Below are 56,691 nucleotides of genomic sequence, written 5' to 3' on the forward strand. Positions count from 1 at the left end.
GACCACTTCGGCGTAACGGAACGCCACCCGGCCTTCGCCTTCAATCCGGTCAAGGGTTGCATCATCGGCAAAGAAGTTTCCGTCATGATGCGCGACCGGAATGACGATTTCCTGGCCTGCGTCGTAGCCGGCGGTGAAAAGGCTTTGGCTGTTTTCAACGGTAAGTTTCACCTCGCGGCAGACGAAGTTCATGCCGGCGTTGCGCAGCAGCGCACCGGGCAACAAACCGCTTTCGGTCAGGATCTGAAAGCCGTTGCAAACACCCAGTACGGGCACCCCCCTGTTCGCCGCAGCGATCACAGCTTGCATGATCGGGCTGCGCGCAGCCATCGCGCCCGAACGCAGGTAATCGCCATAAGAAAAGCCGCCAGGCAGGGCAATGAAATCCAGTCCGACCGGCAGATCCGCTTCGCCGTGCCATACCCTGTGCGGGGTCGTTCCCGAAACCTTTGCCAGCGCGTCAGCCATATCCCGATCGCAATTGGAGCCGGGAAAGGTAATAACAGCGCTACGGAAGGTCACGCCGCCAGCCTTTCGATGCGGTAGTTTTCGATCACCATGTTGGCGAGCAACTTGCTGGCCATTTCCTCCAGCTGGGCGTCGGATACGCTCGGCTCAACCTCAAGCTCGATCATCTTGCCGGCGCGCACGTCCGTTACGCCATCAATGCCCAGGCCTTCGATCGCATGATGGATCGCGCGGCCCTGGGGATCGAGCACGCCGTTCTTCAGGCTTACAAAGACGCGGACCTTCATGGACTGACCTTTCGGAGGAGCAGGCGTTTGTGACTCGCTCGCGCCTATGCCTTCAGTCGTCTGCCGGAGCAAGGGCAGGGCGACTGAAGTGAATCAGCTGTCCTGCGAATCCATGACGTAACCCATTGATCGCACCGTGCGAAGCGGGTCGGCCGCGCCATGCTGTATCAGAGCGCGGCGAAGGCGTCCGACCCATACATCGACCGTACGTTCGTCCAGCGCCTCTCCGTCCTTGCCCAGCCGGTCAATCAGCGCTGAGCGTGAAAAGACCTGGTCAGGGTATTCCATGAAGTGGGTAAGCAGTCGAAACTCGTTGGGCCGCAAGGGCACTAGGGTGCCGTTCACGCGTGCTTGGTGGGCCGATACGTCAACCGCAATCAAACCGTTGACGTAACGTTGCCGAAGCGGCTGCACCGTACCCACCTTATAGTCGATCCGCTCGATGATCTGGTCTGCACTCAGTGTGCCGACAATGTAATCGTCAGCTCCGGCCTGCAGCGCCCGGCGGCGGGCATCGGAATCGGGATCATCCAGCACCATGGTCAAGTGCGAACGCCGGGTTTGTTCTGCATCACGCAGCCGCCGGCACATCTCGATGCCGGAAATAGTCGGGCAGACCCAATCGACAAATCCCCATACTGCGCCGCCTATGGGGCCGTCCGGTATACTCTCGCCGAGCGGGATTACCTGCCATTCCGGCCTCATTTCGCACAGACTGTGGACGAGAACCAGTGACGGGGCAGTTATCAGGATAGTGGTCATATCTGTCATCGCTGCACCGCAGTATTGTCGCAATTTCACCGGTTGTGCCGAGCCAACGTGACGGTTTGATGATAAATATGTGACAGAGTCAGTTTTGCGCTGAAAGCGTGCACAAAGTTCCGCGGCTGTCATTCTAAAGTCTCGGGAGCGTCACATAATTTGCGTTCCCGGAGATCGGTCTGTCCGCTAGACTTTGTCTATGGGATGGGACAAGCTTCATGTGCTCCGCTTTTGGTTTGCCATTGCAACGATGCTGTGGGCCATACCTGCCAGTGCCGAAAAGCTTACTTTTGATCATCGCAAACATGCAGAACTGAAGGCGGTTCTGGACAGCGGCGATCCAAACATGATTGACTTCAACAACAAGAACCCCCGTTACGTCGTCGATCTAATCGCGGTCAAAGGCAAGTCTGCCAAGGACTGGACAGAAGCTCTGGAGATTGTCGCCCGAACACCGAACGCAAAAGTTCGCAATGCGAAAGATTGGGCTGCAGAATTGGGCCGCGGAGCCATCGCAAGATGCAAGCCTGCAATCACTACGCTGGCTGAGGATGACACCTCGATCACCTTTGAGCTGGTCGCGCCATCCTGTCCGTCCGCACGGGCTGAAACAACGATAACTAGAATCGTGCAAGGCAAGCGTTCACTGTTCCTGCTAAGCGCGCTGATCAAGGGCGTGCTCGATCAAACAACGCGGCAACAGTGGCTTGCGCTGTTAAGCTCAGCCCACCTCGAATAGCGACAGTACGCGCTGATTGATCAGCTGACACCGCTGTGTCGCAGCGTTGTCACCAAGCCTACCCGGAAGCGACACATACCACACCTAGAGGCGGCTTTGAGGCCGCTGGGGGACGATTCGCGTCGACCCTGGATTGGCGTCGGACAAAACAGACCAATTCTTCAGGGAAACCCCGATGACCCGCAATTCCTTCCGTTATGAAGCTTCGTTTGCCGTGCTTTCGGCGGTGCTTGCCTTCGGCCACGCCAACGTGGCGAGTGCTGCCGCCAACCTTACTATCACTGACAGCAGTGTGACTGTTGCCGGGGCCGAAGGATCGGATGAGCCGGACCAGGCGGCAGCGCAAATTGGCAGCAAGCCGCAGGCTTCCGAACCAGGTCTGACCGAAATTGTCGTCACCGCGACCAAGCGGGAAACCAACCTCCAGCGCACCCCGATCTCGATATCGGTAATGGGCGCCGAGACGATCCGCGAACGCAAGGTGCAAAGCCTTCTTGATCTGTCAGACGGCGGCGTTCCCTCGCTCCGCGTCGCGACGTTCGAAGCGCGCCAGTCAGCCTTGACCATCGGTATCCGCGGCATCGTTCCGCTTGATGCCAACCAGCCCGCCCGCGAACAAGGTGTCGGAGTTTATATTGACGGCGTTTACCTGGGCCGCCAGCACGGCCTAAACACTGCACTGTTCGATATCGAGCGGATCGAAGTTCTGAAAGGGCCGCAAGGCACGCTGTTTGGTCGCAACACCGAAGGTGGTGCGTTGTCGATGGTCAGCAAGACCCCCAGCGGTAACTTCAATGGCCGCATCGAAGGCGGGATTGGCAATCTGGGTGCCTACAATCTGGGCGGTCACCTCGATCTGCCCGAAGTTGCCGGATTCTCGGTCAAACTCGATGGGGTGCTGTCGCACCAGGATGCCGTCACCAATAACCCGTTGGCCGATCAGGCTGGATGGGGGTCATTCCACCGGATCGGGGGCCGCGCTGCTCTGCGTTGGAAACCGACCGACACGATTACCAACGATTTTTCCTATGACGTGGCACATGATGAGAACACACCGTATTACAGCCAGCTGCTGAACTACAACCCCAATGCCTGCCTCAGCGGAGGCACCAATGCCGCTCCTCGCCCGATCCCTTCGGGCAGCACCTGTGTGACACCGGGGACGGCATTTACCGGTACCTCTGGTACGATCCGCAGCGTGCTCCCCGGCGTGATCGTCAACGGCGACACGTTGATGCGCACAGCCGACATCGGCGTGCCGCAGCAAAACAGCGTCGATAAGACCCACGGCTTTACCAACATTCTCAAGTGGAGAGTATCGCCCGAGATCGAGCTGCGCTCAATCACCGCATGGCGCGGGGTCGATGTCGAACAGTACGACAATTCAGGCGGCGCGCACCGCGTGCCAGCGGTCAACCTGACTGCATCATGCACTGCTGCTGCGCCTTGCGCATTCAGCCGCTACAGCCTTGCCGACCTGCGCCAGCGCCAGTTCAGCCAGGAGTTGCAGGCTGTTGGGACGGTCGGTTCGGTCGATTACGTCGCCGGGCTTTATTATTTCAACGAGCACGTCAGTGACGATGCTGCAACGCCTAACTCGATGGGCGCGATTGCCACGATCAATGGCGGACTGGTGACCGGCGCTACCTACACCCCGATCGCGTTTTGCACCGGAGCAGTGAACCCGTCCCTTGGCGCAGCCGTACAAGGCTGCTCGATCGACCGGGCTTCAGAAGTCCGTTCAAAGAGCTACGCTGCATACGGCCAGTTGACCTGGAATGCGACCGACGCGCTGCACATCACGGTTGGTGGCCGTTACACTGAAGACCGCAAGAAGGGAGTCCTGCACTTCTCGCGCAACATCAATTATGATGTAAACACCGCTGCCGCAACAGCCAACGGTTACGTTCCGCTTGACAAGAAGTGGACACGCTTCAACCCGACCGCCACCGTCGCTTATGATTTCAGCGACAGTATCCACGGCTATGCCAAATATGCCACCGGTTATCGCGCCGGCGGCGCAAGTTCGCGCACTTCCGATTACCGGGCTTTTGATCCTGAAGACGTGAAGAGCTACGAATTGGGCCTAAAGGCCGATTTCTGGGAGCGGCGCGCGCGGATCAACATAGCTGCCTATATGATGGACCGCAAGAACAGCCAGGTTGATCTCAGCACTATCCAGCCCACTGCCACCGGCAACTTCAATAACCTTGTAACCTTCAACGCGCCAGGGATTACCAAGATCCGGGGGGTCGAGGCCGATCTTACCATCAAACCGGTCGACGGGCTGACCATGGGCCTGTCCTATGCATATACCTACACCGATATTCCACCAGTTCCGGTGACCTATCGTGAGTTCACGTCCGGCGGGGTGCCGACTGCGAACTTCACCACCATTCCGCAGAATTTCTACGTCGTTTTCACCCCGCGCAACGCGGCCAGCGGTTCGATCGACTACGAATTGCCGGTAAGCGGGGATACGCGCGTAAAATTTCATCTTGACGCCAACTACGCGCAGGCAACCCAGGCATTTGACCAGTTTGCTACCAAGGCGGATCCGTCGTTCATTGTTAACGGCCGCATCTCGGTTCTCGACATCGGGCTCGATGGCAGCAATGCGCGCCTGACACTGAGTGTATGGGGCCGAAACCTGATGGATGAGCAGCACGTCTATCGGCGCGATCCGTCAAACAGCGTGCCCGCCGTGCAAACAACGGCTGCTGCCGGCGTGCCCAACATTCTGCTGGTCGGCAACGTTGGCGGAATCATGGGCGACTACGGCAACTTTAACATGCCGCGCACCTTCGGTGTCGATGCAGCGCTGAGGTTTTGACGAAAGTCGGAATATGTTCCTCCCTCTGAGACGGCCTACCTATTTTGGTTGGCCGTCTCCTTTTTTCTGTAGGTTGTTTATAACTGACCAGTCAGTTATAAACCCGGCCCATGCCACGGCCATCAGTCCCGACTCGTCGAGCCGATATTCTGAACGCCTCTCGTGCGGTATTCAGCGCGCGCGGGTTTGCGGGAACACGGATGGAAGATGTGGCCGCCGCTGCGGGCCTGTCGAAGGCTGCGCTTTATCTGCAGTTCGATTCCAAGGAAGCTCTGTTCAAGGCACTTGTGATCGAAGTGATAGAGGCCACTTTGCCATCAGCGGCACCAGCCGATCTTGCGGATATTGCGGCGTCCGTTCTGCTTGAACGCTTCATTGCTACGATGGCAGACAGGATGGCTGATCCCGAAGTCGCCTTTGTACCGCAGGTCATTATAGGCGAAGGGATGAACTTCCCGGATCTTGCCCGCTTTTATCATGACAACGTTGTCGCGCGGGGATTGGCGGTCGTCGATGCTATCATCCGCCACGGGACAGAGCGCGGCGAATTCAACTGCGATGACCCCGCCATGGCCAGCCGTTCAGTGGTCGGCGCGCTACTGCTAACGGCGGTTTGGCGCATGGTTTTCGAACCTGTCGGTGCGGCGCCGACCGATCCTGCCGCCATGGCGCACAGCCATGCCCGCATAGTACTAGACGGATTGCTCGTTCGAAAGGAGCCGGCCTGATGCCAGCATTGCCCAAACCGTTGATTGGCGTCGTAGTCCTGTCCGCGATCGGGGCTGCAATCTGGTATACTGCGAGGCCAACCCCACAGGCGAATTGGCTGGGCTATGTCGAGGCTGAGACGCTGTACGTTGCAGCGCCGGTTTCCGGACGTCTGGCCAGCCGCGCGGTTGATCGCGGGGCGATCGTGTCAGCAGGTGCGCCGCTGTTTTCGCTCGACCCGGAAAGCACAGACGCTGATACCGCGCGAGTTGCCGCCCAGGTCGCGGCTGCGCAGGCCCAGGTGGGCGATCTGGCCCAGTCCCGTCAGCGCGCGCCCGAGATCGCTATCTCGCGTGCAGCAGAAGCGCAGGCGGCGGCGCAACTCACCAAGGCGCAGAATGATTTCGTGCGCATTTCCGCGCTGGCATCCCGCGGGTTCGCCAGCCGCGCCCAGCTTGACGCGGCCCGTGCCGCCCGTGACGCTGCCGCGGCTGCGCGGGCACAGACCCGCGCGCAAATCGCGTCGGGTGAACTTAGCGCTGGACGAGGCAAGCAGATCGCCGCCGCGCAAGCCGGGGTTTCCGAAGCTGAAGCAGCTTTACGTGGTCAGCGTCAGCGCCGGCGTGAAATCGCGCCTGTCGCCCCGGCCGACGGCGTGGTCGAGCAAACGTATTACAGCCCCGGTGAGTGGGTCCCGGCCAATGCACCGGTTGTGTCGGTTCTGCCTGATCAAAAGCGCAAGCTGCGCTTTTACGTTCCTCAAGACCGGATCGCGGCGCTGCGCCCGGGCAAGGCCATCCGCTTTGCCTGCGATGGCTGCGGCGGATCGCGCGAGGCGCGGATCAGCTATATCTCGCCTCGTGCCGAGTTTACGCCGCCCGTCATCTACAGCGAACACGCGCGGGCCAAGCTTGTCTTCCTGGTTGAAGCACTGCTGCCCGCCCAAGGTCCTGCGCTGCCACCGGGTTTGCCGGTTGAGGTGATTCCGCTGTGAGGCAGGAGCCGGCCATTGCCGTACGGGGCCTGACCAAGCGGTTCGGCGCGCGCACTGTGGTCGATCACATCGACCTGACGGTTGAACCGGGCCGTATCTGCGGTTTTCTGGGCCCCAATGGGTCAGGAAAGACGACGACCCTCCGGATGATCTGCGGATTGCTTATCCCGGACGAGGGGGAGGGCGAGGTGCTGGGCCTTGACCTCAAGGCCAAACGCCGCGCGATCAAGCAGCAGATCGGCTACATGACGCAGAAGTTCGGTCTTTTCTCCGACCTGTCGATTGCCGAGAATCTTGAGTTTATCGCCCGTGTTTACGGTCTTGATAATCGCAAGACCCGCGTTGCCTTGGCGCTGGAACGGCTGGGCCTGGCCAGCCGCGCGGAACAGCTGGCCGGCAAGCTTTCGGGTGGGTGGAAACAGCGCCTTGCGCTGGCCGCCGCCGTGCTCCACGAACCCAAGATATTGCTGCTTGATGAGCCTACCGCCGGGGTCGATCCGCAGGCCCGGCGCGAGTTCTGGGACCAGATTCACGCGCTAGCCCGCGAAGGCATGACCGTGCTGGTTTCAACCCACTATATGGACGAGGCCGAGCGCTGTCACGAAATTGCTTACATTGCTTATGGCGTCATGCTGGCGCGCGGCACCACGGATGAGGTGATTGCCGCTTCGGGTCTTCACGCGCTGGAAGGCGAAGGGCACGGGGCGGACCGTCTCGCAACCGAGATCGAGGGCCAGCCCGGCGTGGCGATGGCGGCCGCATTCGGTACATCGCTGCATGTCTGCGGAACCGATCCGGAGGCACTGCGGCGTGCAGTGGAACCGTGGGCTGACCGTGTCAGGTGGAGCCAGGTCTCGCCCACGCTGGAGGACGTATTCATCAACCTGATGCGGACCGCTACGGACAACTCGGTGCTGGAGCAGGCCTGATGTGGGAGCGGATCGGCGCGATGGTGTTCAAGGAAGTGCGCCAGATGGCGCGCGATCCGGGCATGTTCGTGATGATGTTCATGTTCCCCATCCTGCAGCTGGCGATCTTCGGTTTCGCGATCAACAACGATCCGCGCCACTTGCCTATCGCAATCGAAAGCAGCGACAATTCTGCGTATTCGCGCGCCATCGTCAGCGCCCTTCGGGCGACCAGCTATTTCGATATCGAACAGGTCACTGGAAATTACGGCGAGGCAGAGAAGATGCTGTCTGAAGGCGAGGTCCAGTTTATCCTGACCGTGCCGGCCGACTTCTCGCGCGATCTGGTGCGCGGTGATCGGCCGCAATTGCTTCTGACGGTGGATGCAACCGATCCGGCGTCAACCGGTCCTGCCGTTGCTGCGGTGACCGAAGCGGTCAACCAGGCCCTGGCGCGCGATCTGATTGGGACGCTGGCCGCGCGCCAGGTGCAGATGCCGCCAGTTGATCTGGTCTTGCACCGCAGCTTTAATCCAGAAGGGATCACCAGCCACAACACCGTGCCGGGATTGCTGGCGATCATCCTGTCGATGACCATGGTGGCGCTGACCGCCATGTCGGTGACACGTGAAACCGAGCAGGGCACGATGGAAAACCTGCTTGCAACCCCCTTGCGCCCGGTCGAGGTTATGATCGGCAAAATCGTGCCCTATTTTGCTATGGGACTGGTGCAGGTGCTGGTCGTTTTGCTGGCCGCGGCGATCGTCTTCAGGGTGCCTTTTGTCGGATCGTTCGGCCTGCTGCTTGCCGTGACGTTGCTGTTTACCCTGGTCAGTCTGGCACTGGGCTTCACCCTTTCGACCTTGGTTGATAGCCAGGTCATGTCGATGCAGCTGTCGATGCTGTACCTGATGCCGTCGATTTTGCTGTCGGGCTTTGCCTTTCCGTTTCGCGGTATGCCGGTCTGGGCGCAGTGGCTTTCCGAATTGCTGCCGCCGACTCATTACATCCGGCTGGTCCGGGGCATTATGCTAAAAGGCTGGGATTCGCGGCTGGCTCTGCCGGAAGCGGGCATTCTTTTGATAATGCTGATTGCATTCGGGACAATCGCGGTGCGGCGCTATCGCGATACCGTGGCCTGAGGCGGCGGTGCCTCCATGCTCTCTGGCAGGACTGAAATTTCGACGCCGGCCTGTACTGTCAGATAGCGCCTCGCCAAGGCAAGCAGATCCGCCGCAGTCACCGCGCTGAGACGCTCCTTGGCCTTGGCATAGCGTTCGATCCGGTCTGTCTCGGTTTGAGCGCGATCAACATAAGCCAGCCAGCCGCCATTGGTCTTGAGCAAGTTTTCAAAACCCTCCAGCATCGGTGCCCGCGCGCGCAACAGCACGTCAACCGTAACAGGCTTGTCGCTCAGTTCGGCGATCGTTTCCGTAATTGCAGCGCGGGTTGCAGCGATTTCGGCAACATCGACCGAAGCAGAAATCCCGAAGACGCCATAGTTACGCCAGGTGCGCGATGCCGTGCTGCTGGCGCTTGGCGAATAGGCTTTGCCCAGTTTTTCGCGCAGGGTGTCGGTCAATTCGATCTGGACGATCCGCTCCAGCAATTCGAGCTGAAGCATAACGAGCGGATCCTCGCCATCGCGGGTCGGCCAGGTGTACGTTACGAGCGCCTGGTCTTTCGGCCCGCTGTGGTGAAGGATGCGGACGGAACGGTTTGCCGTGAAGGTCCGCTCACGCTGCTCGGCATAAGGGCGAAAATCAGTCTCGCGCGTAGGCAAGGCGCCAAAAGTTGCGCCCACCGCTGCAATCGCTGCAACGGGATCGAAATCACCGACCATGCCGATCTCGATCGCACCCTTTTGCAAGCGGTCGGTAATGGCGGCTTTCAGCTTCGCAAAGGTCAGACCCCGCCAGTCCTCAACCCTGCCCAGGCTGAATCGCGGGTCATTGTCTGAAAGGATCGCCCCGCCATCAGCCGCCAAGGCCGCACCCGGCGTGGCGCGTAGCGAAGCGAACATGTTGTTGATTGACTGCCGAAACTGGACTTCACCCTCCTTGCGATAGCCCGGATCGATGATTTGCGCAGCCAGAAGCTGCATTTGCAGTAGCAAGTCCTCACGGTTGGTGGTGGCTATCTGCGTAAAGGTTTCATCGGTAACGCCAAAACTGGTCGTCGCGGTCTTGCCAGCCAGCAGCGTATCGAGCTGGTCCTTGCTGTGCTTTCCAAGACCGCCCAAGGTGAGCACGCTGCCCAGCTTTGTGGCAAGCGGATCGTCTTTGGTCGCCAGAAAATTGCCCCCGTCGACCGACACCTGGATCCAGGTCCGGTCCTTCTGGAGATCGGTCGGCTTGAGGTTAAGCCGCACTCCGTTGGCATACCGCAGCTCGCGGATGCCAAGGACATGTTCGGTTTGGTCGCTGATCACCTGTCCAGCCGGGCCGAAATCAGTGTAGGCAAACACTCCGCCTTCAGCGTCCCTGGGTGCTGCAATTGCGCTGCGCATCGCCTGATCCCACGCTTGGCGCAGACCAGCCACGCCGCCAGCGGGCGCTATGCGTCCTTGAAAGCGCAGCAACGGCGCATCGAGCGCAACCAGTTCGCGTCTCAATGCTGCAAGAACCGCATCGGATGTAATTTGAGGAATGAAAGCTTCGAGACGGGCGAGCGAGCGGCGCGGAGTATCAGGCACGACATCGTCGAACACCATGGCCAACACGGCGCCGGTCAATTGCCCGCTACTGCGCGTGTCCTGAGCGGCTGCAGCGTTGAGATTTGCCGCGCGGATCGATGCCACCTGTTCGGCAATCTCGCCGGCGCTAAACCCGTATTTTAGAGCCCGGCGGTATTCCTCAGCCGCAGTTATTAGCCCGCGCCGCCATTTTCCGTCGACCGTATCAATAGCCAAGCTGGTGGTGCGGCCAGCTTTGAAAAGATCGCTGGTGCCCAATGCCGCGCTTCGAAACGGGGCATTGGCCTCGCGCGTCAGGCGCAGCAGGCGGCGATTGACCACACCATAGCCAATCTGGCGCAGCAAGTTTTCACGTCGCTGGGCCGTACTGTCGGGCTCGTCTTTGAAGTGCCCGATCCGCAATGCCGAAATCCGTTCTGACAAGGCCGGATCGATATAAATGTCGCCTTTGGCGGCAAGCTCTGGTTCTACCGGCCCGGCCGAAGGCTGTGGCTCGGCTTTGACAGCTTCCCAACTTTGAAACCGCGACCGTAAAGCCGCTTCGACCGCATCAGCATCGAAATCGCCGATGACCGTCACTGTAGTCTGCGCCGGAACATACTCGCGTCGGTAAAACGCCCGCAAGGCGTCGGCTGTGGCGGCATTCAGCGTTTCTGCCGTTCCTATCGGCAGCCGCTGGGTAAAGCGCGCCTTTGGTGCCACAAACTCGGTCTGGTCGACATAGTTGCGCAAGGCATAACTGTTACGGTCGCGCTTCTCGGAGAGGATCACGCCGCGTTCGCGCGCAACCGCTTCGGGCGCGATTGTCAGCTCGCTGGCAGTTTCGCGCATCAGCATCAGCGCGGTGTCGAGCAAGGCCGGGTCAGCACGCGGCAGGTCGAGCATGTAAGTCGTGCGTTCGTAACTAGTCTGAGCATTGGTATCAGCGCCAAAAGCCAGCCCGTCGCGTTCAAGCAGCTTGACCATTTCGCCCTCGGGCACGCGCGTAGAACCATTGAAGGCCATGTGCTCGACAAAATGGGCAAAGCCGCGCTCTGTATCGCTTTCATCAAGTGATCCGGCCGCCACGTTCATGCGCACCACCGCGGTGCCTTTTGGCGTAGCGTTCTGCCTTATGACATAGCGCATCCCGTTGCCGAGCAGGCCAAACCGATAGGCCTCATCCACCGGCACATCGCTGGTCTGGAATGGCCATGTCGGCTTGGGCCGCGTACCGGCACTGGCGACCTGCTCTGCCCGCGGAGCACAGGCGGCTAAGGCCAACGTGACGAGGGTAAAGGCGAACAGAACCTTGCGCGGCAGCATGAAACCCAAATTCCCCCTCAATCCTGGCTGGGAATCGCGCGGTAAAGATAAACGTATTGCTTCAAGCCAATTGGCACGATCATGGTTTGGCAAAAGTCGTATTCAAGCAGGCTGAAGAATCTTTCACCCAATCAACCTCAAAAGTTGCCGGAACTTGTTCTTTGACGGCTTGTTTGGCCAAAGTTCCTTGTTTGAAATAGGCCCATGCCATCGAATTGTCGAACTTGGGCAAGCGGGCGGTGTCCTTTGCGGCAATATCAGCAGGTAATTCCGTCTGAATTGTCCGGTTTGCCCGGATCATCCGAATCGTGCCGTCACGCCGTTCAAAACTGCGGCGGAAGGATTGGCCATAGATTACCGTATTGTAGGCCGTGTTGTAGGACCAATCGGAATCGGACGTTTCGTTCGGCATGCGTAAGGTTGTGACCGTGCAGTTGAAATCGGGATTGATAAGGTAAGGCGCAGTTGCATCGGCATTTGCGCCGCGCTGGCGGCGTTGAGGAGGTGAAAAACCTCCGCCGGGGAGAGACAATGACTTTCCGATACCATCTTCGTCCCAGTCGACTGGACCCGTTCCGGCTATATCCAGAATGCTGGCATTATGAGCCGTGTCAAAGCGCCAAGTGACCTTTTCGATCGCGTTCCACGATTGCGAGCCTTCGAGATTTTGTTTGAATGCATTTTGCAATTGATCATCGCTGACCGCGCTAAACTGATAATATTCGATCAGTGCCTTCGGCCCTCGCGAGATTGTAACGCTATGTTTCTTTGCTGGCTGATCAAAACCTGCGCGGGCGTCAATTTCGAAAAGTTCAATGACATTCGGCTCGGACGCGGGAGACCAAGGCAAGTTCACCAACGCGCTGCCTGTGATCGAAAGCGGCAAAAGCCAGCGGTAAGGCATAACCGGTGTTTGGCCAGGGGCATATGAGGCAGGAAGCGTCCCGTCGTGCCAATAGGTCTTGCCATGATGATTGCCCATTCCGGTCAAGATGGATTTCCGAAACCTGGCGGCGAAAGAACACGGGGCCACGAACCTGTTCGGGTACTGCCATCAGATCGGGAAGCGTTGCCCAACTTGGAACCGGGGCCACAGCGATGTTTTCTTCCTGCGCCTGCACGCCAACCGGAACACCAACAAGTGATGCTACCATGAAGAACAGACGTTTCATGAATACCCTAACTGATCAGGGTGCATCATGCGCAGATAATTGGTTATCCGCAAGTCGCTGCAAGCAGTTGACCGCGTGTTACTTGCCCCGCAGTTTGCGGTGCGCGCCCAGATCCAGCACTTCACTTGGTCCGTCGTTTTCCAGCAGGCCAAGTCTGCGCGCCACTTCTTGATAGGCTTCTTCCTCACCGCCGAGATCGCGGCGAAAACGGTCCTTGTCCAGCTTTTCGCCGGTGGTCATGTCCCACAGGCGGCACCCATCGGGGCTGATCTCGTCAGCCAGGATGATGCGACTGTAATCGCCGTCCCAGATCCGCCCGAACTCAAGCTTAAAATCGACCAGGCGGATGTTAATCGCCGCGAACATGCCGCAAAGGAAATCATTGATGCGGATCGCCATCGACGAGATGTCCTGCATCTCTTCGTTGCCGGCCCACCCAAAGCAAGCGATGTGTTCTTCCGCGATCATCGGATCGCCTAACGCATCATCCTTGTAGTAATATTCGATCAGCGTGTGAGGCAGAGGCTCGCCTTCGGGAATCCCCAGGCGCTTTGAGATTGATCCGGCGGCTACGTTGCGAACCACGACCTCGATCGGAATGATCTCGACCTGGCGGATCAGTTGCTCGCGCATGTTGAGCCGCTTGATGAAGTGAGTCGGGATACCGATGTGATTAAGCCGCGTGAAAACATACTCGCTGATGCGATTATTGATCACGCCCTTGCCGTTGATCGTGCCCTTTTTCTGCGCGTTGAAGGCGGTGGCATCGTCCTTGAAGTATTGGATCAGGGTTCCCGGTTCGGGACCTTCGTACAGGATCTTGGCCTTGCCTTCGTAAATCTGGCGGCGACGGGACATGGGTACTTCCTTGAACGTGAAACGGCAAACCCCGGCTTGGGCGGGTCGGTGAAAACGCGCGCGGCCGGGGCGGACAGGCGCGCCTTTACGCCAAAACACCCGCCAGCGCAATCAAGCCAGGCCAAGCAAAGGTCCGCTAGTCAGAACGGGTGGACTCGCGCGGTGTGCCGCGGCACTGTGCCGGCCATGCGAAGGCTTGCCCTGTTCCTTACCGCGCTTGTCCTGGCGCAACCAGCCACCGCGCAAACGGTGACGCCATTGGCCGAGCAAGTCGAAACGATCCTGTCCCTGGCACCCGCCGGCACACGGTTTGGCGTGCTGGTAACGGACGATGCTGGGCGCGAGGTGCTGGCCATAAATCCAGACCAGCGCTTCATCCCGGCCTCCAACACAAAGCTGTTCACTACTGCAGCGGCGCTTGACGCGATGACTTCAGACCCCCTGAATGCCGAGGCAAAGGGGGCAACTACTCTGGCACTGGTGCCGGCCAGCGGCCTGCCTGATGTGGTCCTGATCGGAGGCGGCGCGGCTCTGTCTACGGCTGGTGATTGCATCAGGCGCTGCCTTGGCGGGCTTGTTTCCGGAATCGCGATGAAGGTGCGCAAAGTTGGGAACGTCATCGCCGACGACACCGCTTTTGCCGACCAGCGGTGGAGTCCGGGGATGAGTTGGAATAATATCGTGACTGATTCCGGAACCGCGGCATCGGCGCTAGTGATCGACGACAACGAACTGCCCCTGACCGTAGCTCCCGGCCAGGCGGGCCAGGCGGGGGTTATCGCTGTTTCGCCCTATTTCGAAGTCCAGAACCAAGTAGTGACCGTTGCGCAAGGTGAGACGAAACTGGCCTATGACCGAGCGGTGGGGAGCCGCAACCTGCGCGTTTTCGGCACGATTCGCACTGATGCCCTACCGTGGCGTGAACGGCTGGGGATCGACGATCCGGCAGATTATGCGGGATGGACGCTGCGCGAAGGCTTGGTTGCGCGGGGGGTAAAAGTCGCCGGCAAGATTATCGTCCGCCACCGTGCCTTGCGCGGCGCCGGCAGTGTTGCCGCGCAGCCTCAACAGCGCGTTCCAAACTTCGCCCTGGCCGTGATGCCTGCGCCGCTGGACGAAGAGGTAGCGGCAATCAACAAGCCCAGCCAGAATCTCCACGCCGAAGTGTTGCTGCGCCGGCTGGGTCTGATCGCCGACGCCAAGAATCTAACAGGGCCGGCAACAGGCGAACCAGGTTCGCTGGAAAGCGGGCTTGCCGCCCTGCGCGCCACCTTGGCCAAGGCCGGGATTGCACGGACGGCATATGATTTTTCCGATGGATCGGGGATGTCGACCTATAACCGCATAAGTCCCCGTGCGGCGGTCGGCTTGCTGACCTGGGGCAAGGGGCAGCCCTGGGGTCAAACCTGGCGTTCCTCGTTTCCGATTGGCGGGGTTGATGGAACGTTGAAGCGCCGGTTTGCCGGTACGCCGCTGCAGGGAAAGGTTTGGGCCAAGACCGGCACGCTTAACGCGACAAACGCATTGTCCGGCTATGTGCAAGGTGCCAGCGGGCGCGAAATGGCCTTCTCGATCCTTGCCAACGACGTTCCCGATGATGCCAGCGCGGTACCGATCATCGATGCGGTCCTGTTGGCTGTTGCGGCGGCCAACTAACCGGTTGGGGACGACCCGGTTAAGCCGATTGCCCGCTGCCCGTCCCCGGTTCATAAGCCCGGCCATGACGGCACAGACGGCACATCGCGGAAAAAGATTGGTCGACGGGGGGCTGCCGTTGGCCTTCGTACCGCGCTGGCTTGGGCGAATTTGGTCGGGCGGTTTCAATCGCTTACTTGACCGGGTTGATGCCGGCCTGGAAAGCGGCATGGTCCGCGTCAATCTGCCCGATGGCACCACGCGTCAGCTAGGAGGCCGGGCACCTGGTTTCGAGGCTGAGGCCAATGTCCACGATTGGCGCGCTCTTCTGCGGCTGGCTACAGCGGGATCCGTCGGCTGCTATCAAGGTTGGGAAGCGGGCGACTGGTCAAGCCCCGATCCAGTCGCCCTGTTTGCTCTTTTTTGTGCCAATGCGGTTTCGCTGGGTGACGCGGCCCGCGCGCGCGGCCCGTGGCGGCTGATCGGGCGGGCGCTGCACTGGTTTAACCGCAACAATCGCGTAGGCGCAGCGCGCAACATCCATGCCCATTATGATCTGGGCAATGATTTCTACGGAGCCTGGCTCGGATCCACGATGGCTTATTCCAGCGCGATGTTCGAAGACGCCGGCCCCAGCCAGTGGCAACAGCGCATGGACGAGCTGGACTATGCCCAGCTGGCCAAGATCAAGGCCATTGCCAATCGGGCGGCGCTGCCGGAAGATGGCACAGCCTTGGAAATCGGGTGCGGCTGGGGCGCGCAAGCTATCGCCCTGTCCGGCAGCGCGGCGCACGTTGACGCAATAAGTCTGTCTGAAGAGCAGCTGGCGTTTTGCCGCGCAGTGCCGGGCAGCGATGTCGACAAGATCGATTTTCTAAAGCAGGACTACCGTGATGTGGCGGGTCAGTACGATGCCGTGGTCAGCGTGGAGATGGTCGAAGCAGTGGGGCAGGAATACTGGCCGAACTTTTTTGACTGCCTGGACCGCAACCTGAAGCCTGGCGGCCGGGCCGTTCTGCAATACATCATGATAGACGATCGGGTCTTTCCCGCCTATTCGCGTGGCGCGGATTTTATTCAGACCTATATTTTTCCGGGGGGAATGCTGGTCAGCGAGGCGGCTTTCCGGGCGCTGGCCGCCGAGCGCAGGCTGGCATGGACCGATAACGTCGCATTTGGTCTGGACTATGCCGAAACGCTTCGACTGTGGCGCGAAGCGTTTGATCTGGCCGTTGCCGAAAATCGCCTGCCGGACGGATTCGACGATCGCTTCGTCCGGCTATGGCGGTTCTATCTGATGTACTGCGAAGGCGGGTTTCGTGGCGGGCTGATCGATGTTGCGCAGGTTACGCTGATCAAGGCAGATTGAATGCTGCTTACGCCACCGGGCGGAAGTGGCTGTCGCCGCGCCAGCGGGTCAAGATATTGTCATGGACAATCGGGCTGAGCAGGCTGTCGAACGCGCAGCCGGCCAGGCTGTTGTCCCACCAGATCACTTCGCCCTGCAAGCTTTCAAGACCGGGCAGGGTCAGCCAGCATACAGTGCCAGGCTGAAGACGGTTTACTGCGGCAGCGCAAAATCCGCTGAGCGACAAATCGTTTACAACGGTTTGAAATCCGCGAGCGCCAGATATGCGCATGGTTGCGGGGATGTTGATGCGGGTGCGCGGCGCCGAACGATCTTCCTGCGCTGCGGTGAAATAACTGTCCCTAGTGCCGACCAGATAATCGCTCATGATAGCGCCCCTCATGTTGCGTAAAGTCCGGGTTCCCTGTCCGGTACGCCTTACACGGTATGGAGCGTCGCGGTTGCTCAGGGTTTATTAGGAATGGTTAACCCGTTCGCGGTGTGGGCTGTCCAATTGTTCACCAAGCATGGCAACAATTCGTTCGGCAACAACCGCCGGTTCCTTGACCGAAGCGGGGTCTTCCCCCGGATATGCGCGAGCGCGCATATCGGTGCGGGTCGCGCCTGGATCGACGATTGCGACCTTCAAGGCGCTGATATTACGCGTTTCCTGCGCATAGCAATCGACCAGCGTTTCAGCAGCGGCCTTGCTTGCGGCGTAAGCGCCCCAATAGGCGCGCGGTGCGGTCGCTACGCTTGTGGTCAGATAGATAAAGCGCGGGTCGACCGCTTGCCGCAGCAGCAGATCGAACCGCGCTATGAGTGCCTGGGTCGCCAGCAAGTTAACAGTCAGGGCGCGGGTCAGCGCAGTCTGGTCGATATCCTTGACTGCCGTCAGTTCGGGCAAGACCGCCGCGCCATGCACCAACACGTCAAGCACGGGCCATCGGCCAGCCAAGGCATTGGCGAGGCGGGCAATCGAATCGGCGTCGGTCAGGTCGACCGGGGCGATGGTGGCCGCGCCGCCGGCGGCAAAAATCCGCTCCTCCACCGCTTCAAGCTTCTTGGTGTCCCGCGCCGTCAGCACCACATGTGCGCCCGCTGCTGCCAAGGCCTCGGCCACGGCGCCGCCGATGCCCTTGCTGGCTCCGGTGACGAGCGCAATTCGGCCGTTAAGATCGATCATGCGACCTTTTCGACCGCGAGGGTAAGCTGTTCCTCTGACGCTTCGCGGTCACCCAGATCGGTCAGCCGTGTGGGATAGTCGCCCGTGAAGCAGGCATCGCAATGCTGGGGGCATCCGGCGTTGCGCTGCTGTTCGCCAACAGCGCGGTAAAGGCCGTCGATGGAGACAAAGGCCAGACTGTCAGCCTGGATAAACTGCGCCATTTCCGGCACGTTCATCCGCGCAGCCAGAAGCTTGTGCCGTTCGGGCGTATCGACGCCGTAATAGCAGCTGTTGTTAGTCGGCGGGCTGGCGACACGGAAATGGACTTCCTTGGCGCCGGCATCGCGCATCATTTGCACGATTTTCATCGACGTGGTGCCGCGTACGATTGAATCGTCGATCAACACGATCCGCTTGCCCGCAACCAGCGCGCGGTTGGCGTTGTGCTTGCGCTTCACGTCGGCATGGCGCGCGCCGTCAGACGGCTGGATAAAGGTGCGTCCGACATAGTGCGACCGGATGATGCCAAGGCCAAAGGGGATACCGGATTGCTGGGCATAGCCGATAGCCGCTGGAACGCCGCTGTCTGGCACCGGGACGACAAGATCAGCCTCAACCGGGGCTTCGATCGCCAGTTCGGCGCCGATCTGACGGCGCACCTCGTAAACTGACTGCCCGCCCATGACCGAATCGGGTCGGCTAAAATAAACATGTTCGAAAATGCAGGGTCGCGACGGGTGGGTTCCGAACGGGCGGTGGCTGGACAGGCGTCCGTCCTGACGCACCTCGACAATTTCGCCCGGCTCGATCTCGCGTACGAATTCGGCGCCGACCACGTCCAGCGCTACCGTTTCGCTGGCAAACACAAAGGCATCGCCGATCTTGCCCATCACCAGCGGCCTAATGCCCAGCGGATCGCGGCATGCGATCATCCGCTTGGGCGTCATGCAGATCAGCGAATAGGCGCCCTCGACCATGCGCAGCGCATCGACCAAGCGGTCCATCAAGGTGGGATAGCGGCTGGTCGCGATCAGGTGAATGATGACTTCGGTATCGGACGATGACTGGAAAATCGCGCCCTTGTTCACCAGTTCCTGTTTCAGGTGCATGGCGTTTGAGATATTGCCGTTATGCGCGATCGAGAAGCCACCACGCGCCAGATCGGCATGAAGCGGCTGGACATTGCGCAAGCCCGACCCGCCGGTGGTGGAATAGCGCACATGGCCCGATGCCATCGAACCGGGCAATTCCGACAGGATCACATTGTCTGAAAACACCTGCGCCACGTGGCCCAGGCCGCGCCGGGCGAAGAAGTCCTTGCCGTCCCAGCTTACGATACCGCAGGCTTCCTGCCCGCGGTGTTGCAGGGCGTGGAGGCCCAATGCGGTCATCGCGGCGGCATCTTTTGTACCGATAACGCCGAAAATGCCGCATTCCTCGCGCAGTTTGTCGCCGTCTGCGTCCCACGGCGTTTCGTCGCGAGTGCTGTCATTCAAAGTCATGGAATCGCCTGGCCTGCAAGAGCACCTGTCGGGCGCGCATTTGGCCCTTTCGGCGTCTGAAAGCAAGGGTGGCATGCCGACTTTGCCCCGCGGCCCGGCTCTGCCTTGCCAGTCTATGCCCGCCGCCCTACATCGGCGGCTCCCGACCGCCTGACCAGACGAGCCCCTGCTTGATCCTTTCCCCCTTTGAATGGACGATTGCCAAACGCTACATGCTGCCCGGCCGGGGCGAGGCATTTATCGCGCTGGTGGCTGGTATCAGCCTGGTTGCAGTGATGCTGGGCGTCGCAGCGCTGGTTATCGTAATGAGCGTGATGAACGGCTTTCGTGCCGAACTGTTCGACAAGATTGTCGGTCTGAACGGCCATGCAATCGTCCAGGCCTACGGCGGACGGCTGGAAAACTGGCGCGAGGTGTTGAAGGAGGTCGAGGCGACGCCCGATGTCACTCGCGCTTCCCCATTGATCGAGCAGCCGTTGCTGGGCAGCCTCAACGGCCGGGTCGAGGCGGTGTTTGCCCGCGGCAACACCCAAGGGGACATCCAGCGGATCGCGTCCAAGGTGAAGATGGGTTCCATCGCCGGGGTAACGCCTGGCAGCGGAAATGTGGCGATCGGATCGCAGCTGGCGCAGAATATCGGCGCGCGGGTGGGCGATAACATCACCATCATCAACCCGCAGGGTCAGTCCACCCCGTTCGGCACCGTCCCGCGCGAGATTTCATATCATATTGCCGCGATCTTCGAGATCGGCATCTATGACTATGACGAACGGTTCGTGGTCATGCCGCTGGAAGATGCGCAAACCCTGCTCTTGTCGGGCGACACCATCGGCATGATCGAGGTGCAGGTGACAGATCCCGACAATGTTCAGGCGATACTTGAACCGGTGCGCCAGAAGCTGGGCGGGCAAGCGGTGGTGACCGACTGGCGGACTATCAACGCCAGCTTGTTTGAGGCGCTGGCGGTTGAAAGGGTAGCAATGTTCGTGGTCCTTTCGATCATCGTGCTGGTGGCAGTTTTCAACATCCTGTCGTCGCTGATCATGCTGGTGCGCGCCAAGACCCGCGACATTGCGATCCTGCGCACAATGGGCGCATCGCGGCGTTCGCTGCTCAAGATCTTTGTCACCATCGGTTTTGTGATTGGATCGCTTGGCACCCTGGCCGGTCTTGCCCTGGGCATGGTGTTCCTGTTCTTCCGGCAACCGATCGTTCATTTGGTAGAGAATATCAGCGGGCAAAACCTGTGGGACCCTTCGATCCGCTTCCTGACCGAGCTGCCCAGTCGAAGCGATCCGGTTGAAATAACGGTCATTTGCCTGATGGCGCTGGTGTTCAGCTTCTTGGCGACGTTGTACCCGGCGCTGCGCGCGGCCAGCACCGATCCGGTTCAGGTCCTGCGCTATGAATGAGCTGAACTTGAGCGAGCAGGTGGTCAAACTTGCCTTGCTGACCCGCAGCTTTGAACAGGGCGGCGTGCGTATCGACGTACTGCGCGGGGTCAATCTCACCGTTGCGCCGGGCGAGATCGTTGCCCTTCTTGGGCCATCGGGATCGGGTAAGTCCACCCTGCTTCAAGCAGTCGGCCTGCTGGAAGGCGGATTTGGCGGGCGGATCGAGATTGGCGGCACCGATGCCAGTGCGCTGGACAGCGATGCGCGCACTGTGCTTCGCCGCGACAAGATCGGCTTCGTCTATCAGTTCCATCATTTGCTGCCGGACTTCACGGCGATGGAAAACGTCGTCCTGCCGCAATTGGTCGCCGGCAAAGACCGTACCGATGCTGAGGCGCGAGCGATCGAGTTATTGCAGGCGCTGGGCTTGGCCGCGCGGCTCGATCATCGGCCCAGCCAGCTTTCCGGCGGCGAGCAGCAACGCGTAGCCGTGGCCCGCGCGCTAGCCAACAAGCCCGCGCTGGTCCTGGCTGACGAGCCAACTGGCAATCTGGACGAGCAAACCGCCGACAAGGTATTAGGCCAGTTTCTGGAGCTGGTGCGCGGCACCGGCAGCGCAGCAGTAGTTGCCACACATAACGAACGTCTGGCAAAGTCGATGGACCGCGTCGTCCGCCTGCATGAAGGAGTGTTGCAATGAGCGAAGCCAAGACCATTGCCGATTTTACCGCCAAACTGCCCAATGGTGAGGCGATCAGTCTGGCCGACAAGCTGGGCAAGGTCATCCTGGTGGTCAACACGGCCAGCAAGTGCGGTTTTACCCCGCAGTATGACGGGCTTGAGGCGCTGTGGCGCAAATACAAGGACCAGGGGTTTGAGGTCATCGCCTTCCCCTGCAACCAGTTCGGCGGTCAGGAACCGGGCAACGCGGCCGAGATTGAGGAGTTCTGCAAGGTCAACTTCGGGCTTAGCTTCCCCCTGATGGGCAAGATCGACGTCAACGGCGCCGATGCCGATCCGCTGTACGAATGGCTTAAAGCGGAAAAGCCGGGCCTGATGGGTTCCAAGGGGATCAAATGGAACTTTACCAAGTTCCTGATCGACCGCAAAGGCCAGGTCGTGAAGCGCTTTGCGCCGACCGACAAGCCTGAAGGGCTGGCTAAGGACATCGAAAAGCTTCTCTAGTCCCTGCATCGCCTTTTCCCCCAACGAGGGCTGGCTAAGGCTTGATCGGAGGGCGTAAGCAGGGATAGCTGGCACCATGGCCTACGTCCACTTCGTTCCGCTTCGCATCTATTCCAGCTATACGATGCTGGAAGGGGCGGTTGAGCCCAAGGCATTTGCCAAGCTCGCAAGAGATCGCGGTGTTCCTGCCATTGCGATGACCGACAAGAACGGGCTCTACGGCGCAATGGCGTTTGTCGCCGCGTGCCGGGACGCCGGGATCCAACCAATAATTGGAACCGCTCTGGCGGTGTGCCGGGATGGCGGCGATGTAATCGACTGGCTGACCTTGCTGGTTCAGGATGGGGATGGCTGGAACAACCTTTGTGATCTGGTCAGCCGCGCGCATCTCGACCGGCCATTGGAACGTGATCCGCATGTTACCATGGCCGATCTTGAAGGCCGCAGCGATGGGTTGATCTGCCTGACCGGTGCGGGGGACGGGGCGTTGGCGCGGCTGCTGGCCGAAGGGCGGACTGAGGCCGCGAGCGACCTGTGCGAACGGCTTGAGGCGCTGTTCCCGGACAGGCTCTATATCGAGATCGCCCGGCGCGGCGATCCGGTCGAGGATGCGAGCGAGGACGCGCTGGTCGATCTGGCCTATGCCCGTGATCTTCCGCTGGTTGCGACCAATCCGGCCAATTTTGCCGATCCGGGCTTTCACGGCGCACACGACGCCATGCTGTGCATTGCCAATTCAACCCATGTCGATGCAGCAGAGCGTCCGCGTTCCAGCCCGCATGCCTGGGTCAAAAGTGGTCCAATGATGGCTGAGCTGTTTGCCGACTTGCCTGAGGCACTGGCCAATACGCTAGTCGTGGCCCAGCGCTGCGCATTTGCCCCGCCCAAACGCAAACCGCTTTTACCCAGTCTGGCCGGTGATACTGCAGGCGAAGCGCAGATGCTGATCGGCGATGCACGCACAGGACTTGAGGCGCGCCTTGCCCCCTACGGTGATATCAGCACGCAAGAGCGTCAGACCTATTTCGACCGGCTCGAATTTGAAACTAGCGTCATCAATACAATGGGCTTTGCCGGCTACTTCCTGATCGTTGCCGACTTCATCAAGTGGGCCAAGGACAACGATATTCCCGTGGGACCGGGCCGCGGATCGGGCGCCGGATCGGTGGTAGCCTGGGCCTTGACAATCACCGATCTGGACCCGCTGCGGCTGGGCTTGCTGTTCGAGCGCTTCCTCAACCCTGAACGCGTCTCGATGCCCGACTTCGACATCGATTTTTGCGAAACCCGGCGGGGCGAGGTAATCCGCTATGTCCAGCAGAAATACGGGCACGACCATGTCGCCCAGATCATCACATTCGGGAAGCTGAAGGCCCGGGCAGTGCTGCGCGATACCGGCCGAATCCTGCAGATGAGCTATGGCCAGGTCGACCGGCTGTGCAAAATGGTGCCCAACCATCCGACCGATCCGTGGACCCTTCCGCGCGCGTTAAACGGTGTGTCCGAACTGAAGCGCGAATACGATACCGATGACGAGGTGAAGCGGCTGGTCGATCTGGCTGTCCAGCTGGAAGGTCTACCGCGCAACAGTTCGACCCATGCAGCCGGGGTGGTGATCGGCGACCGGCCGCTGGCGCAACTGGTACCGCTCTACCGCGATCCGCGATCGGACATGCCGGTGACCCAGTTCGACATGAAATACGTCGAGGATACAGGGCTGATCAAGTTCGACTTCCTTGGTCTCAAGACGCTGTCAGTGCTGAAGAAGGCTCAGCAGTTAATGGCCCGGCGCGAGATCGAAGTTGATCTGTCGACGATCCCCTGGGACGATGAACAGGTTTATCGCTTGCTCCAATCAGGTGACACGGTGGGCGTGTTCCAGCTGGAATCCGAAGGGATGCGGCGCACGCTGGCGGCAGTCAAGCCGACCAGCTTCGGCGACATCATCGCTCTCGTCTCGCTCTACCGGCCGGGGCCGATGGACAACATTCCCCTGTTCGGCCGGCGCAAGAACGGGGCCGAAGCGATCGAATATCCGCACCCAAAACTGGAAGAGATCCTTTCCGAAACCTACGGTGTGTTCGTCTATCAGGAACAGGTCATGCAAGCTGCGCAGGTCCTGGCGGGTTATTCGCTGGGCGACGCCGACCTGCTGCGCCGCGCGATGGGCAAGAAGGACCAGAAGGAAATGGACGCGCAGCGCGCGCGCTTCATCGCCGGCTGCGCCGAAGTTTCACGGATCGATGCGGCCAAGGCGGGTGAATTGTTTGATTTGATCGACAAGTTCGCCGGTTACGGCTTCAACAAGAGCCATGCCGCCGCCTATGCATTGCTGGCCTATCAGACCGCGTGGCTGAAGACGCATTACCCGCACGAGTTCTATGCCGCATCGATGTGCTTTGACATGCACCAATCAGAAAAGTTGGCGATTTTCGTCGATGACATGCGCCGCAACGGCTATGTCCTGCACGGGCCCGATATCAACCGCAGCGAAGCGGAATATACGGTCGAGCGGACTGACGATGGCTATGCCGTACGTTATGCCTTGGCAGGGATCCGCAATGTCGGTGAAAAGGCGATGGACCAGCTGGTGGCCGAGCGGGAGGCCAATGGCTGGTTCGGCAGTCTTGAGGACGTTTTCCGGCGCGCCCCCGCTGGGACGATGAACCGCCGCCAGCTGGAAGGGCTGGCCGCCGCCGGGGCTTTCGATACGCTGGAGCCAAACCGCGCCAAGGTGCTGGCCAATGCCGACATGCTGCTGGCCGTGGCCGACGAGGCGACCCGCAGCCGCAACAGCGGGCAGGCGGCTTTGTTCGGTGGGGATGATCACGCAGCGCCTGCAGTGCGCCTGGCCGAGGTTGAACCATGGGGCCGTGCTGAACAGATGACCCGGGAGCGGGAAAACTTTGGTTTCTATTTCGCCGCGCATCCGGTGGCGCAATGGCACTCGGTCGCTTCGGCGAATGGTGCGCGTTCCTATAGCAGCCTGATGGAAACCGGGGTGCCGGGAGGCGGGCGCATGCCCGCGGTGATCGCGGCCATGGTCGAAGGCGTGCAGAAACGCCGGACCAAACGCGGCGCGGATTTTGTCGTAGCCGATTTTTCCGACAGTTCGGGCCAGTTCTCTGCCTCGTGCTTTGAGGAAAGCCTGGTCGAGCCGATGCTGCAATGGGCCAGGGATGGCACTTGCCTGCTGCTTCAGGTCGAACTGGATGCGCCCAGCCCGGAAGAGCCGCCCCGGGTGACCGTGCGCGGGGCGCGGCCGCTGTCCGAACTCAAGAGCGCCGCAAGCATGGTGCTGCGTGTCGATGTCCTGCAGGCAGATGCGTTCGATACACTGCGCGGCCTGTTGATCGGCGGCGCGGACGGGCGGGGAGAAGTGATCGCTACCCTGCGCACGGGCGGCGAGGTTGAACCCACCGTGCGCCTGGGCCGCGACTTTCAGATCGACGGTGATCTTGCAGAACGCTTGGCAAGCGTCGATGGTCTTGCCAATGTAGCGCTGACGGCAAAGCGCGGCTCAGCAAACCTGAGGTTGGTCGCTTGAGGCCAAGCCTTGGGAGAATGTCATGTCGGGAGCCGCTGCGGCCCTTGGAACAATGCAGGACTGGGACCTTCGGGTCACTCACCTGATCGATCACGCCGCGCGCGAGCACGGCACCCGTGAAATCATCACCCGCTGGGCCGATGGCACCGAAACGGTAACCAACTGGGCGGGTATCCGCCATGATGCACTGCGCATGACCCAGGCTTTGCGCAAACTGGGCGTTAAGTCAGGAGAGCGCATCGCAACACTGGCTATGAACCATTCGCGACATTTGGTCAGCTGGTACAGCGCAGTGGGCGTGGGCGGGGTGCTCCACACCATCAACCCGCGCCTGTTTGATGATCAGCTGGAATACATCGCCAACCACGCCGAAGACCAGGTGCTGCTGTATGACAAGGCGTTCCAGCCGATCATTGACCGAATGAAGCCCAAGTGGACCACGATACGGCACTACATCTGTTATGATGACGGCCAGTTCGAGAGCTGGATCGGGGCCGAAGATGGGCAGACCGCATGGGCCACGGGGGACGAGCGCGATCCCTGCATGTTGTGCTATACCAGCGGCACCACCGGCAATCCCAAGGGCGTGCTCTACATGCACCGCTCGACCATGCTGCATGCCATGACCGGCCTTCAACCAAACGTGTTCGATTTCGATGCGCGCAGCGTCATGCTGCCGGTGGTGCCGATGTTTCACGCCGCCAGCTGGGGCCTGCCATGGTCAGGGGCAGCGGCAGGGATCAAGTTCGTTTTCAGCCAGGTCAACGACGCCGCCGTGCTGTGCGACCTGATGAACCGGGAAAAGGTGACTCATTCGGCCGGGGTGCCGACTGTCTGGCTGGCAACCTTCCAGCACATGGACGCAACCGGGACGGCCTTGCCGACCCTTCGCCAGGCGATCATCGGCGGATCGGCCGCACCGCGCTTCATGCTCGAACGGCTGATGAAAGCCGGGGTAAACGTCGCCCATGCCTGGGGCATGACCGAAACCAGCCCTATCGGGACCACTGGTGCCAAATCGTGGAACTGGGATGATCTTACATTCGATCAGCAGGTCGATATCAAACAGATGCAAGGCCGGGTACCGTTCGGAGTAGAACTGCGAACCGTTGATCTTGACGACCACACTCGCGCGCTGCCGCGTGATGGCAAGACCAGCGGCGCGCTGCAGGTGCGCGGGCCGTGGGTGATAAAGCGCTATTTCAAGGCCGACACAGATGCTGCGCACGATCCCGAGCAGTGGTTCGATACCGGCGATGTCGGCTTCCTTCATCCTGACGGCACGCTGCAATTGACCGACCGGACCAAGGACGTGATCAAGTCGGGCGGCGAATGGATCAGCTCGGTCGAACTGGAAAACGCCGCCTGCGGGCACCCCGATGTTGCCGAAGCAGCTGCAATCGGGATTCATCACCCCAAATGGGACGAACGCCCTATTCTGGTCGTGGTCAAGAAGCCGGGTGCCGCCGTTTCAGCTGATGAGATCAAGGCGCATCTGGCCCAGTCGGTCGCCAAATGGTGGCTGCCCGACGCGGTCGAGTTCGTTGATGAAATCCCCCACGGCGGCACCGGCAAGATCAGCAAAAAGGACCTGCGCGAGCAGTTCCGCGACTACAAACTGGTGGAGGGGTGACCATGACAGGGTTCGTCGATCCCAGCCGCGACAACTGGCAGCGTTTCAAGGACCTTCCGCGTAATACGCCGATCCACATGCTCAATCTGATAAAGTTCCGCGATCTGGCCGACTATCCGCAAGGGCATCCAGAGCATGGCAAGGGCCTGACCGGGCGGCAGGCCTATGCAATTTACGCCGCAGGTTTCCAGCGCCTGGTAGCACAGGACGGCGCGGCAATGGTCTGGAACGCGCCGTTGGAATGCGTCGTCACCGGGCCCGAAGGCGAATGGGATGAGGCCTTCGTCATGGGCTATCCCGATAGCGCGGCCTTCCTGGCGATGATCAAGAACGCTGAATACATCAGCGAAATCGTCCCGCACCGCACCGCCGCCGTCGCCGATAGCCGCCTGATCCGTTTTCGCGGCTAATGGGGACAGATCAGGTCTAAAGCGAACGACAACTTGTGCCATTGCAAAATTGTGGCACTCTGCACCGCGGTCGCGCATCGGGGAGATTGCTTTGATGAAGCTTGCTCGACTTGGCGGTTTAACCGCGCTGTCCGCCGTTCTGATCGCTGTGCCGGCTATCGCCAGCCACAGCTGGAACAATTACCATTGGGCCAATTCGTCTGGCGCAGTCCAGTTGACCGTCAACTATTCTATCTCGTCGCAATGGACACCTTCGGTGACGAACGCGATCGGCGATTGGAATGCTTCGCCGAAACTTGATCTGACTGGCGCCGTTTCGACGGCTAACAGAAAAAAATGCTCCGGAATGACGGGACAGATTCTGGTTTGTAACGATTCGTACGGGCAGCGCGGCTGGCTGGGTATCGCCTCGATTTCGCTTGATCCGAACGGGCACATCAAGTCTGGCACGACCAAGCTCAACGATTCCTATTTCAACTCGGCCACCTACAACAAGCCGGAGTGGCGTGCTCTGGTCGCGTGCCAGGAAATCGGACACGATTTCGGCCTTGGCCATCAGGATGAGGGCTTTGGCGCCCCTAACCTGGGAACCTGCATGGATTACACCAGCAGCCCTTCGGGCGGCGGCGCTTATGGACCCGCAAACACAAGCCCGGACCAGCACGATTTCGACCAGCTTGCGCTGATCTATGGACATCTGGACACGTATGATTCTGCGGCAGCCTTCGCCGCTACAAACTTCGGCATCCGCGATTTGCGCAAGCCAGCGCCAGCAGCAGTCGATCCGGTTGATCCTGGCGACAGCCCGGCAGAGTGGGGTGCAGTGGTACACGAGGACGGCAAAGGCCGCCCTGATGTCTACATGGCTGTCCTGCCGGGTGGCGGGCGCAAGATCACGCACGTGTTCTGGGCGCTTGAAACCAAACGCAGCGATATTCATCACGATTGAAATGGCGGTGTACGGCGCTGTCCCTAGAACAGGGACAGCTGCCCGTGCGCACTGGGCCTGACAAAGCGGCTGGAATCCAGCCTCAGCGTCACCGCGTTCATCCCCAGCCGCTTTGTCGCGATGCGGAAGCGGGTGCGGAAAATTTCCGCCCAAACCCCTTGCGGCTTCATCCGGCTGAAAAACGAGGGGTCGTTGTCGCGGCCATCGCGCACCGACTGGACAATGCTCATCACTTTGCCGGCGCGTTCCGGGTAATGGACGTCCAGCCATTCGCGGAACAAAGGCGCGACTTCCAGCGGCAAGCGCAACATGATCCAGCTTGCCGAATCTACGCCGCGCGCAGCTGCTTCACCCAAAATGGCTTCGATGAACTCGTCGGTGATTGACGGGATCACTGGCGCTATCGAGACGTGGGCCGGAACCCCGGCCGCGACCAGCGCGCCCAGCGCATCCAGCCGTTTGGACGGACTGCTGGCGCGTGGTTCCAGCAGGCCTGACAGGCGCGGATCAAGGCTGGTGACCGATATGCCGACGGCCACCAGATCTAATCGGGCCAGCTCGGCCAGCAGATCCAGATCGCGAAGCACGCGCGCGCTCTTGGTGGTGATTGTCACCGGATGACGCGTCTCCAGCGCGACTTCCAGTATCTGCCGGGTGATCCGATAGTTTCCCTCGATTGGCTGATAGGGATCGGTGTTTGTACCCATTGCGATCGGCGCGACCCGGTAATTTGGTTTGACCAGCGTTTCGCGCAGCAACCGCGCCGCTTCGGGCTTGGCGAACAACCTTGTCTCAAAATCCAGACCGGGTGACAGGTCGTGATAGGCATGTGTCGGCCGGGCAAAGCAGTATACGCAGCCGTGTTCACAGCCGCGATAGGCGTTAATAGAACGGTCAAAGGGGATATCGGGGGACTGGTTGAAGCTGACGATAGTCTTTGGCTTTTCCTCAATCACCGTCGTGCGCAGTTTGGGTCCAGGGCCGTCAATATCCCCGCGCACGTCAAGCCAGTCTCCGTCAACCTGCCGCGCGGCAAGGCCGAAGCGCTGCGGAACGGCGCCCGATTGCGCGCCGCGGCCGTGGACCTTGGGGGAAGGACTCGCCATCCCGCAACACTAGAACAAAAAGAGAACTTATGGAAGCGTCAACGCGACCGCTGGATGGTACCGTTCGCTCCCATCCGCACAGCCTGCGATCCGGTCAGCCCGGGGAACGTGGGCCACAAGCCCTGGGTCAAGGCTATCCGGCTTTCCGATGGGCCGCCAGCCTGGCGTTCGTACATCCAGTAGTTGCGCATAACGATATTCACATAGCCGCGCGTTTCCCAATAGGGCACGCTTTCGATCCACAGCAGCGGGTCGCCTTTGTCCTTGATTTCGTACTGCCAGCGGGTGATTGGTGTAAGCCCGGCGTTATAGGCGGCCATAACCTTGGGCAGCAGGCCCTGCGTGCCGCCTGAACTGCGCAGCATATCCAGGTGCCGCTGTCCGAAGGCAAGGTTGACTTCGGGCCGGTTTAGATCACTGGGCGATCCGCGATAGCCCAGGTCTTCGGAATGATCCTTGGCCGCCGCCGGCATGATCTGCATCAGCCCGCGCGCGCCGGTGGGACTAATCGCGCTGGTGCGAAACACCGATTCCTGTAGCGCATGGGCATAGACCAGCGCCGGATCGACCTTCCACCCGCCAACCGGGGTCCATTTGGGCGTGGGAAAGCGCGCAGCCGGTTCGGCCTTGCCGCCGTAGGGCGCGTTGTAGGCCATCCACAGCTGGGTCGATGGCAAGCCCAGATCGCGCGCGAGGCGCGACAGCGGTTGATATTGTCCAGCCCCTCCGATCCGGGCCTGATGACGCAGGACTTCGTCAGCCAGGCCGTCCTTGCCCACTTCAGACAGCTCAACCGCCACGCGCACATTGCCGACATCGCGCATCTTCTGCCAGTCAGCAGCGCTGAAATCGGGTGCCTCGTGGGTTTTGGGCAGGGTCAGGCCAAGCTGTTCACCGGCCAGCATCCCGTACAGAGTTTCGTCCATCTGCGCGGCGCGGCGCAGGGGAGCGGCGGCCTGTTCAGGCTTGCGGCAGCGAACCAGCGAGCGGCTGTGCCAATATAGTGCGGCGGCGGTCAGTTCGCTGTTGTCGGATGATGCGGCGGTGCGGGCAAAGGCATCGCCCGCGCCGGTGCAATCGTCCAGTCGCCAGGCCGCCAGCCCCGCCGTCCACCAGCCTTCGGCTACCCACGGGCCGCTGCCGTCGTTGGCGGTCTGGGCCAGGGCATAGGCCGACGCGTCGTCATTCTCGATGTAGTACGACCAAGCGATCTTGGCACGCCATTCGGCCCGCGCGGCAAGCGAAAGCTGGGTGTCTATTCCGTCTAGCAGCGCTTTGGCTCCTGCCGGATTATCGCCCTTGATTTCGGCAAGGATGGCGTTCGACACAGCACCCGGCATTGTCCCGTCATTGGTGTCGCGCGGGCGGATACGTTTGGCCCGGCTGGGCATCTGCACCAGCGATGTGGCGCCGGGCAGGGAAGGAACCATGGTAACGCCGCGCTTGATCGCCAGGTTGGCAATCTGTTCGGTCTGCGGCAGGTCAGTGCTTTTCGTCAGCCAGGTGCCGAGCGCATCGGCCTCAATCTTGGGAGAATTGGCGGCAAGGTAGTATTCGGCGCGCGCAACCTGGTGCAGCGGACCATCGGGCTTCTCGGCAAACATGGTTTGAACCCGGGTCCAGTCGCTGCGATCGATCGCGCCAAACAGTTCGCGGTAATAGGCGCGTTCATCCTGGCTAAGCAGCGCGGGAACCGCTGTGTTGGTGGCGCGATTCTGGAAATAGTCGACCGCCGCGCTGTTTGCCTTAGCGGCCAGCGGCACGATCAGTGCTGCGACGGCCACACTGATCGCGGTAAAACGGTACTTGGCAACACCGGTCAAAATCAGTTCGTCCCCATCAAGTCCGCACCGGTCCAGTCAAGCAAGGCCTGCCAAAGCCGGGCCTTGCCTCTGGGCCGCGCCGCCAGGGCGCTGAGCCCCGGAGCGACAAGTGCCGGAATCCTGCGCGCGTCTTGTCCAAGATCGGGTAAAAATCCGTCTCTATTCGCCGGATCGTGGCCAAGAAGCGACGAAACGTTGCTTCCAAAGATCAGAAGACGCTGCGGTTGGACCAATCTGACGTGGTGCGAAGTGACAGCGCCTAGCCCATCGGCGGCAAGGGCAGACCAATCAGGCAACGGCATATGGCGGGGCAGGGCGCTGGCGAAGTAGGCCTGATGTTCATCCAGACCAAGCGCGGCCAGCAGGCTGCGCAGCATCGCCCCTTGCTTGCCAGACATGAGAGAGGCCGTGTCGTCAGCTTCAGGATGCTCTAACAGAACCATCAACCGGCTACCCTGCGCCCCGCGCGGCGGTACGCGCGCTGCGGTCTGTCCATCGTCGAGACTCGGCTCGGCCAGCCACCACGCACCAAACGCATCCAGCGATTGCGGCCACATTTCGCGCGGACCGCCAATTTGGGCGCGCGGTGCGGCTACTGGCGGCAAGACGCGGGGCGCAGCAGCGGCAGGCACCGAGTTATTGGCCGTCTGAGGCGGCTCCTGCGCCAGCCAGGCCGTAGCGTCGTCGGTAAAATCGCAGTCCACTCCGGCACCGCGCCACCAATCCAGCGCGGCGGCAATCGCGCCGGGCGCAAGGGCGCCGCCGTCCATGTTTTGTCCGGGTGAATGCACGATCCGGTCTTGACCTGCTGCGGCGCTGCAATCAAGGCTTATGGAGACAAAACGCTGCACTAATGCGGGAAAACGGACAGAGCCATGAGCGAACGCGAATCGATGCCGTATGACGTCGTGATTGTCGGAGGCGGGCCGGCTGGCCTGGCTGCGGCGATCCGGCTCAAACAGGTCAATGCGGATCTTTCGGTCTGCCTGCTCGAAAAGGGCAGTGAAATTGGCGCGCATATCCTGTCGGGCGCGGTAGTTGATCCAAAGGCGCTGGACGAGTTGCTGCCGTCATGGCGCAGCGATGGCTGCCCGATGTCCGAAACACCGGTGACTGACAATTGGCACTGGGTTCTGACAAAGACCAAAAAGTACGGAATCCCGCACTGGCCAATGCCGCCGTTCATGTCGAACGAGGGCAACTACACCGGAAGCCTGGGCAACCTGTGCCGGTGGCTGGCAGGCAAGGCCGAGGAATTGGGCGTCGAGATCTTCCCCGGCTTTCCGGCCAGCGAAGTGCTCTACAACGACGATGGTTCGGTCAAAGGCGTGGCCACGCAGGACATGGGCGTAGCCAAAGATGGCAGCCACAAGAGCGATTACCAACAGGGCATGGAGCTGCACGCCAAGTACACCTTCTTTGCCGAGGGTGCGCGCGGCCATCTGACCAAGCAGCTCAAAGCCCGGTACGACCTTGAAGCGAATTGCGAACCGCAGGTTTACGGCATCGGCATCAAGGAACTGTGGGACATCGATCCCGACAAGCACGAGCCGGGCCGGGTGATCCACACCCAGGGCTGGCCGCTGTCGGAAAGCGACAGCTGGGGCGGCGGTTTCCTTTATCATCAGGCCAATAATCAGGTTGCGATAGGGTTTGTTACCGCGCTCGATTACAAGAACCCGTGGGTCTATCCGTTCGAAGAGTTCCAGCGCTGGAAGCAGCACCCCGAAATCCGCGCGATTCTGGAAGGCGGACGGCGCGTGTCCTATGGCGCGCGGGCGATCAACGAAGGCGGCTGGCAATCGGTGCCCAAGCTGGATTTTCCGGGTGGGGCGCTGATCGGCTGCTCGGCCGGGTTCGTCAACGTTCCGCGGATAAAGGGCAGCCACACCGCGATGAAAAGCGGCATGCTCGCCGCCGAAGCCGCTGCCGCGGCCATTGCTGCGGGGCGCGGGCACGACGCGATGGCTGAATACGACGCCGCGGTCCGTGACAGCTGGATCGCCAAGGAGCTAAAGCTGGTCCAGAACGCCGAGCCGCTGGTTGCCAAATGGGGCGGGGACCTGGGTACTATTTTGGCCGGTGCCGACATGTGGCTGCGCACCCTGTTCGGGTTCGGCGTGTGGAAGCCGATGAAGCACCACCGCGATTACGAAACGCTGCAACGGGCCGATCTGTACAAACCGATCGTCTATCCCAAGCCTGACAATGTGATCACCTTCGACCGCCTGTCGAGCGTAGCGCAAAGCTTCACCAATCACGCCGAAGACCAGCCCGTGCATTTGGTGGTCAAGGATCTGGAGTTGCAGAAGGTCAGCGAACTAGGCGTATTCGGCGGGCCATCGACGCGTTATTGCCCGGCCGGGGTCTACGAATGGCTGGGGGTCGAGGAAGGCCAGCCCAAATACCAGATCAATTCGCAAAACTGCGTCCACTGCAAGACCTGCGACATCAAGGATCCCAACCAGAACATTACCTGGGTGACGCCTGAAGGCGGCGGTGGGCCGAACTATCCGAATATGTGATATGCCCGACCGGTGATCGAAACTGCTTTCGCCAAGATCAATCTTGCGCTGCATGTCCGGCAGAGGCGGGATGACGGGTATCATGACCTGGAAACACTGTTTGCCTTTGTCGATGCGGGCGATGTCCTAAGTATTGTGCCAGCCGCGCGGGATGACCTTAGAACGGTTGGCGAATATGGCGGGCAACTGACTGATCCATTTGGCAACATCGTGATGCAGGCGCTGAACGCCTTGCCGCGTTCGCAGGGCTGGGCGGTGACGCTGGAAAAGAACTTGCCAGTTGCTGCCGGACTTGGGGGCGGATCGGCCGATGCGGGCGCACTGTTCCGGCTGTATGACCGCGAATACGGTTTGCCCGAAGTTTGGCCCACCCGCGCCGCCCGGTTGGGGGCGGACGTGCCGGCCTGCGTGCGGTCGGTCACTGCGATAGGACGCGGGACAGGCACCGATCTGGTCGAGGTCGACAGCGATCTGACCGGCATGGCGGTTCTGCTGGTCAATCCCCGTGTTCCGCTGAGCACAGGGCCGGTCTTCAAAGGCTGGGACGGGGTCGATCGTGGCGGCCTGCCGGACGGCCCGGTCAGCGCGATCGCCCGCACAGGGCGCAACGATCTTGAAGCGCCAGCCACCGCGCTGTGTCCCGCAATCGCCGAAGTACTGGCCGCATTGCGCGAAACGCAGCCTTGGCTGGCACGCATGTCAGGCTCGGGAGCGACCTGCTTTGCCTTGTATGACAGTGGACCTGCCCGCGATGAAGCAGCCGCGGCCATAATAGTGCGCCAGCCGGGCTGGTGGCAAATGAGCGGTGCCTTGCGATGAGCGAAGCCTTCCGTGTCCTTGGCACGCCCCGCTTTGGCGGCATCCTGGTGGTTTCCGATCACGCCAGCAATCATGTGCCGGGTGACATCGATCTGGGCATCGATTCAAAACTGCTGGACCAGCATATCGCCGTCGACATCGGGGTTGGCGCGGTTGGTGCGTTGATGGCCCAGCGCCCGGGGATTGCCGCGTTTCAGGCCGGAGCCAGCCGGCTGGTCTGCGACGTCAACCGCGAACCCCACGCTCCGGCGGTCATTCCCATCGCCAGCGACGGTCACACCATTCCCGGAAACGCGCTGGATCACACAGCGCACATGGCGCGGTTGCTGCGCTTTCATGTGCCGTATCACGCAGGCCTTGGACAACTGCTGGACAGCGCACCGCCTGCGCTGATCCTGTCGCTGCACAGTTTCACCCCGCACCTGGCGTCCAGCTTTGAACTGCGTCCCTGGCACGTCGGTGTGCTGTATAACGAAGATGACCGCGCGGCACGGATCGCGATGCCGCTATTAGAAGCGCAAGGGCTGGTGGTGGGCGATCAGCAGCCCTATTCGGGCAAGCTGCTTAACTACACCATGAACCGCCATGCTGAGGCGGACGGGCGGCCCTATCTGGGCGTTGAGATCCGCCAGGACCAGATCACTGACACCGCAGGGCAGGCGGTATGGGCCGACCGTCTGTGGGCGCTTTGCAATCAAGTGGCGTTGAAGCTGGGGGAATAAGGGTCTAGGGCGCAGGAAACGCCACTACTCTTGAAAGAATCTGTCCCATGCCCGTCTATCGTTCGCGCACTTCCACCCATGGCCGCAACATGGCTGGCGCGCGCGGACTGTGGCGGGCAACGGGGATGAAGGACGGCGATTTCGGCAAGCCGATCATCGCGGTGGTCAACAGCTTCACCCAGTTTGTCCCGGGCCACGTTCACCTCAAGGATCTGGGCCAGATGGTTGCCCGCGAGATTGAGGCGTCGGGCGGCGTCGCCAAGGAGTTCAACACCATCGCGGTCGATGACGGGATCGCGATGGGCCACGACGGCATGCTTTATTCGCTGCCCAGCCGCGATCTGATCGCCGACAGCGTCGAATATATGGTCAACGCGCACTGCGCTGATGCGATGGTGTGCATTTCCAACTGCGACAAGATCACGCCGGGTATGCTTATGGCGGCGATGCGGATCAACATTCCGGCGGTGTTCGTTTCGGGCGGACCGATGGAAGCGGGCAAGGTGGTGCTGCGCGGCAAGGAAGTGGCGCTCGACCTGGTCGATGCGATGGTCGCTGCGGCGGACGAAAAATACACCGACGAGGAGGTCGAAACGATCGAGCGTTCGGCCTGCCCGACCTGCGGATCGTGCAGCGGCATGTTTACTGCCAATTCGATGAATTGCCTGACCGAGGCGCTGGGCCTGTCGCTGCCGGGCAACGGATCGCAGCTGGCCACGCACAGCGACCGCAAGGAGCTGTTCCTGCGCGCGGGCCGCGTCGCGGTAGAGCTGTGTCAGCGCTATTATGTCGAAGAGGATGAGAGCGTCCTGCCGCGCAATGTCGCCAGTTTCCAGGCGTTTGAAAATGCGATGAGCCTGGATATCGCGATGGGCGGATCGACCAACACTGTGCTTCACCTGCTTGCCGCCGCGCACGAAGCTGGGATCGATTTCACCATGGCGGATATCGATCGGCTGAGCCGCAAGGTGCCGTGCCTCAGCAAAGTCGCCCCGGCCAAAAGCGACGTTCATATGGAAGACGTTCACCGCGCTGGCGGGATCATGGCGATACTCGGCGAACTTGACCGTGCCGGCCTGCTGCACACCGATCTGCCGACCGTGCACAGCCCCACGCTGGGCCATGCGATCAATCACTGGGACATCAGCCGGACCAACGATCCCGATGTCCAGACCTTCTTCAAGGCGGCACCGGGCGGTGTGCCGACCCAGACGGCGTTCAGCCAGTCGCGCCGCTGGGACGCGCTTGATTTTGATCGCGAACACGGCGTGATCCGCAGCGCCCAGCACGCCTTCAGCAAGGATGGCGGGCTCGCCGTGCTGTATGGCAACATCGCGCGTGACGGCTGCATTGTAAAAACCGCCGGTGTCGATGAAAGCATTCTGAAGTTTGCAGGCCCTGCCAAGGTGTTTGAAAGCCAGGACGCGGCCGTGGCCGGAATCCTGACCGGCCAGGTGGTCAACGGCGATGTGGTGGTCATCCGTTATGAAGGGCCCAAGGGCGGGCCCGGCATGCAGGAAATGCTCTACCCCACCAGCTATCTCAAATCGAAGGGCATGGGCGCGGCCTGCGCGTTGTTGACCGATGGGCGATTTTCGGGCGGGACCTCGGGCCTGTCGATTGGCCACGTTTCGCCCGAAGCGGCAGAGGGCGGCGAGATCGGGCTGGTTCAGCCGGGCGACCGGATCGAGATCGATATTCCCGGGCGCACAATCCACCTTGACGTATCGGACAGCGAGCTCGCCAGCCGCCGCGCTGCGCAGGACGAAGCCGGCTGGCAGCCGGCCAAGCCGCGCCCGCGCAAGGTGTCGGTGGCTTTGCAGGCCTATGCCGCGATGACGACGAGCGCCGCGCGCGGTGCCGTGCGCGATCTGTCGCAGTTGACGGAGAAAAAGCGGTGAGAGCCGCGCGCGGCCTCCTGGTCGCCGCTCTGCTTGCAGGCTGTTCCGAGACGCAAGCAGCCGACGATGGCGAAGTAATCACCTGCGCGCTGGGCGGGTCCGGCGAGTTCAAGCCTGCTTGCCGGCTGGAACGGACAGTGATCGATTCGCAATCCGTCTTCGTCGTGCGCCACCCCGATGGTGCCTTTCGCCGACTGGTAGTAACCGCAGACGGCCAGCATCTTGACGCGGCAGACGGCGCGGATGCCAGCCAGTCCGCGCTGAAGGGCGACCGCTTCGAAGTGATCCTGGGCGGTGACAAATACGTCATTCCGGTCAAGGCTGATGCCAGGTCCCAGTGACCCGGTCCTGACTGCCGCGCAGATGCGCGAGGCAGAACACACGCTTATCGCAGGTGGAACCAGCGTTGACGCGCTTATGTTGGCTGCCGGGCAGGGCGCTGCCGACTATGTCTGGCGGATTGCTGCCGGACGTCCGGTGACGGTGCTGTGCGGCCCCGGCAACAACGGCGGCGATGGCTATGTTATTGCCGAAACGATTCGCCAGCGCGGCGGCGACGTGGCGGTAGTGGCAGCGCGCGATCCCGTAACCAGTGCTGCCCGAAACGCCTGCGCGGCTTATGGGGGGGCGATACTTAGCTCGCCGGACGAACGGCACGGGGGTGTATTTGTCGATTGCCTGTTCGGCACGGGGCTTGACCGTCCGCTGGGGGTTGACGATCTGGGCCTGCTGCGCGGCCTTGCTGCAGCCCACGCGCTAAGCATAGCAGTCGATTTGCCCAGCGGTGTCGATAGCGACAGCGGCGCGGCGCTTAACGCTGAATTGCCTGCCTATGATCTTACCATCGCGCTGGGCGCGTGGAAGCCCGCCCATTTCCTGATGCCAGCAGCCTTCGCAATGGGCGCTCTGCGTTTGGTGCCCATCGGCATCAGCGCGCACGGCCGCGCGGCTTTTCGCGTTGCCCGGCCGCACCTGTCGGCCCCTGCTCATGGCGTGCACAAATACACCCGCGGCCTGCTCGGCGTCATTGGCGGGGCCATGCCGGGAGCCGCGCTCCTTGCGGCCTGCGCGGCGCAGCACAGCGGCGCTGGCTACATCAAAATGCTTGCCGGATGCGGCTCGCACGCATCGTATCGCGTGCCTGCGGATCTGGTTGTCGACGCACGCGCTTTAGCTGACGCGCTGACCGATGCCCGCCTTGCTGCGCTGCTGGTCGGGCCGGGGCTTGGCCGTGACAGCCGAGCGGGTGAGCAACTGGCGCAGATTTTGTCTGTTCCAACGGCCGCGGTTCTTGATGCAGACGCTTTGGTTCTGCTTGAACCTGGCTTGTTGTCCGGCCGCACCGCACCGTTGATAGTCACGCCGCACGAGGGCGAGCTGAGCGCTCTTGAACGGGCGTTTGGCCTGGCCAGAAATGGCAGCAAGCCAGACCGCGCCGGTGCGCTGGCCGTTGCACTTAGCGCCGTCGTCGTCGCCAAAGGAGCGGACACGGTCATTGCCGCACCCGATGGTCATTTGGCTTTTGCGTCACCAGCATCGTCGTGGCTGTCCACTGCTGGCACGGGCGATGTCCTGGCCGGGATTATCGCCAGCCGCCTCGCCGCGGGGGCCGGACCATTTGCGGCGGCCTGCGATGGCCTTTGGCTGCACGGTGAGGCGGCGCGGCTGTGCGGACCGGCCTTTACCGCCGGGCAGCTTGCTCAAAGCGTGCAAGCCGCCTACGCGGCCTGCCTGTGAGCGAAACCCCCGAACAAATCATCCGCATCGCCGCCAAGGGTGACGGCGTTACCGCCTCGGGCCGCTTCGCCTGGGGTGCAGCGCCGGGCGACACGCTGCTGCCGGATGGCACCCTGATACCTGGGCCGCACCACGTTACCCCGCCGTGCCGCCATTTTGGCCGCTGCGGCGGATGTCAGCTGCAGCAACTGGACGAAGAAAGCCTGGCTGATTTCGTCGCAGCGCGGGTCAGCAATGCCTCCGCCTCGCAGGAATTGGGCGCGGAAGTGGTAACGCCGCCGCATCTTTCCCCGCCGCGCAGCCGCCGCCGCGCGTCGCTGCGCGCAGAAAGCGCGCAGGGCCGGGTGGTGATCGGCTACCGCGAAGCAAAGTCGCATCGGCTGGTGGAGATTACCGAATGCTGGGTGCTCGATCCCGCCATCGTCGCAGTACTTCCGGCGCTGCGCAAGCTGCTGATCGCGGTGAGTGCGGGCCGGGGCGGGGGCAAAGGTAAACACAGCCACGCCAAACTGGCCGCCGATGTGGAGATCACCTGCACCGATCAAGGCCTCGACATTGGCGTCAAGGGCCTGACCGCCGAAGGCCTGGCTGCGACCGAGGCGCTGCTCGATTTCGCCCGTGATCACGCGCTGGCTCGGCTGACCCTCGATCAGGGTTATGGCGGCGAAACGGTGTGGGAGCCGGAACCGGCCACCGTCACGCTGGGCGGGGTAGCCGTAACGCTGCCGCCGGGTTCGTTCCTCCAGGCTACCCGCGACGGCGAAGCGGCGCTGGTTGATGCTGCGCGCGAATGGCTTAGCGGTTGCGCCGCAGTGGCGGATCTGTTCGCCGGGCTGGGCACTTTCGCCTTCGCGCTTGCCGGGCCGCATACCAAGGTATTGGCGGTAGAGGCAGCGCGCGATGCAAGCAACGCGTGCAAGGCGGCGGCGGCACGGGTTCAGGCCCCGGTCACCGCGCTGCACCGCGACCTGTTCCGCAATCCCTTGATGCCGGAAGAACTGAACCGCTTTGGCGGCGTCGTGATCGACCCGCCCCGCGCCGGTGCGCGCGATCAGATCGAACGGATCGCCGCCAGCGCGGTGCCGCGCGTAGTCTATATCAGCTGCAATCCGTCAAGCTGGGCGCGCGATGCCGCGCTGCTGATCGAGGCCGGTTATCGCCTGGCCGAACTGCGTCCCGTCGGCCAGTTCCGCTGGTCAACCCACGTCGAACTGGCAAGCCTGTTCGTGCGTTAGACCGCAACCTCGCGCCATTCACCCGGCGCCAGACCGGTTAGCGACCAATCCCCGACCTGCCATCGTACGAGCCGCAAAGTTGGCAAGCCGACTGCTGCGGTCATCCGGCGGACCTGGCGGTTCTTGCCTTCGCGGATGGACAGCCGGATCCAGCTGTCCGGCACAGTCTTGCGGAACCGCACCGGTGGATCGCGGGGCCACAGATCGGGCGGGGACACGGCTTCGGCTTCGGCTGGCCGGGTCAGGCCGTCCTTAAGCTGCACCCCTTGGCGCAGGGCATCGAGTGCGGCTTCATCAGGCTGGCCTTCGACCTGCACCAGATAGGTTTTGGTCAGCTTGAAGCGGGGATCGGCAATCCGGGCCTGGAGTTGACCGTCGTCGGTTAGCAGCAGCAGCCCTTCGCTATCCGTGTCGAGCCGGCCGGCCGGATATACGCCCGGCATCGCTATATAGCGCGCCAGCGTCGGCTTGTCCGAGCCATCGGCGCTGAACTGGCACAGCACGCCATGGGGTTTGTTGAACAGGATCAGGCGGGGCATGGCGACGCCATAAAGCCTGCCCGCGATCAAAAGCAAATGGGGCCGGTGTTTCCACCAGCCCCACGCTCGCCGTATCGGCTTTCGAATGATTTTGGGCGATCGCTGTTACCCGTCCTTACCTGCCTGCCGCGGTGATGCTTTGCTGAGCACCTCGCGTGCCATCGCACCGTGAGTGCCACTGCATCGTGATGCTCATCGCATCGGGCTGGCCGTTTGGACCGGTGGTTCCCGAAGGAACCGGCTTTCATCACCCGAACGTCCGTTCCGGCGTCCGGTCCCGTCAGGCGGTTGGCTCCGGTCCGGGGGACCCTTGCCGTACCACCTGGCGGTTCCGTGACCGCTTCGATGCTTTGCCGTTCCGGGTTCGGACGATGCGCAACGCGTGAAGCGCCACTTTCCTTCCGATCCTTTTCCGACCGCCGTCAAAGCGACCTGCTGACTGCGCGCCACTCACTGCATCTGCGGTTCGCTGCACTTGATCCGAAGATCGCCTGCGGCGTGTTTTCCGACGCTGCTGCGGGCATCGCTGCCAGATCGCTACGTTATGTTTTCCCTTTCCGTTTCAGCGGTTTCCCGCATCATCTTCAAGTTCGGTTTCACCGTCTCGACAAAGCAAAGCTGCGCTTCAAAACCGAGTCGCACAAGCAAAAAATGACTCAGTTATCCACAATCCGCCGCTTAGCCAGTGGACAAGTCTGCGGATGATCTTGTGCGCAGTTGAATCTGCTTTGCGGGAGCAATTTGATTCGCTTTCAAGCGACTCAAATTACCGATCGCGCTGCGCCAGCAGCCGCAAGCGCAGCGCGTTCAATTTGATGAACCCTGCTGCATCCTTCTGGTCATAGGCGCCGGCATCGTCCTCAAACGTAACGTGGCGTTCCGAATAGAGCGAGTCGGTGCTTTTGCGCCCAACGACCGCGGCCTGGCCCTTGTAGAGCTTCAAACGCACAGTGCCATTAACCCGCGTCTGGCTGTGATCGATCGCGGCCTGCAGCATCTCGCGCTCGGGCGCGAACCAGAAGCCGTTGTAGATCAGCTCGGCATATTTTGGCATCAGCTCGTCTTTGAGGTGCGCCGCGCCCCGATCCAGTGTGATCTGTTCAATGCCGCGGTGGGCGCGGGCATAGATTTCGCCGCCCGGGGTTTCGTACATGCCGCGGCTTTTCATGCCGACGAAGCGGTTTTCAACCAGGTCGAGCCGGCCAATGCCATGCTTGCGGCCCAATTCGTTTAGCGCGGTGAGCAGCGCAGCGGGGCTGAAGGCCTTGCCGTTCAGGGCAACGCCATCGCCCTTTTCAAAATCGATCGTGATGTATTCGGGCGCGTCGGGCGCGTCTTCCGGATTGACCGTGCGCGAATAGACGTAGTCGGGTGTTTCCTGCCACGGATCTTCCAGCACTTTGCCCTCGCTGCTGGTGTGCAGCAGATTGGCGTCGGTCGAGAACGGGCTTTCCCCGCGCTTGTCCTTGGGCACCGGGATCTGGTGCGACTCGGCCCAGGCGATCAGCGCGGTGCGGCTGGTCAGATCCCATTCGCGCCACGGCGCGATGACCTTGATGTTCGGATCCAGGGCATAGGCTGACAGTTCAAACCGAACCTGATCGTTACCCTTGCCCGTGGCGCCATGGGCAACCGCATCAGCACCGGTTTCATATGCGATTTCGACCAGTCGCTTGGAGATCAGCGGGCGGGCGATGCTGGTGCCCAGCAGATAGTCACCCTCGTAACGGGCGTTGGCGCGCATCATCGGAAAAACGAAGTCGCGCACGAACTCTTCGCGCAGGTCGTCGATATAGATATGCTCGTCCGGTACGCCCATCAGCTTGGCCTTGGCCCGGGCCGGTTCCAATTCTTCACCCTGGCCCAGATCGGCGGTAAAGGTCACTACCTCGCAGCCATAGGTCACCTGCAGCCACTTGAGGATGACCGAGGTGTCGAGACCGCCAGAGTAGGCAAGGACGACCTTCTTTATTTCGGACATGGGCAGATTTCCGCTGTTAGATGTCTGGGTGCGTGCGCGCCACTAGGGCATGCGGGTAGGGGAGGCAAGCCGATGGCTGAAGCCAGACTTGGGCAGAAAACGTCCGCTATCTGTACCGCTGCGCCGGATTACCGCCGCCGCGCAGTGCACAGCGCAACCAGCCTGGTGCGCTGATCGATCAGGATTGCGTGCTTCTGCAGGGCAAGGGCGCCGATAAGCAGTTCCGGAAATTGTTCCGATGCCCGCACTTCACCGCCATCCAGCCGGGCCTGACCGATCAGGATTGGACCGCCAAGGTGTCCGCGTTCGGTCTGGATCTTCGAGTTCATGAGGTCGCCAGCCGGGCCGGACAGCAGAGGCTCGCGGGAAATCTGCTGATAAAAGGCTTTCGGCATCACGAAGGAAACGTTGGCACCAGTGTCGAGATTGCCGGTAGCTGTGATGCCGTTGATCCTAACGGGCACACGGAAGGCCCTTTCGTAAGGGACCGCACCTGCCATTTCCGGGCGCAGTCCGCGTGCCCGTGTGAATGAGAGGGTGCGGTTCGGGTAATCGATGACGAGCAGGCCGCCCGCAAAAAATTCCCTGCCGAAGATCCCTGCGAACATCGCTTCAGGACGCAGCCGGCTGCGATAGTCGCGCGAAATGACGGCAATGTTTCGCCGTACCAAGCGCCCAATTTCTAACGTTCCGATTCTGACCTGATCTACATCCGATGTGCGCAATCCGTCCGTGCTTTGGGCACTTCCATCGGCTGGCAATTGCAGCTCGCGAGCCAAACTAGCATCGGCGCGGCCCATCCCGCTGGCTCCAGTATCGACGCCAAAGCGAAACGGGCCTGTGCCGTTAACACGCGCTTCGACGTAAATGCGACCATCAACTGTCGTAAACGGGACACGAACGAGCGCTGCTTTGTCGGGAAGGGCCATGCTGCAAGCACCCGCTACTACCAGGGCCTTCGCAGCTATCGCGGCGGGCTGAAGAAGCATCTGGGCGCCAACGACAAAAAGAATTGATTTGAACACCGATTTTCGCACACCACGCTCCGCTATAGTGAATTATAACGGTAATGCAGTCAGTGTGTGCCAGTCAATCAGCCGCATGCCTTGGCCCGCACAAATCCTGGCGTTGGTGATTTATTCTGCCGCGTCGCGCTCCAGATGCCAGTGCGGGGCCGCTTCCAAGGCTGACAGGCGCGCCGCTTCGGCGCTGATGTAATCGCGGGTCATTGGTGCCGCAGTGCGGTTTTTCACGCTCTGGATGTGGAAGTTGACCATGCCGCCGGAACGAAAGCTCTGCTCGGCCCCGGCCAGATAGAACTGCCACATGCGAAACAGCCGGGCGTCATAAAGCGCAGTCATTTCCGCTTCGTGCAGCGTGGTGCGGCGGTACCATTCGGCCAGAGTGTGGGCATAGTGATAACGCAGCACCTCCACATCCGCGACTTCCCAGCCAGTCCCCTCAAGCGCGGTGACCAGCTCGCTCATCGCCGGGATGTAGCCGCCGGGGAAAATATACTTGCGGGTCCATTTGTCGGTGGTGCCTGCGCCGCGGGTCCGCCCGATCGTATGGGTCAGCATGATGCCATCATCGGCCAGCAGGCTGTTTGTCTTGGCAAAGTATTCGCGAAAGTGGAGGGCGCCCACGTGCTCGATCATGCCGACGCTGGTAATGCGATCGAAGGTTCCGGTCACATCGCGGTAATCGGTCAACTGAAACCGGACCTTGTCGCCGACGCCGGCTGCGTCTGCGCGTTCCTGGGCGAACCTGATCTGATCCGGCGCAAGGCTGACACCCAGCACTTCCACTCCGAACCATTTGTTGAGGCTAAGCGCCAGACCGCCCCAGCCGCAGCCGATATCCAGCAGCCGCATGCCCGGTTGCAGTCGCAGTTTGGCGGCAATAAGCGCTTTCTTGTCAATCTGTGCGCGTTCCAGCGAATTGGCCGGATCGGTGAAATAGGCCATCGTGTACTGCCGGTCCTCATCCAGGAACAGCTCATAGAACTGGCGCGTCAGATCATAGTGATGGACCACGTTCTTGCTGGCCTTGGCCCGCAGGTTAACCTGATCGGCCTTGAATGCCAGCCAATCGGCCGCGCGGCGCAGCGGGTTGGGCGCGCCCATGCCGCCGCCGCGGTTGGCATTGCGCATGACCAGCAGCACCATGTCGCGGATGTCGTGCGGGGCTTCAACCACCAGACGCCCGTCCATATAGGCTTCGCCCGCGCCGACCCGCGGATCGCGGGCAACATGCAGCGCGGCGCCCTTGTCTGTGAAGCGAATGCGTACCGGATCGGGGTTCTGCGCCTCACCATAAGTGTATACCGTGCCGTCGTGGTCAGTAATGACCAGGCACCCTTCGCGGACCAGCGCGCTCAGCATCTTGTCGAGCATCCACATGGCCTTGAGACTAAGTTGTGCGCACCGTGTTGCAAGACCATTTTGCGGTTTCCTGGATCGCTTTGCTCTGGCAAGCTAAGTTCATGACACACCGCACAATCCTGATCGCCGCGGCGCTTGGCGCCTCGCTCTCCGCCCTCTCCGCTCCCGCTTTCGCCGATGAAGGCATGTGGACGTTCGACAATTTTCCGGCTGACCGGATGAAGCGCGACCATGGCTGGGTGCCTGACCAGAAATGGCTAGACCGCAGCCGCGCTGCCGCCGTGCGGCTGACCGGTGGCTGCTCGGCCAGTTTCGTATCGGGCGAAGGCCTGATCCTGACCAACCAGCACTGCGTCGCTACCTGCCTTGCCAACCTGTCGAGCGAAGGAAAAGATTATCTGGCCCAAGGCTTTCGCCCCGCGACCCGCAGCGAAGAACGCCCATGTCCCGGCCAGCAAGCCGAAGTCGTCACGATGATCAGCGATGTGACCGGCGATATCAAGAATGCCCTCGGTTCGCTAAGCGGCGGTGCGCTGATCAAGGCGCGCGATGCCCGGATCGCCGAGCTTGAGGCAAGCGGCTGCCCTGACAAGGACAAGACCCGCTGCCAGGTGGTGACGCTTTACGGCGGCGGCAAATACAGCCTTTATACTTACCGCAAGTACAGCGATGTCCGCATTGCCTGGGCGCCGGAAGGCCGCGCACAAGGTTTTGGCGGCGATCCGGACAATTTCAATTTTCCGCGGTATGCGCTCGATGGCTCGTTCCTGCGCGCCTATGAAAACGGCAAGCCGGTCAAGCCCGCCGCGTTCCTGAAGTGGAACCCACGCGCGCCAGTAGCGGGTGAGACGACGTTCGTTATCGGCAACCCGGGATCAACATCGCGGTTGTGGACATCCTCGCAGCTGGCGTTCGAGCGCGAAGCGCGCTTGCCGATGACCATAGCCACGCTGTCCGAACTGCGCGGGCGCTTCATCCGCGCGATGAGCGAAAGCGCACTGAAGCGCAGCGAAGGGCAGGAAGAACTCGACGGTCTGGAAAACAGCCTCAAGGTCTATCTCGGCCGGCAGAAGGCGCTCAACGATCCCGACTTTGTCGCACGCCTGGCAGCAACCGAAGCGCAGCTCAAGGCGGGCGCTGCCACCAACCCGGCGATCGGCGATCCGTGGGCCAGCGTTGACAGCGCCATGGCCGCCAACCGCAAGCTGTACCTGGCCAGCCGCTTTGTCCGGCCGACGGGCGGGCTCTATGGCTGGGCCCGCGCACTGGTGCGTGCCGCGGCGGAGCGGACCAAGCCTGACGGCGAGCGTCTGCCGGGCTATACCAGCTCGGCCCTGCCCTTGACCGAAAAGACGATCCTTGATCCGACCCCGGTCCACGGCTGGGTTGAACAGATCTATCTGGAATGGAGCCTGTCAAAGGCGCGCGAATGGCTGGGCGCCGACGATGCGGACACGCGCCTGCTGCTGGGGCGCGAATCGCCGGAAGGGCTGGCGGGGCGGCTGGTGACGGGTACCAGTCTGGGCGACCCGGCAGTGCGCAAGGCGCTGTGGGACGGCGGCCAGGCCGCGGTCGAAGCGTCGAGCGATCCGATGATTCTCTTTGCCCGCAAGCTGGATGCGCGCGACCGTGAATTGACCCGGCTCGCCAATGCGGAAGTCAATGGCCCGCTGGTTTCGGCCGGAGCCAAGCTGGCGGACGCGCGCTTTGCCACTTTCGGTGCCGGGACTTATCCCGACGCAACGTTTTCGCTGCGGATTTCCTACGGCAAGGTGGCCGGGTGGACCGAGCGCGGGGTCGATCTCAACCCGGTGACTACCATCGGCGGAACCTTTGACCGGGCCACCGGGGCAGCGCCGTTTGATCTGCCGGCAGCCTTTGCCGCCAACGAGGCCAAGATCGACAAGAGCGTGGTCTACAACTTCGTGACCACCAACGACATCATCGGCGGAAATTCTGGATCGCCGGTGCTGGATAAGGCAGGCACGGTCATCGGCGCGGCGTTTGATGGCAACATCCATTCGCTGGGCGGCAACTATGGCTATGACGGCACATTGAACCGCACTGTCGTGGTTAGCGCAGCAGCGCTGACCGAAGCCATGCGCTCAATCTATCCATCGCCTGCCCTGCTTGCCGAACTGGGCGTGAAAAGCAGCAAGAAACGGTAACAAACCCGGGAACGGCGGCGCGGCAGACGGCCGCGCCGCTGTCCGAAAAGGCAAACCTACGCGCGGGCCAGGAACAGCACGTCGCGCGATTGCGCCAACAGGTGCTGTCCCGAATCGATGAACAGCGTCTCTCCGGTGGCAAGCCATCCCCCGGACAGGAACAATGCGGCCTGTGCCAGCTCATCCGGATCGGTCAGGCGCTGCAACAGGTTCATCCGGCCGCTTAATTCATGTTCATCGTCTTGCTGGTCAAAGCTCGGCAGCATTGCGCCGGGGGCCAGGCCGTAAACCCGGTCGCTCGGATTGCCTTGCGCCATCGCCAGCATCCGCACCGCGGCAGCAAAAGCGTGCTTGGCCATTGTGTAGCTGAAGAAATCGGGATTGGGGTTGAGCAGTTTCTGATCGAGGAACTGGACCACCCGGCGCCCACCCTTGGCGCGGGCCTGGGCCAGGAAGGCTTGGCTCATCCGTGTGGGTGTCATGGCGTTGACGGTCATCGCTTCGGCAAAAATCGCGGGATCGATTGCCGCGGCTGTGTCGAGCTGAAAAACCGCAGCGCAGTTGATCAGCATGCGCCAATCGACCAGCCGGGCAGCAAGATCCGCGATCATGGCAAGCGCGGCATCGCCGTCACCCAGATCGCACTGGACCACTTCGCCAGAGGGGAAACCGGCCGCCATGACGCGCGCAGCGTCGGGATTATGACCAACGTGAATTACCACGTGCCAGCCTGCGGCGGCAAAGTGACGGGCCAGTCTGGCCCCGATCCGGCGTCCGGCGCCGGTAATGAGAACGGCCGGGAGCATGGATCGATCCATGCACACCCGGCCGCATCAAAGATAGCCTTTTTAAAAAGGGCTTAGCGGCAACGCGCCCGCGACTTGGCAACTTCGTTGCCGAGCAGCGCACCGGCTGCGGCACCCACGATTGTACCTGTGGCGCGATCCCCGCGGGTATCGATGGCCCGGCCAACCAGAGCGCCGGCCGCCGCACCAATCAGCAGACCGACCGTACCATCAGGCCGGCGGCAATAACGCCGGCCGTCCTGGCCATCCCAGTAGCGGATGCCGTTGTCAGTACGGCGGTACTTGATGTCACCGTTCTGGGCACGGTACCCATGGGCCGGCGCCCAGCGCGGCGGATCGGCATAGGCCATGGTGGCGGGTAGTGCGGTCGCGGCCATGACAGTCGCGATCAAAATCTTGCGCATCGAATGCTCCCTTGTGAATGCGAAGCCATTTCAACGCATCAAAGTGAACGGCGGATTGCCGCCAATGGTGAACCGTGCCGGGTTCACGGCGAACTGACCAAGACCGGCGCCAGGATGGACCAAAGCACAAAGGCCGGGCCATGGCATACCATGACCCGGCCCGTGGAACAGCAGCCTAGGCTGCAATCCGTTAGCGGCAGCGCTCACCGCCGCGATCGACTTCGCGGCCAAGCAATGCGCCCGCAGCAGCACCCAGGATGGTCCCGGTGGCGCGGTCGCCATAGCGGTCAATCGAGCGGCCCAGCAGCGCGCCAGCGACACCGCCAATCAGCAAGCCGGTGGTTCCATTGCTGCGGCGGCAATAGTAACGGCCATTGTCTCCCTGCCAGTACTGGATGCCGTTGTTGGTCTGGTAATAACGCGGGCGGTAGTTGTCGCGATACCCGCGGCCTTCATAATAATCACCGCGCCGATATTCGCGGTATCCGTCGCGGTCGCGATCGTCATAACGGTCATAGTGGCCATGACGATGGCCCTCGGCCCAGTACGGGCGATCGGCCATGGCCGGGGTGGCGGTCAGGGTGGTGGCGGCCAGGACGGCTGCTATTACAGTCTTGCGCATGGTGATCTCCTTGATCTGTTGAGGAGACTTTGCGCGGATGAAACTGAACGCCCGATTTAGCGCTGCTGACCCGAGCCTATAATGCGATCAACCGAGTGCGGCCTGCTTTTCGTCGGCCAGGCGATCAAGTTCTGCCCGGCTCATCTTCTGGGCTGCTGTTTTTAGCTGGCCGCAGGCCGCGTCGATGTCGCGCCCGCGCGGCGTTCGGACCGGAGCGCTGATGCCTGCTTCGAAGACGATTTCGGAAAACCTGCGGATCCGCTCGGGTGTTGAACAATCATAGATCGCGCCGGGCCACGGGTTGAACGGGATCAGGTTGACCTTCGCGGGCAGTTTGTACTGTTTGATCAGGCGGACAAGTTCGCGCGCGTCTTCGTCCGAATCGTTCTTGTCCTTGAGCATTACGTATTCGAACGTGATGCGCCGCGCATTCGAAGCGCCAGGATAATCCGCGCAGGCCTGAAGCAGTTCCTCGATCCCGTATTTGCGGTTGATCGGTACGATCTCGTCACGCACTACCTTGTTGGTCGCGTGAAGCGAAACGGCCAGGTTGACGCCGATTTCATCGCCAGCGCGGGCCATCATCGGAACTACACCGCTGGTTGAAAGCGTGATCCGCCGCTTGGACAGGGCCAGCCCATCGCCGTCCATCACGATTTTCAACGCATCGCGGACATTGTCGAAATTATAGAGCGGTTCGCCCATGCCCATCATCACGATATTTGTCAGCAGGCGACCGTCGGATGAATAGCCGCCTTCATCCTCTTCATCCTCGTCGTCCGCGAATCCGGCCATCGATCCCTTGGGCCATTCACCCAGTGCATCGCGCGCCAGCATGACCTGGCCGACGATTTCACCTGGCGTCAGGTTGCGTACCAGCCGCATGGTTCCGGTGTGGCAGAACCGGCAGTTGAGCGTGCAGCCGACCTGGCTCGACACGCACAGCGTGCCGCGCGTTTCGTCGGGGATAAAGACCATTTCGTATTCGTGATCGTCTGCGGTCTTGAGCAGCCACTTGCGGGTGCCGTCGCTGCTGTGCTGGGCCAGCACCACTTCGGGCCGGCCGATCACAAAGCGCTCTGCCAGCCACGGGCGCATTGCCTTGGCAATATCGGTCATCGCGTCAAAATCGGTGACGCCGCGGTGATAGAGCCAGTGGAAGACCTGCTTGCCGCGCAGCTTGGCCGCCTTTGCATCCAGCCCGGCGGCTGCGAACAGTTCGGTGATCCGCCCGCGCGGCAGGCCCAGCAGATCGGTGCGGCCATCGGCGCGCGGCGTGATGTCGCGCGCGACGGGCACGGGATCGATCTGGCCCGGTATGGGCATAAGGGCGGTGTCGGCCATAGCGCGCGCATATAGGTGCCTCGTGCCCAAGACGCCAGTGGCTTGAATAAACGTGGCTCCGCTGTAACCCCCGCGCCCGCTACGGCGAACCGGGAAGGACCAAAGCCCATCAGGGAGCCTGTTTCATGCCTGCTAAACGATTGCCACTGCTTACCTGCGCCGCCCTTGCGCTCTCCGGCCTTGCCGCTGGGGCTGCCCAGGCCGAAAGTCCGACCATCCGCGCCACGGCGCTGGCCGGTCTGGAACGCACTGACAGCGCGCCGGGTACCGGGGCGGCGGACGGGATTTACTATGGCGGCCAGCTTGGTGCCGACTGGGATCTTGGCGGCGTGCAACTGGGCGTCGAGGGCGAACTGGGCGAATCGACCGCAAGCGCGCTTGTCGGGACTAACCGCGCCCGCCAGGGTGTGTTCGCCAGCGCAGCCTTGCGCCTTGCCGTGCCCTTGACCGGTCAGCTGCGCGTCTTTGCGCGGGGCGGCTATGCCTATCACCGGATCAGCTATGATACCGGACCGGATTTCAGCGGCAGCGGGTACACCCTTGGCGCAGGCGCCGAAGCAGATCTGAGCGGGCCGCTGTTTGTGCGCGGGGAGTACCGATATTCGGACTATGGATCGACCGTGCGCGGCCAGCAGTTTCTTGGCGGCGTGGGCCTGCGCTTTTAGGGCTGCGTCAGCGCAGTGCTGAACACCCGATCTGTGCGGCATCCATCGCGGTAGCCGCGCCGGTCAGCGCCCAGGTGTTGCTGAACCCCTTGCCGTCGGCGCCGCGTGCGCTGACCGTCATTTCGCCGGCTGAGCGCATGGCCGCGATGATTGCGGCATCCGCGCGTTTGTCCGGTGCCCAGGCATCGCCTCCGCCGCCCGCCAGCTTCAGTCGCTGACCGCCGATCGACAGGGTGATCGGCGCATCCGCCGCCAGCTTGCGAGACAGGCGGAAATGCACTTGCCCGCGAACCTGCGCGCGCGGCCAGAAAGCGACATCGGCATAGGGCTGATATTCACGCTTCAGCGTTGATGGGGCGGCCTTGGCAATGGCATAGCATCGCGGCACCTGCGGATCGCGGAACGCGCCCCAGTTGCCGAACATGCCCAAGCCATCGCGCGCCAGCGCCGGCGCCGAAACCAGAAAAACAATCAGAACGCCGATCAAGCCACGCATTGCAGCGCTATAGCCCGATCAAATCGCAATAGGCCACGACATCGTTGTCGGTGGCAATGAACAGCGCATCCTGAACGTCTTCGCTTTGCTGTTCGGCAATAGGCACGGCTTCGCTAAGCGGGCCATAGAACAGGGTATGTGCCGCGCCGCCATCGGCGCCGCTGACAAGGTGATAGAGCCGGACTGTCGCGCCGTCCTGGGTGGTGCGCATCAATCGTCCTCTCGTTTTGCGCCATCAAGCAAACGCGCGGCGCGATCGGCTTGTGCATTCTGGCTGGCGCGTTCGGCTTTTGAGCGGCCATGCCGGGCCCGGTTCTGCGCGGCCGTATCCGCCGCCGCCATCCGGGCCTTGGCCTTGCGGACCTGGCGCAGGTTGATCACATCAGCCACAGTCAGGCACTTGGCGGGTAGGCGATCGTGATCACTTCCCATTCCTTTTCCCCGCCGGGCAAGCGGACCCGGCGCGTATCGCCAACGGCTGCTCCGCGTAAGGCACGGGCCATCGGCGCGCTCCACCCGATCAGGCCCGCGGCGGCATCCTGTTCGTCATCGCCGACCAGCGTGACGACGCGCTCATTATCATCTTCGTCGGCGATGGTGACCAGGGCTCCGAACCAGGCGCGGGCGCGGTCTTCCTGGCGGGCCGGATCAATCACGCGGCACGCCTTCATCCGGCGGGCCAGATGGGACAGTTCACGGTCAATCTCGCGCATCCGCTTGCGGCCATAGATGTAATCGCCGTTTTCGCTGCGATCGCCGTTGCCCGCCGCCCAGCTGACGATTTCAACGATGGCCGGGCGTTCGGTGCCCAGCAGGTGATCATAGCGCGCCCGCAGCGCCGCCATGCCGGCCGGGCTGATCGGCGGTCCTTCCGCGCTCATCCCGGGTACCGTTTGCCCAGGAAATGGCTGAGCGGATTATCACCGCGAAAGCTGGCCCGGCCCGGGTTCATTGCTTCGTAAACCACGGCATTTTCAAGCACCCGCTGGACGTAGTTGCGGGTTTCCGACAGCGGGATCTTCTCAACCCATTCGATCCAGTCAATCGATCCGTTGCGGGGATCGCCATTGGCGCGCAGCCACTTGTTCACATTGCCCGGCCCGGCATTGTAGGCAGCGACCGCCAGCGGATAGGACCCGCCATAGTAATCCATCATCCGCGCGTAATAACCGTTGCCCAGCGTCAGATTATAGCCGGCATCCTGGGTCAGCGCGCCGGAATCGTATTCCAGCCCCATCTTGCCCGCCTGTTCGCGCGCGGTACCGGGCATCAGCTGCATCAACCCGCGCGCCCCGGCATGGCTAATCGCGTTCATGGCGAACTGGCTTTCCTGGCGGCTGATCGCGTGAACCATCGTCCAGTTGGATCCGGCTGGTACCGGGATCAGCGGGAACGCAATTTTCTGGAAATCGCCGTAACCATCGGCATGCGCGGATTGCCCAAGGATAACCCCCAGGTCACGCCGCCCCAGTTCGCGCGCAAGATCGGCGACCATTACGTGATCGACCTCGGTTTCAGCCTGATCGCTGATCTCGCGGAAAAAGCGCACTGCGGTCGGCCAGTCGGTGTTGCGGGTAACTTCGCGCACGGCCATGGTCAGCGGCCTTGCGTTAAAGGCATTGCGCTGTTGGGTGGTTGCAGCAGACTTGGGCATGTTGGCATAAGCAGGCAAGCCGCGCCCCAGCCGTTCCAGCGCAAGCATGCCGTAATACTGGTCGGCATAGGCAGCCGCCTGTTCGAAATAGCGGCTGGCTTCGGATTTGTTTCCGGCCTGGGCCATGGCGCGCCCGGCCCAGTAAAACCCCTTGGACCGGGTTTGCGGGGTGCGGGCCGCCGCGCCATAACGCCAGAACAGCGGCGCTGCCTGCGCGCCGTTGCCCAGGCTGTTCAGCGCCTTGGTTCCGCCAAGCCACATCAGCGAGGTGTAATCATCGCGGATCTGGTAGGACAGCTGCGAAATATCGGCGCCCTTGGGAAAACCGTCGTCAATCGCAGCGGCAATGCGCGCCGCGCTGTTTGCATCACCAGCGCGCGCGGCAGCCAGCAGTTCGGCTACCCATTTGCGCTGATCGCGCGGCAGGCCTGCCAAGGCCGGCCGGTTTGCCACAAACCATGCAGCGCTGGACCCCTGACCGGACCCGCGCAGCATGCGCGAGCGGTTGTAGACATAACCCGCATCCCTGGCCGAAGCCGGATCGGCAGCGATGCCCACGGTGCTTTCGTCCATGCCCTTGACCAAGGCGAGCCGCGCCATGAAGCGGCTGCGTGCCGCCGGCGATACATAGGCCAACTGCCGTTCCGCCTGCGAAGCTGCATTGACCCACAGCAGCGCGTCCATCCGCGTATCGTGATCGTCGGGTGTCAGCGTTGAGGCCAGCAACGGGAACAGCGCGGCTTCCGCTGCATCGCTCATCGGGCCTCCCCGCCATGCATCGCGGGCAACGGTCAAAGCATCGGCGCGGCGCAAAGCGTTCACCGCCAGCGCAAAGGCAGCGCGGCCCTGGTTGGTTACCGGCGGGTAGCGATCGAAGTAGGCGGCAACGCGGCCCGGTTCGGCATATTCACGGTCCAGCGCGCGTTCAGCGTTGAGCCGGAACTTCGCCGCTTCCGGGAAACCCGGATAGGTCATCAAGAAGCCCGCATAGTCTGCAAAACCGAACTGGTCGCTGGCGTTGAGCTGCTGCCACCGATCGACAGCCTGGCGCATTACACCGATCGAACCGGACTGTACGGCGATGCGCGCCTGATCCCATTCGGTGCCGTCCTGGGCCTTTGCACAAGAGGGAAGAAAAGCGGCCATTGCGGCCAGTAACGGAAAAGTCATGCGCGTCATGCTGGACATTCTGGAAAATTGCTCCTTATCACGCGCTGAATGAAAGCGGCCCCGATTTCGGCGTGTTGGTTTCATTGGCCTATGGCGCAAGTTCAGGGGTAAAGTCCATGTTTTCCGGCTCGATTCCAGCACTCGTCACACCTTTTCGCGGTGGTGTAATTGATGAAGCGGCATTTCGCCGCCTGATCGACTGGCAGATCGAAGAGGGGTCGAGCGCGCTGGTTCCCTGCGGCACTACCGGCGAGGCACCGACGCTGGGCAACGATGAACAGCACCGCCTGTTCGGCATCTGCGTGGAACAGGCAGCGGGCCGCGTACCGGTTATTGCGGGCTGCGGCAGCAACGATACGCAGACCGCCCTGTGGCACATGAAAGAGGCCAAGGCCGCCGGGGCAGATGCGGCCCTGATGGTTGCCCCGTATTACAACCGGCCCAGCCAGGCCGGCCTTCTGGCGCATTTCAGCTATTTGGCCGAACAGGTCGACCTGCCGATCGTACTTTACAATGTGCCGGGCCGCACGGTGACCGACATCATGCCTGAAACCACAATCGAACTGGCGCGCCGATTTCCGGACCGGATCGTCGGGATCAAAGATGCCAGCGGTGACATGACCCGTCTGACCGCGCACAGGATGGCGCTGGGCAATGGTTTTGCGCAGATCTGCGGCAACGATGACATGGCGCTGCATTACAACGCGGGCGGAGGCGCCGGCTGCATATCGGTTACCGCCAATGTTGCTCCGCGGCTGTGCGCGGATTTTCAGGCGGCCAGCCTGATGGGCGATAGGGACGCGGCCCATGCGCTCAACCAGCGGCTGTTCCCGCTGCACCAGGCGCTGTTCACTGACGCGTCTCCTGGCCCGGTCAAATACGCCATGGCCCGCGTGCTCGGCTGGATCAGTGAAGACGTGCGCCTGCCGTTAATCGCCTGCAGCGCCGCATCGCGCCAGGCGGTTGATGCCGGACTGGCGCACGCCGGGTTGATCTGACTGCAGTTCAAGCCTGGCGGGTCAACGGTTCCATCGGATGGATGAAATACTTGGCCCACACGTAAGGCCAGGGAATGATGAAATAGGCGATCACGATGCCGACACAATCCTGAAACAGGCCTTGAAACTCGATGTTCCAGTTGCCGGCAAGCCACGCCCGCAAGGCGATCACGACAAGCCAGATGGTTTTCCACGCGGTTTCATAAAGCATCAGCGGCAACATTTGCAGTGGATAGCGGATGCCCAGAAGGCTCATCACGGCCAATCCGCCCAGCATTGATTTTGCCAATCCCCATTGCAGCGGCTGTCCGAGCGATTCGAATATCAGCCGGTACCAGACAAAGCCGCCCATGAAGGTAGCCATCAAGAGAAACAGCAGCCGCATGGCGTTGATCCGCCACATGGCGACGGTTGGTAGATCGACTGATCGGGTAGTGCTCATCGAAATCAACCCCTCGGCATTTCATCCGTATGATTGGTATAATACACTAATGCACCGAAATACAAGCTGGATTGGTTTGAATTTTGCACCAATCCGCCTACATGCCGCCTGACCATGGCCCGTCCTGCTTCTGCCCAGTTCGACAAGATCAAAGTCGTCGCCGAAAACCGGCGCGCGCGGTTTGATTATTATATCGAGGATACGGTCGAGGCCGGGATTGCCCTGACCGGGACCGAGGTAAAAAGCCTGCGCTTTGGCGAAGGTTCGATCGCGGAATCCTATGCTGAGGTGAAAAACGGTGAGGTCTGGCTGATCAATTCCAATGTGCCCGAGTTCAGCCACGGCAACCGCTATAACCACGAACCCAAAAGGCCGCGCAAGCTGCTGCTCCACGCGCGCGAGGTTGATCGCTTTACCGGGGCGGTCGAACGCAAGGGCATGACGCTGGTCCCGCTTTCGGTCTATTTCAACGGCAGGGGCCGCGCCAAGGTCGAGCTTGCCCTGGCCAAGGGCAAGAACACGGCCGACAAACGCGCGACGATCAAGGAACGCGACTGGAAACGCGAACAGGCACGCATCATGCGGGACCATAAATGAGCCGGCTGACATCACGCATCCATGCCTGGGGCCAGCGCAACATGCCGACGCGC

At 61.6% G+C, this 56,691-nt stretch carries 54 protein-coding genes (2 of these 54 cut by a window edge); 28 read left to right on the forward strand and 26 right to left on the reverse strand.

Translation table 11 applies throughout. The features are described from left to right. The 3 genes from purQ to Q0L62_RS03515 form a co-directional block, all read right to left on the reverse strand. Positions 1-522, reverse strand: partial view of a phosphoribosylformylglycinamidine synthase subunit PurQ gene (gene purQ, locus Q0L62_RS03505; protein ID WP_296676463.1) — the 5' portion only. The gene continues 156 nt to the left of window position 1, outside the view; the window shows 522 of its 678 coding nt (coding positions 1-522); it begins with the start codon at positions 520-522; its stop codon lies beyond the left edge, outside the window. Continuing rightward, the gene (purS, locus tag Q0L62_RS03510; RefSeq protein WP_296676466.1) at positions 519-755 is read right to left on the reverse strand and encodes a phosphoribosylformylglycinamidine synthase subunit PurS; all 237 of its coding nucleotides are present in this window, start codon (positions 753-755) and stop codon (positions 519-521) included. The genes purQ and purS overlap by 4 nt, the downstream gene beginning before the upstream one ends. Before the next feature lie 93 nt (positions 756-848). Continuing rightward, the gene (locus tag Q0L62_RS03515; RefSeq protein WP_296676468.1) at positions 849-1,526 is read right to left on the reverse strand and encodes a response regulator transcription factor; all 678 of its coding nucleotides are present in this window, start codon (positions 1,524-1,526) and stop codon (positions 849-851) included. A 241-nt stretch (positions 1,527-1,767) separates the two neighbouring features. Between Q0L62_RS03515 and Q0L62_RS03520 the strand changes: the two genes are divergently transcribed. The 6 genes from Q0L62_RS03520 to Q0L62_RS03545 all read left to right on the forward strand — a co-directional run bounded on the left by Q0L62_RS03520 (position 1,768) and on the right by Q0L62_RS03545 (position 8,841). Continuing rightward, on the forward strand, positions 1,768-2,256 hold the full coding sequence (locus Q0L62_RS03520) for a hypothetical protein (protein ID WP_296676471.1): 489 nt from the start codon (positions 1,768-1,770) through the stop codon (positions 2,254-2,256). A gap of 175 nt (positions 2,257-2,431) precedes the next feature. Continuing rightward, on the forward strand, positions 2,432-5,089 hold the full coding sequence (locus Q0L62_RS03525; protein WP_296676476.1) for a TonB-dependent receptor: 2,658 nt from the start codon (positions 2,432-2,434) through the stop codon (positions 5,087-5,089). 110 nt (positions 5,090-5,199) lie between these two features. Further along, on the forward strand, positions 5,200-5,817 hold the full coding sequence (locus tag Q0L62_RS03530) for a TetR/AcrR family transcriptional regulator (RefSeq protein WP_296676478.1): 618 nt from the start codon (positions 5,200-5,202) through the stop codon (positions 5,815-5,817). Beyond that, positions 5,817-6,791, forward strand: a complete 975-nt coding sequence (locus Q0L62_RS03535; RefSeq protein ID WP_296676481.1) for an HlyD family efflux transporter periplasmic adaptor subunit — start codon at positions 5,817-5,819, stop codon at positions 6,789-6,791. The genes Q0L62_RS03530 and Q0L62_RS03535 overlap by 1 nt, the downstream gene beginning before the upstream one ends. Continuing rightward, positions 6,788-7,720 carry an ABC transporter ATP-binding protein gene (locus Q0L62_RS03540; RefSeq protein WP_296676484.1) on the forward strand — a complete coding sequence of 311 codons (933 nt, stop codon included), beginning with the start codon at positions 6,788-6,790 and terminating at the stop codon, positions 7,718-7,720. The genes Q0L62_RS03535 and Q0L62_RS03540 overlap by 4 nt, the downstream gene beginning before the upstream one ends. Next, on the forward strand, positions 7,720-8,841 hold the full coding sequence (locus Q0L62_RS03545; RefSeq protein ID WP_296676486.1) for an ABC transporter permease: 1,122 nt from the start codon (positions 7,720-7,722) through the stop codon (positions 8,839-8,841). Before Q0L62_RS03540 ends, Q0L62_RS03545 begins: the two co-directional genes overlap by 1 nt. Here Q0L62_RS03545 and Q0L62_RS03550 read toward each other — a convergent pair. The 3 genes from Q0L62_RS03550 to purC all read right to left on the reverse strand — a co-directional run bounded on the left by Q0L62_RS03550 (position 8,820) and on the right by purC (position 13,729). Further along, on the reverse strand, positions 8,820-11,699 hold the full coding sequence (locus Q0L62_RS03550) for a pitrilysin family protein (RefSeq protein WP_296676489.1): 2,880 nt from the start codon (positions 11,697-11,699) through the stop codon (positions 8,820-8,822). The two genes, Q0L62_RS03545 and Q0L62_RS03550, sit on opposite strands and share 22 nt — an antisense overlap. Before the next feature lie 79 nt (positions 11,700-11,778). Beyond that, entirely contained in the window at positions 11,779-12,681 is a 903-nt protein-coding gene (locus Q0L62_RS03555; protein WP_296676491.1) for a hypothetical protein, read from the reverse strand. 268 nt (positions 12,682-12,949) lie between these two features. Next, a complete protein-coding gene (gene purC, locus Q0L62_RS03560; RefSeq protein WP_296676493.1) occupies positions 12,950-13,729 on the reverse strand; it encodes a phosphoribosylaminoimidazolesuccinocarboxamide synthase in 780 nt (259 codons plus the stop codon). 186 nt (positions 13,730-13,915) lie between these two features. Between purC and dacB the strand changes: the two genes are divergently transcribed. Then, a complete protein-coding gene (dacB, locus tag Q0L62_RS03565; RefSeq protein ID WP_296676496.1) occupies positions 13,916-15,385 on the forward strand; it encodes a D-alanyl-D-alanine carboxypeptidase/D-alanyl-D-alanine-endopeptidase in 1,470 nt (489 codons plus the stop codon). A gap of 64 nt (positions 15,386-15,449) precedes the next feature. Then, positions 15,450-16,733, forward strand: a complete 1,284-nt coding sequence (locus tag Q0L62_RS03570) for a cyclopropane-fatty-acyl-phospholipid synthase family protein (RefSeq protein ID WP_296676498.1) — start codon at positions 15,450-15,452, stop codon at positions 16,731-16,733. A 7-nt stretch (positions 16,734-16,740) separates the two neighbouring features. On the opposite strand, the gene Q0L62_RS03575 is transcribed toward Q0L62_RS03570, so the two are convergent. The 3 genes from Q0L62_RS03575 to purF form a co-directional block, all read right to left on the reverse strand. Next, positions 16,741-17,100: a PilZ domain-containing protein gene (locus tag Q0L62_RS03575; RefSeq protein WP_296676501.1), complete on the reverse strand. Its 360-nt coding sequence runs from the start codon at positions 17,098-17,100 to the stop codon at positions 16,741-16,743. A gap of 87 nt (positions 17,101-17,187) precedes the next feature. After that, positions 17,188-17,898, reverse strand: coding sequence for an SDR family NAD(P)-dependent oxidoreductase (locus tag Q0L62_RS03580; RefSeq protein ID WP_296676503.1), 711 nt, complete (start codon positions 17,896-17,898; stop codon positions 17,188-17,190). Next, on the reverse strand, positions 17,895-19,382 hold the full coding sequence (purF, locus tag Q0L62_RS03585) for an amidophosphoribosyltransferase (RefSeq protein ID WP_296676506.1): 1,488 nt from the start codon (positions 19,380-19,382) through the stop codon (positions 17,895-17,897). The genes Q0L62_RS03580 and purF overlap by 4 nt, the downstream gene beginning before the upstream one ends. 170 nt (positions 19,383-19,552) lie before the next feature. Here purF and Q0L62_RS03590 point away from each other — a divergent pair, with 170 nt between their 5' ends. From Q0L62_RS03590 to Q0L62_RS03620, 7 genes are all read left to right on the forward strand, one after another. Further along, a complete protein-coding gene (locus Q0L62_RS03590; protein WP_296676509.1) occupies positions 19,553-20,794 on the forward strand; it encodes a lipoprotein-releasing ABC transporter permease subunit in 1,242 nt (413 codons plus the stop codon). Then, a complete protein-coding gene (locus Q0L62_RS03595) occupies positions 20,787-21,476 on the forward strand; it encodes an ABC transporter ATP-binding protein (RefSeq protein ID WP_296676511.1) in 690 nt (229 codons plus the stop codon). The genes Q0L62_RS03590 and Q0L62_RS03595 overlap by 8 nt, the downstream gene beginning before the upstream one ends. Then, the gene (locus tag Q0L62_RS03600; RefSeq protein ID WP_296676530.1) at positions 21,473-21,961 is read left to right on the forward strand and encodes a glutathione peroxidase; all 489 of its coding nucleotides are present in this window, start codon (positions 21,473-21,475) and stop codon (positions 21,959-21,961) included. Before Q0L62_RS03595 ends, Q0L62_RS03600 begins: the two co-directional genes overlap by 4 nt. Positions 21,962-22,037: 76 nt before the next feature. Then, a complete protein-coding gene (gene dnaE, locus Q0L62_RS03605) occupies positions 22,038-25,508 on the forward strand; it encodes a DNA polymerase III subunit alpha (RefSeq protein WP_296676533.1) in 3,471 nt (1,156 codons plus the stop codon). A 22-nt stretch (positions 25,509-25,530) separates the two neighbouring features. Continuing rightward, positions 25,531-27,141 (forward strand): long-chain fatty acid--CoA ligase, encoded by a 1,611-nt coding sequence (locus Q0L62_RS03610; protein ID WP_296676535.1) that lies wholly within the window; start codon positions 25,531-25,533, stop codon positions 27,139-27,141. Positions 27,142-27,143: 2 nt separating this feature from the next. Then, entirely contained in the window at positions 27,144-27,551 is a 408-nt protein-coding gene (locus Q0L62_RS03615; protein ID WP_296676538.1) for a DUF1330 domain-containing protein, read from the forward strand. Between the two features lie 94 nt (positions 27,552-27,645). After that, the gene (locus Q0L62_RS03620; RefSeq protein WP_296676541.1) at positions 27,646-28,500 is read left to right on the forward strand and encodes a hypothetical protein; all 855 of its coding nucleotides are present in this window, start codon (positions 27,646-27,648) and stop codon (positions 28,498-28,500) included. A gap of 23 nt (positions 28,501-28,523) precedes the next feature. Here Q0L62_RS03620 and Q0L62_RS03625 read toward each other — a convergent pair whose 3' ends face one another. The 3 genes from Q0L62_RS03625 to Q0L62_RS03635 are packed head-to-tail and all read right to left on the reverse strand — an operon-like array spanning position 28,524 to position 32,220. Further along, complete coding sequence (locus tag Q0L62_RS03625) at positions 28,524-29,606, reverse strand: PA0069 family radical SAM protein (RefSeq protein WP_296676543.1); 1,083 nt, start codon at positions 29,604-29,606, stop codon at positions 28,524-28,526. Between the two features lie 38 nt (positions 29,607-29,644). Next, a complete protein-coding gene (locus Q0L62_RS03630) occupies positions 29,645-31,429 on the reverse strand; it encodes a lytic transglycosylase domain-containing protein (protein WP_296676545.1) in 1,785 nt (594 codons plus the stop codon). A gap of 2 nt (positions 31,430-31,431) precedes the next feature. Further along, positions 31,432-32,220 (reverse strand): hypothetical protein, encoded by a 789-nt coding sequence (locus Q0L62_RS03635; RefSeq protein ID WP_296676547.1) that lies wholly within the window; start codon positions 32,218-32,220, stop codon positions 31,432-31,434. 84 nt (positions 32,221-32,304) lie between these two features. Here Q0L62_RS03635 and Q0L62_RS03640 point away from each other — a divergent pair, with 84 nt between their 5' ends. Genes Q0L62_RS03640 through Q0L62_RS03670 form a run of 7 tightly spaced genes read left to right on the forward strand, consistent with a single transcriptional unit; the run spans position 32,305 to position 40,368 of the window. Further along, complete coding sequence (locus Q0L62_RS03640) at positions 32,305-33,954, forward strand: electron transfer flavoprotein-ubiquinone oxidoreductase (protein ID WP_296676550.1); 1,650 nt, start codon at positions 32,305-32,307, stop codon at positions 33,952-33,954. Between the two features lie 12 nt (positions 33,955-33,966). Beyond that, a complete protein-coding gene (locus tag Q0L62_RS03645) occupies positions 33,967-34,773 on the forward strand; it encodes a 4-(cytidine 5'-diphospho)-2-C-methyl-D-erythritol kinase (protein ID WP_296676552.1) in 807 nt (268 codons plus the stop codon). Then, positions 34,770-35,495, forward strand: coding sequence for an N-formylglutamate amidohydrolase (locus Q0L62_RS03650; RefSeq protein WP_296676555.1), 726 nt, complete (start codon positions 34,770-34,772; stop codon positions 35,493-35,495). The genes Q0L62_RS03645 and Q0L62_RS03650 overlap by 4 nt, the downstream gene beginning before the upstream one ends. A gap of 47 nt (positions 35,496-35,542) precedes the next feature. After that, on the forward strand, positions 35,543-37,396 hold the full coding sequence (ilvD, locus tag Q0L62_RS03655) for a dihydroxy-acid dehydratase (protein WP_296676557.1): 1,854 nt from the start codon (positions 35,543-35,545) through the stop codon (positions 37,394-37,396). Beyond that, positions 37,393-37,737, forward strand: coding sequence for a hypothetical protein (locus tag Q0L62_RS03660; protein ID WP_296676560.1), 345 nt, complete (start codon positions 37,393-37,395; stop codon positions 37,735-37,737). The genes ilvD and Q0L62_RS03660 overlap by 4 nt, the downstream gene beginning before the upstream one ends. Further along, the gene (locus Q0L62_RS03665; RefSeq protein WP_296676562.1) at positions 37,721-39,133 is read left to right on the forward strand and encodes an NAD(P)H-hydrate dehydratase; all 1,413 of its coding nucleotides are present in this window, start codon (positions 37,721-37,723) and stop codon (positions 39,131-39,133) included. The genes Q0L62_RS03660 and Q0L62_RS03665 overlap by 17 nt, the downstream gene beginning before the upstream one ends. Further along, on the forward strand, positions 39,130-40,368 hold the full coding sequence (locus Q0L62_RS03670) for a class I SAM-dependent RNA methyltransferase (RefSeq protein WP_296676565.1): 1,239 nt from the start codon (positions 39,130-39,132) through the stop codon (positions 40,366-40,368). Before Q0L62_RS03665 ends, Q0L62_RS03670 begins: the two co-directional genes overlap by 4 nt. On the opposite strand, the gene Q0L62_RS03675 is transcribed toward Q0L62_RS03670, so the two are convergent. Continuing rightward, a complete protein-coding gene (locus tag Q0L62_RS03675; RefSeq protein WP_296676568.1) occupies positions 40,365-40,907 on the reverse strand; it encodes a pseudouridine synthase in 543 nt (180 codons plus the stop codon). The genes Q0L62_RS03670 and Q0L62_RS03675 overlap by 4 nt on opposite strands. A gap of 333 nt (positions 40,908-41,240) precedes the next feature. Here Q0L62_RS03675 and Q0L62_RS03680 point away from each other — a divergent pair, with 333 nt between their 5' ends. After that, the gene (locus Q0L62_RS03680; protein ID WP_296676571.1) at positions 41,241-41,612 is read left to right on the forward strand and encodes a hypothetical protein; all 372 of its coding nucleotides are present in this window, start codon (positions 41,241-41,243) and stop codon (positions 41,610-41,612) included. Positions 41,613-41,673: 61 nt separating this feature from the next. On the opposite strand, the gene Q0L62_RS03685 is transcribed toward Q0L62_RS03680, so the two are convergent. From Q0L62_RS03685 to Q0L62_RS03695, 3 genes are all read right to left on the reverse strand, one after another. Then, positions 41,674-42,888, reverse strand: coding sequence for an argininosuccinate synthase (locus Q0L62_RS03685; RefSeq protein ID WP_296676573.1), 1,215 nt, complete (start codon positions 42,886-42,888; stop codon positions 41,674-41,676). A 128-nt stretch (positions 42,889-43,016) separates the two neighbouring features. Beyond that, positions 43,017-43,817, reverse strand: coding sequence for a retropepsin-like aspartic protease (locus tag Q0L62_RS03690; protein WP_296676576.1), 801 nt, complete (start codon positions 43,815-43,817; stop codon positions 43,017-43,019). Positions 43,818-44,024: 207 nt separating this feature from the next. Next, positions 44,025-45,290: a cyclopropane-fatty-acyl-phospholipid synthase family protein gene (locus Q0L62_RS03695; protein ID WP_296676579.1), complete on the reverse strand. Its 1,266-nt coding sequence runs from the start codon at positions 45,288-45,290 to the stop codon at positions 44,025-44,027. Positions 45,291-45,373: 83 nt separating this feature from the next. On the opposite strand from Q0L62_RS03695, the gene Q0L62_RS03700 reads away from it, so the two are divergent. Beyond that, complete coding sequence (locus Q0L62_RS03700; protein WP_296676581.1) at positions 45,374-47,440, forward strand: S46 family peptidase; 2,067 nt, start codon at positions 45,374-45,376, stop codon at positions 47,438-47,440. 56 nt (positions 47,441-47,496) lie between these two features. Here the strand turns inward: Q0L62_RS03700 and Q0L62_RS03705 are convergent, their stop codons facing one another. From Q0L62_RS03705 to rlmN, 4 genes are all read right to left on the reverse strand, one after another. Beyond that, a complete protein-coding gene (locus tag Q0L62_RS03705; RefSeq protein ID WP_296676584.1) occupies positions 47,497-48,246 on the reverse strand; it encodes an SDR family oxidoreductase in 750 nt (249 codons plus the stop codon). 53 nt (positions 48,247-48,299) lie between these two features. After that, positions 48,300-48,650 (reverse strand): glycine zipper 2TM domain-containing protein, encoded by a 351-nt coding sequence (locus tag Q0L62_RS03710; protein WP_296676586.1) that lies wholly within the window; start codon positions 48,648-48,650, stop codon positions 48,300-48,302. 190 nt (positions 48,651-48,840) lie between these two features. Next, positions 48,841-49,272 carry a glycine zipper 2TM domain-containing protein gene (locus Q0L62_RS03715; protein WP_296676588.1) on the reverse strand — a complete coding sequence of 144 codons (432 nt, stop codon included), beginning with the start codon at positions 49,270-49,272 and terminating at the stop codon, positions 48,841-48,843. An 87-nt stretch (positions 49,273-49,359) separates the two neighbouring features. Further along, entirely contained in the window at positions 49,360-50,616 is a 1,257-nt protein-coding gene (gene rlmN / locus Q0L62_RS03720; RefSeq protein ID WP_296676592.1) for a 23S rRNA (adenine(2503)-C(2))-methyltransferase RlmN, read from the reverse strand. 125 nt (positions 50,617-50,741) lie between these two features. Here rlmN and Q0L62_RS03725 point away from each other — a divergent pair, with 125 nt between their 5' ends. Continuing rightward, positions 50,742-51,281, forward strand: a complete 540-nt coding sequence (locus tag Q0L62_RS03725; protein WP_296676594.1) for a porin family protein — start codon at positions 50,742-50,744, stop codon at positions 51,279-51,281. A 7-nt stretch (positions 51,282-51,288) separates the two neighbouring features. On the opposite strand, the gene Q0L62_RS03730 is transcribed toward Q0L62_RS03725, so the two are convergent. From Q0L62_RS03730 to Q0L62_RS03750, 5 genes are read right to left on the reverse strand one after another with little or no spacing between them, the layout of a single operon-like run. Further along, the gene (locus Q0L62_RS03730; protein WP_296676597.1) at positions 51,289-51,777 is read right to left on the reverse strand and encodes a hypothetical protein; all 489 of its coding nucleotides are present in this window, start codon (positions 51,775-51,777) and stop codon (positions 51,289-51,291) included. Positions 51,778-51,784: 7 nt separating this feature from the next. Further along, complete coding sequence (locus Q0L62_RS03735) at positions 51,785-51,988, reverse strand: hypothetical protein (RefSeq protein ID WP_296676599.1); 204 nt, start codon at positions 51,986-51,988, stop codon at positions 51,785-51,787. After that, complete coding sequence (locus tag Q0L62_RS03740) at positions 51,988-52,167, reverse strand: DUF4169 family protein (protein ID WP_296676693.1); 180 nt, start codon at positions 52,165-52,167, stop codon at positions 51,988-51,990. The genes Q0L62_RS03735 and Q0L62_RS03740 overlap by 1 nt, the downstream gene beginning before the upstream one ends. A gap of 2 nt (positions 52,168-52,169) precedes the next feature. Continuing rightward, a complete protein-coding gene (locus Q0L62_RS03745; protein WP_296676606.1) occupies positions 52,170-52,658 on the reverse strand; it encodes a GreA/GreB family elongation factor in 489 nt (162 codons plus the stop codon). After that, the gene (locus Q0L62_RS03750) at positions 52,655-54,619 is read right to left on the reverse strand and encodes a lytic transglycosylase domain-containing protein (protein ID WP_296676609.1); all 1,965 of its coding nucleotides are present in this window, start codon (positions 54,617-54,619) and stop codon (positions 52,655-52,657) included. The genes Q0L62_RS03745 and Q0L62_RS03750 overlap by 4 nt, the downstream gene beginning before the upstream one ends. A 98-nt stretch (positions 54,620-54,717) precedes the next feature. On the opposite strand from Q0L62_RS03750, the gene dapA reads away from it, so the two are divergent. Then, the gene (gene dapA, locus Q0L62_RS03755) at positions 54,718-55,599 is read left to right on the forward strand and encodes a 4-hydroxy-tetrahydrodipicolinate synthase (protein WP_296676611.1); all 882 of its coding nucleotides are present in this window, start codon (positions 54,718-54,720) and stop codon (positions 55,597-55,599) included. 7 nt (positions 55,600-55,606) lie between these two features. Here dapA and Q0L62_RS03760 read toward each other — a convergent pair whose 3' ends face one another. After that, positions 55,607-56,041 carry a hypothetical protein gene (locus tag Q0L62_RS03760; RefSeq protein WP_296676614.1) on the reverse strand — a complete coding sequence of 145 codons (435 nt, stop codon included), beginning with the start codon at positions 56,039-56,041 and terminating at the stop codon, positions 55,607-55,609. A gap of 114 nt (positions 56,042-56,155) precedes the next feature. On the opposite strand from Q0L62_RS03760, the gene smpB reads away from it, so the two are divergent. Next, on the forward strand, positions 56,156-56,638 hold the full coding sequence (gene smpB, locus Q0L62_RS03765; RefSeq protein WP_296676616.1) for an SsrA-binding protein SmpB: 483 nt from the start codon (positions 56,156-56,158) through the stop codon (positions 56,636-56,638). Continuing rightward, positions 56,635-56,691 carry the beginning of a DUF2062 domain-containing protein gene (locus Q0L62_RS03770; RefSeq protein WP_296676619.1) on the forward strand. 492 nt of this gene lie beyond the right edge of the window, so only the first 57 of its 549 coding nucleotides appear in the window; its start codon is at positions 56,635-56,637; its stop codon lies off the right edge, out of view. Before smpB ends, Q0L62_RS03770 begins: the two co-directional genes overlap by 4 nt.

Source organism: Novosphingobium sp. (assembly GCF_024642085.1).
GTDB lineage: Bacteria > Pseudomonadota > Alphaproteobacteria > Sphingomonadales > Sphingomonadaceae > Novosphingobium.

Coding starts and splice junctions, on each gene's coding strand:
- purS (WP_296676466.1), bottom strand. CDS start 755: ATGAAGGTCCGCGTCTTTGTAAGCCTGAAGAACGGCGTGCTCGATCCC.
- Q0L62_RS03515 (WP_296676468.1), bottom strand. CDS start 1,526: ATGACAGATATGACCACTATCCTGATAACTGCCCCGTCACTGGTTCTC.
- Q0L62_RS03520 (WP_296676471.1), top strand. CDS start 1,768: ATGCTGTGGGCCATACCTGCCAGTGCCGAAAAGCTTACTTTTGATCAT.
- Q0L62_RS03525 (WP_296676476.1), top strand. CDS start 2,432: ATGACCCGCAATTCCTTCCGTTATGAAGCTTCGTTTGCCGTGCTTTCG.
- Q0L62_RS03530 (WP_296676478.1), top strand. CDS start 5,200: ATGCCACGGCCATCAGTCCCGACTCGTCGAGCCGATATTCTGAACGCC.
- Q0L62_RS03535 (WP_296676481.1), top strand. CDS start 5,817: ATGCCAGCATTGCCCAAACCGTTGATTGGCGTCGTAGTCCTGTCCGCG.
- Q0L62_RS03545 (WP_296676486.1), top strand. CDS start 7,720: ATGTGGGAGCGGATCGGCGCGATGGTGTTCAAGGAAGTGCGCCAGATG.
- Q0L62_RS03550 (WP_296676489.1), bottom strand. CDS start 11,699: ATGCTGCCGCGCAAGGTTCTGTTCGCCTTTACCCTCGTCACGTTGGCC.
- Q0L62_RS03555 (WP_296676491.1), bottom strand. CDS start 12,681: ATGGGCAATCATCATGGCAAGACCTATTGGCACGACGGGACGCTTCCT.
- purC (WP_296676493.1), bottom strand. CDS start 13,729: ATGTCCCGTCGCCGCCAGATTTACGAAGGCAAGGCCAAGATCCTGTAC.
- dacB (WP_296676496.1), top strand. CDS start 13,916: ATGCGAAGGCTTGCCCTGTTCCTTACCGCGCTTGTCCTGGCGCAACCA.
- Q0L62_RS03570 (WP_296676498.1), top strand. CDS start 15,450: ATGACGGCACAGACGGCACATCGCGGAAAAAGATTGGTCGACGGGGGG.
- Q0L62_RS03575 (WP_296676501.1), bottom strand. CDS start 17,100: ATGAGCGATTATCTGGTCGGCACTAGGGACAGTTATTTCACCGCAGCG.
- Q0L62_RS03580 (WP_296676503.1), bottom strand. CDS start 17,898: ATGATCGATCTTAACGGCCGAATTGCGCTCGTCACCGGAGCCAGCAAG.
- purF (WP_296676506.1), bottom strand. CDS start 19,382: ATGACTTTGAATGACAGCACTCGCGACGAAACGCCGTGGGACGCAGAC.
- Q0L62_RS03595 (WP_296676511.1), top strand. CDS start 20,787: ATGAATGAGCTGAACTTGAGCGAGCAGGTGGTCAAACTTGCCTTGCTG.
- Q0L62_RS03600 (WP_296676530.1), top strand. CDS start 21,473: ATGAGCGAAGCCAAGACCATTGCCGATTTTACCGCCAAACTGCCCAAT.
- dnaE (WP_296676533.1), top strand. CDS start 22,038: ATGGCCTACGTCCACTTCGTTCCGCTTCGCATCTATTCCAGCTATACG.
- Q0L62_RS03610 (WP_296676535.1), top strand. CDS start 25,531: ATGTCGGGAGCCGCTGCGGCCCTTGGAACAATGCAGGACTGGGACCTT.
- Q0L62_RS03615 (WP_296676538.1), top strand. CDS start 27,144: ATGACAGGGTTCGTCGATCCCAGCCGCGACAACTGGCAGCGTTTCAAG.
- Q0L62_RS03620 (WP_296676541.1), top strand. CDS start 27,646: ATGAAGCTTGCTCGACTTGGCGGTTTAACCGCGCTGTCCGCCGTTCTG.
- Q0L62_RS03625 (WP_296676543.1), bottom strand. CDS start 29,606: ATGGCGAGTCCTTCCCCCAAGGTCCACGGCCGCGGCGCGCAATCGGGC.
- Q0L62_RS03640 (WP_296676550.1), top strand. CDS start 32,305: ATGAGCGAACGCGAATCGATGCCGTATGACGTCGTGATTGTCGGAGGC.
- Q0L62_RS03650 (WP_296676555.1), top strand. CDS start 34,770: ATGAGCGAAGCCTTCCGTGTCCTTGGCACGCCCCGCTTTGGCGGCATC.
- ilvD (WP_296676557.1), top strand. CDS start 35,543: ATGCCCGTCTATCGTTCGCGCACTTCCACCCATGGCCGCAACATGGCT.
- Q0L62_RS03665 (WP_296676562.1), top strand. CDS start 37,721: ATGCCAGGTCCCAGTGACCCGGTCCTGACTGCCGCGCAGATGCGCGAG.
- Q0L62_RS03675 (WP_296676568.1), bottom strand. CDS start 40,907: ATGCCCCGCCTGATCCTGTTCAACAAACCCCATGGCGTGCTGTGCCAG.
- Q0L62_RS03685 (WP_296676573.1), bottom strand. CDS start 42,888: ATGTCCGAAATAAAGAAGGTCGTCCTTGCCTACTCTGGCGGTCTCGAC.
- Q0L62_RS03690 (WP_296676576.1), bottom strand. CDS start 43,817: ATGGCCCTTCCCGACAAAGCAGCGCTCGTTCGTGTCCCGTTTACGACA.
- Q0L62_RS03695 (WP_296676579.1), bottom strand. CDS start 45,290: ATGTGGATGCTCGACAAGATGCTGAGCGCGCTGGTCCGCGAAGGGTGC.
- Q0L62_RS03700 (WP_296676581.1), top strand. CDS start 45,374: ATGACACACCGCACAATCCTGATCGCCGCGGCGCTTGGCGCCTCGCTC.
- Q0L62_RS03705 (WP_296676584.1), bottom strand. CDS start 48,246: ATGCTCCCGGCCGTTCTCATTACCGGCGCCGGACGCCGGATCGGGGCC.
- Q0L62_RS03710 (WP_296676586.1), bottom strand. CDS start 48,650: ATGCGCAAGATTTTGATCGCGACTGTCATGGCCGCGACCGCACTACCC.
- Q0L62_RS03715 (WP_296676588.1), bottom strand. CDS start 49,272: ATGCGCAAGACTGTAATAGCAGCCGTCCTGGCCGCCACCACCCTGACC.
- rlmN (WP_296676592.1), bottom strand. CDS start 50,616: ATGGCCGACACCGCCCTTATGCCCATACCGGGCCAGATCGATCCCGTG.
- Q0L62_RS03725 (WP_296676594.1), top strand. CDS start 50,742: ATGCCTGCTAAACGATTGCCACTGCTTACCTGCGCCGCCCTTGCGCTC.
- Q0L62_RS03730 (WP_296676597.1), bottom strand. CDS start 51,777: ATGCGTGGCTTGATCGGCGTTCTGATTGTTTTTCTGGTTTCGGCGCCG.
- Q0L62_RS03735 (WP_296676599.1), bottom strand. CDS start 51,988: ATGCGCACCACCCAGGACGGCGCGACAGTCCGGCTCTATCACCTTGTC.
- Q0L62_RS03745 (WP_296676606.1), bottom strand. CDS start 52,658: ATGAGCGCGGAAGGACCGCCGATCAGCCCGGCCGGCATGGCGGCGCTG.
- Q0L62_RS03750 (WP_296676609.1), bottom strand. CDS start 54,619: ATGTCCAGCATGACGCGCATGACTTTTCCGTTACTGGCCGCAATGGCC.
- dapA (WP_296676611.1), top strand. CDS start 54,718: ATGTTTTCCGGCTCGATTCCAGCACTCGTCACACCTTTTCGCGGTGGT.
- Q0L62_RS03760 (WP_296676614.1), bottom strand. CDS start 56,041: ATGAGCACTACCCGATCAGTCGATCTACCAACCGTCGCCATGTGGCGG.
- smpB (WP_296676616.1), top strand. CDS start 56,156: ATGGCCCGTCCTGCTTCTGCCCAGTTCGACAAGATCAAAGTCGTCGCC.